At 65.1% G+C, this 55,393-nt stretch carries 56 protein-coding genes and 1 pseudogene (2 of these 57 only partly in view); 31 read left to right on the top strand and 26 right to left on the bottom strand.

What is annotated here, in order from left to right:
* The 7 genes from BLQ71_RS20335 to BLQ71_RS20305 all read right to left on the bottom strand — a co-directional run.
* On the bottom strand, positions 1-360 hold the beginning of the coding sequence (locus tag BLQ71_RS20335) for an alpha/beta fold hydrolase (protein ID WP_074623040.1). 453 nt of this gene lie to the left of the window's left edge; only the first 360 of its 813 coding nucleotides appear in the window; the start codon lies at positions 358-360; its stop codon lies off the left edge, out of view.
* Positions 357-1,097 (bottom strand): SDR family oxidoreductase, encoded by a 741-nt coding sequence (locus BLQ71_RS20330; RefSeq protein WP_198548581.1) that lies wholly within the window; start codon positions 1,095-1,097, stop codon positions 357-359. Before BLQ71_RS20330 ends, BLQ71_RS20335 begins: the two co-directional genes overlap by 4 nt.
* Entirely contained in the window at positions 1,097-2,143 is a 1,047-nt protein-coding gene (locus BLQ71_RS20325; protein ID WP_069211056.1) for a Rieske 2Fe-2S domain-containing protein, read from the bottom strand. Before BLQ71_RS20325 ends, BLQ71_RS20330 begins: the two co-directional genes overlap by 1 nt.
* Before the next feature lie 31 nt (positions 2,144-2,174).
* Positions 2,175-2,942, bottom strand: a complete 768-nt coding sequence (locus tag BLQ71_RS20320; RefSeq protein ID WP_074623054.1) for an ABC transporter permease — start codon at positions 2,940-2,942, stop codon at positions 2,175-2,177.
* A gap of 89 nt (positions 2,943-3,031) precedes the next feature.
* Positions 3,032-4,006 carry an ABC transporter substrate-binding protein gene (locus BLQ71_RS20315; RefSeq protein ID WP_074623039.1) on the bottom strand — a complete coding sequence of 325 codons (975 nt, stop codon included), beginning with the start codon at positions 4,004-4,006 and terminating at the stop codon, positions 3,032-3,034.
* 19 nt (positions 4,007-4,025) lie between these two features.
* Positions 4,026-4,796: an ABC transporter ATP-binding protein gene (locus BLQ71_RS20310; protein ID WP_043147207.1), complete on the bottom strand. Its 771-nt coding sequence runs from the start codon at positions 4,794-4,796 to the stop codon at positions 4,026-4,028.
* A complete protein-coding gene (locus BLQ71_RS20305) occupies positions 4,786-5,097 on the bottom strand; it encodes a recombinase-like helix-turn-helix domain-containing protein (RefSeq protein WP_074623038.1) in 312 nt (103 codons plus the stop codon). Before BLQ71_RS20305 ends, BLQ71_RS20310 begins: the two co-directional genes overlap by 11 nt.
* A 237-nt stretch (positions 5,098-5,334) precedes the next feature.
* Here BLQ71_RS20305 and BLQ71_RS20300 point away from each other — a divergent pair, with 237 nt between their 5' ends.
* Positions 5,335-6,483 (top strand): FAD-dependent monooxygenase, encoded by a 1,149-nt coding sequence (locus BLQ71_RS20300; protein WP_074623037.1) that lies wholly within the window; start codon positions 5,335-5,337, stop codon positions 6,481-6,483.
* Positions 6,484-8,268: 1,785 nt separating this feature from the next.
* Here the strand turns inward: BLQ71_RS20300 and BLQ71_RS20295 are convergent.
* Positions 8,269-9,216 carry a cupin domain-containing protein gene (locus BLQ71_RS20295; RefSeq protein ID WP_074623036.1) on the bottom strand — a complete coding sequence of 316 codons (948 nt, stop codon included), beginning with the start codon at positions 9,214-9,216 and terminating at the stop codon, positions 8,269-8,271.
* A 100-nt stretch (positions 9,217-9,316) separates the two neighbouring features.
* On the opposite strand from BLQ71_RS20295, the gene BLQ71_RS20290 reads away from it, so the two are divergent.
* Positions 9,317-10,099 (top strand): IclR family transcriptional regulator, encoded by a 783-nt coding sequence (locus BLQ71_RS20290; protein WP_198544071.1) that lies wholly within the window; start codon positions 9,317-9,319, stop codon positions 10,097-10,099.
* A gap of 59 nt (positions 10,100-10,158) precedes the next feature.
* Here BLQ71_RS20290 and BLQ71_RS20285 read toward each other — a convergent pair whose 3' ends face one another.
* The 3 genes from BLQ71_RS20285 to BLQ71_RS20275 all read right to left on the bottom strand — a co-directional run bounded on the left by BLQ71_RS20285 (position 10,159) and on the right by BLQ71_RS20275 (position 13,194).
* Complete coding sequence (locus BLQ71_RS20285; protein WP_074623035.1) at positions 10,159-11,697, bottom strand: tripartite tricarboxylate transporter permease; 1,539 nt, start codon at positions 11,695-11,697, stop codon at positions 10,159-10,161.
* Between the two features lie 3 nt (positions 11,698-11,700).
* A complete protein-coding gene (locus tag BLQ71_RS20280; protein WP_074623034.1) occupies positions 11,701-12,132 on the bottom strand; it encodes a tripartite tricarboxylate transporter TctB family protein in 432 nt (143 codons plus the stop codon).
* An 84-nt stretch (positions 12,133-12,216) separates the two neighbouring features.
* Complete coding sequence (locus BLQ71_RS20275; protein ID WP_074623033.1) at positions 12,217-13,194, bottom strand: Bug family tripartite tricarboxylate transporter substrate binding protein; 978 nt, start codon at positions 13,192-13,194, stop codon at positions 12,217-12,219.
* 166 nt (positions 13,195-13,360) lie between these two features.
* Between BLQ71_RS20275 and BLQ71_RS20270 the strand changes: the two genes are divergently transcribed.
* The 3 genes from BLQ71_RS20270 to BLQ71_RS20260 are packed head-to-tail and all read left to right on the top strand — an operon-like array spanning position 13,361 to position 16,471.
* Positions 13,361-14,032 (top strand): response regulator transcription factor, encoded by a 672-nt coding sequence (locus BLQ71_RS20270; protein ID WP_043144862.1) that lies wholly within the window; start codon positions 13,361-13,363, stop codon positions 14,030-14,032.
* Entirely contained in the window at positions 14,025-15,422 is a 1,398-nt protein-coding gene (locus BLQ71_RS20265; protein ID WP_074623032.1) for a sensor histidine kinase, read from the top strand. The genes BLQ71_RS20270 and BLQ71_RS20265 overlap by 8 nt, the downstream gene beginning before the upstream one ends.
* Complete coding sequence (locus tag BLQ71_RS20260) at positions 15,419-16,471, top strand: ABC transporter substrate-binding protein (protein ID WP_074623031.1); 1,053 nt, start codon at positions 15,419-15,421, stop codon at positions 16,469-16,471. Before BLQ71_RS20265 ends, BLQ71_RS20260 begins: the two co-directional genes overlap by 4 nt.
* A 10-nt stretch (positions 16,472-16,481) precedes the next feature.
* Here the strand turns inward: BLQ71_RS20260 and BLQ71_RS20255 are convergent, their stop codons facing one another.
* The 3 genes from BLQ71_RS20255 to BLQ71_RS20245 are packed head-to-tail and all read right to left on the bottom strand — an operon-like array spanning position 16,482 to position 18,907.
* The gene (locus BLQ71_RS20255) at positions 16,482-17,699 is read right to left on the bottom strand and encodes a CaiB/BaiF CoA transferase family protein (RefSeq protein ID WP_074623030.1); all 1,218 of its coding nucleotides are present in this window, start codon (positions 17,697-17,699) and stop codon (positions 16,482-16,484) included.
* Positions 17,696-18,118: a PaaI family thioesterase gene (locus BLQ71_RS20250; RefSeq protein WP_074623029.1), complete on the bottom strand. Its 423-nt coding sequence runs from the start codon at positions 18,116-18,118 to the stop codon at positions 17,696-17,698. Before BLQ71_RS20250 ends, BLQ71_RS20255 begins: the two co-directional genes overlap by 4 nt.
* A 3-nt stretch (positions 18,119-18,121) precedes the next feature.
* A complete protein-coding gene (locus BLQ71_RS20245; RefSeq protein ID WP_074623028.1) occupies positions 18,122-18,907 on the bottom strand; it encodes an IclR family transcriptional regulator in 786 nt (261 codons plus the stop codon).
* A gap of 149 nt (positions 18,908-19,056) precedes the next feature.
* Between BLQ71_RS20245 and BLQ71_RS20240 the strand changes: the two genes are divergently transcribed.
* The 5 genes from BLQ71_RS20240 to BLQ71_RS20220 all read left to right on the top strand — a co-directional run bounded on the left by BLQ71_RS20240 (position 19,057) and on the right by BLQ71_RS20220 (position 24,705).
* Complete coding sequence (locus BLQ71_RS20240) at positions 19,057-20,616, top strand: acetate--CoA ligase (RefSeq protein ID WP_074623027.1); 1,560 nt, start codon at positions 19,057-19,059, stop codon at positions 20,614-20,616.
* Between the two features lie 38 nt (positions 20,617-20,654).
* A complete protein-coding gene (locus BLQ71_RS20235; protein ID WP_074623026.1) occupies positions 20,655-21,794 on the top strand; it encodes an FAS1-like dehydratase domain-containing protein in 1,140 nt (379 codons plus the stop codon).
* A gap of 36 nt (positions 21,795-21,830) precedes the next feature.
* Complete coding sequence (locus tag BLQ71_RS20230) at positions 21,831-22,316, top strand: TRAP transporter small permease (protein ID WP_069208655.1); 486 nt, start codon at positions 21,831-21,833, stop codon at positions 22,314-22,316.
* 27 nt (positions 22,317-22,343) lie between these two features.
* Positions 22,344-23,342 (top strand): TRAP transporter substrate-binding protein, encoded by a 999-nt coding sequence (locus BLQ71_RS20225; RefSeq protein ID WP_043144853.1) that lies wholly within the window; start codon positions 22,344-22,346, stop codon positions 23,340-23,342.
* A gap of 73 nt (positions 23,343-23,415) precedes the next feature.
* Entirely contained in the window at positions 23,416-24,705 is a 1,290-nt protein-coding gene (locus BLQ71_RS20220; RefSeq protein WP_074623025.1) for a TRAP transporter large permease, read from the top strand.
* 52 nt (positions 24,706-24,757) lie between these two features.
* Here BLQ71_RS20220 and BLQ71_RS20215 read toward each other — a convergent pair whose 3' ends face one another.
* Positions 24,758-30,775: a LamG-like jellyroll fold domain-containing protein gene (locus tag BLQ71_RS20215; RefSeq protein WP_074623024.1), complete on the bottom strand. Its 6,018-nt coding sequence runs from the start codon at positions 30,773-30,775 to the stop codon at positions 24,758-24,760.
* Positions 30,776-30,924: 149 nt separating this feature from the next.
* The gene (locus tag BLQ71_RS20210; RefSeq protein WP_074623023.1) at positions 30,925-31,578 is read right to left on the bottom strand and encodes a LuxR C-terminal-related transcriptional regulator; all 654 of its coding nucleotides are present in this window, start codon (positions 31,576-31,578) and stop codon (positions 30,925-30,927) included.
* Between the two features lie 36 nt (positions 31,579-31,614).
* Between BLQ71_RS20210 and BLQ71_RS20205 the strand changes: the two genes are divergently transcribed.
* The 3 genes from BLQ71_RS20205 (at position 31,615) to BLQ71_RS20195 (ending at position 34,409) form a co-directional block, all read left to right on the top strand.
* Positions 31,615-33,585, top strand: a complete 1,971-nt coding sequence (locus tag BLQ71_RS20205; RefSeq protein WP_139168480.1) for a sensor histidine kinase — start codon at positions 31,615-31,617, stop codon at positions 33,583-33,585.
* Entirely contained in the window at positions 33,582-33,920 is a 339-nt protein-coding gene (locus BLQ71_RS20200; protein ID WP_069208649.1) for an EF-hand domain-containing protein, read from the top strand. Before BLQ71_RS20205 ends, BLQ71_RS20200 begins: the two co-directional genes overlap by 4 nt.
* Positions 33,921-34,034: 114 nt before the next feature.
* The gene (locus BLQ71_RS20195; protein ID WP_069208648.1) at positions 34,035-34,409 is read left to right on the top strand and encodes a hypothetical protein; all 375 of its coding nucleotides are present in this window, start codon (positions 34,035-34,037) and stop codon (positions 34,407-34,409) included.
* 13 nt (positions 34,410-34,422) lie between these two features.
* Here BLQ71_RS20195 and BLQ71_RS20190 read toward each other — a convergent pair whose 3' ends face one another.
* The 4 genes from BLQ71_RS20190 to BLQ71_RS26500 form a co-directional block, all read right to left on the bottom strand.
* Positions 34,423-35,463, bottom strand: coding sequence for a Hint domain-containing protein (locus BLQ71_RS20190; RefSeq protein WP_074623021.1), 1,041 nt, complete (start codon positions 35,461-35,463; stop codon positions 34,423-34,425).
* A gap of 195 nt (positions 35,464-35,658) precedes the next feature.
* Positions 35,659-36,333 (bottom strand): SDR family oxidoreductase, encoded by a 675-nt coding sequence (locus tag BLQ71_RS20185; RefSeq protein WP_074623020.1) that lies wholly within the window; start codon positions 36,331-36,333, stop codon positions 35,659-35,661.
* 83 nt (positions 36,334-36,416) lie between these two features.
* Positions 36,417-36,719, bottom strand: coding sequence for a cyclophilin-like fold protein (locus BLQ71_RS20180; protein ID WP_074623019.1), 303 nt, complete (start codon positions 36,717-36,719; stop codon positions 36,417-36,419).
* A gap of 88 nt (positions 36,720-36,807) precedes the next feature.
* Positions 36,808-36,975: a hypothetical protein gene (locus tag BLQ71_RS26500; RefSeq protein WP_157923336.1), complete on the bottom strand. Its 168-nt coding sequence runs from the start codon at positions 36,973-36,975 to the stop codon at positions 36,808-36,810.
* Here BLQ71_RS26500 and BLQ71_RS26895 point away from each other — a divergent pair.
* From BLQ71_RS26895 to tcuB, 16 genes and pseudogenes are all read left to right on the top strand, one after another.
* Positions 36,956-37,309, top strand: a pseudogene (locus tag BLQ71_RS26895) (PQQ-dependent sugar dehydrogenase); the annotation flags it as partial. The gene BLQ71_RS26500 and the pseudogene BLQ71_RS26895 overlap by 20 nt on opposite strands.
* Positions 37,310-37,409: 100 nt before the next feature.
* Positions 37,410-37,973 carry a PQQ-dependent sugar dehydrogenase gene (locus BLQ71_RS26890; protein WP_254780728.1) on the top strand — a complete coding sequence of 188 codons (564 nt, stop codon included), beginning with the start codon at positions 37,410-37,412 and terminating at the stop codon, positions 37,971-37,973.
* 89 nt (positions 37,974-38,062) lie between these two features.
* On the top strand, positions 38,063-38,473 hold the full coding sequence (locus BLQ71_RS26885; protein ID WP_232788292.1) for a LysR family transcriptional regulator: 411 nt from the start codon (positions 38,063-38,065) through the stop codon (positions 38,471-38,473).
* The gene (locus BLQ71_RS26880) at positions 38,413-38,808 is read left to right on the top strand and encodes a LysR substrate-binding domain-containing protein (protein WP_308421264.1); all 396 of its coding nucleotides are present in this window, start codon (positions 38,413-38,415) and stop codon (positions 38,806-38,808) included. The genes BLQ71_RS26885 and BLQ71_RS26880 overlap by 61 nt, the downstream gene beginning before the upstream one ends.
* A 289-nt stretch (positions 38,809-39,097) precedes the next feature.
* Positions 39,098-39,199, top strand: coding sequence for a hypothetical protein (locus BLQ71_RS26875; RefSeq protein WP_229754929.1), 102 nt, complete (start codon positions 39,098-39,100; stop codon positions 39,197-39,199).
* A 126-nt stretch (positions 39,200-39,325) separates the two neighbouring features.
* On the top strand, positions 39,326-39,673 hold the full coding sequence (locus BLQ71_RS26870) for a carboxymuconolactone decarboxylase family protein (protein ID WP_229754928.1): 348 nt from the start codon (positions 39,326-39,328) through the stop codon (positions 39,671-39,673).
* 47 nt (positions 39,674-39,720) lie between these two features.
* Complete coding sequence (locus tag BLQ71_RS20160; RefSeq protein ID WP_074623018.1) at positions 39,721-40,359, top strand: NADPH-dependent F420 reductase; 639 nt, start codon at positions 39,721-39,723, stop codon at positions 40,357-40,359.
* A 184-nt stretch (positions 40,360-40,543) separates the two neighbouring features.
* Complete coding sequence (locus BLQ71_RS20155; RefSeq protein WP_069208640.1) at positions 40,544-40,885, top strand: bactofilin family protein; 342 nt, start codon at positions 40,544-40,546, stop codon at positions 40,883-40,885.
* A gap of 45 nt (positions 40,886-40,930) precedes the next feature.
* Positions 40,931-41,818, top strand: coding sequence for a LysR family transcriptional regulator (locus BLQ71_RS20150; protein ID WP_074623017.1), 888 nt, complete (start codon positions 40,931-40,933; stop codon positions 41,816-41,818).
* Between the two features lie 107 nt (positions 41,819-41,925).
* Positions 41,926-42,549 carry an NAD(P)H:quinone oxidoreductase gene (wrbA, locus tag BLQ71_RS20145; RefSeq protein ID WP_074623016.1) on the top strand — a complete coding sequence of 208 codons (624 nt, stop codon included), beginning with the start codon at positions 41,926-41,928 and terminating at the stop codon, positions 42,547-42,549.
* Positions 42,549-43,187 (top strand): DsbA family oxidoreductase, encoded by a 639-nt coding sequence (locus BLQ71_RS20140; RefSeq protein ID WP_074623015.1) that lies wholly within the window; start codon positions 42,549-42,551, stop codon positions 43,185-43,187. The genes wrbA and BLQ71_RS20140 overlap by 1 nt, the downstream gene beginning before the upstream one ends.
* Before the next feature lie 12 nt (positions 43,188-43,199).
* Positions 43,200-43,331 (top strand): hypothetical protein, encoded by a 132-nt coding sequence (locus BLQ71_RS27005; RefSeq protein ID WP_268236898.1) that lies wholly within the window; start codon positions 43,200-43,202, stop codon positions 43,329-43,331.
* Between the two features lie 22 nt (positions 43,332-43,353).
* The gene (locus BLQ71_RS20135) at positions 43,354-44,253 is read left to right on the top strand and encodes an EamA family transporter (RefSeq protein ID WP_074623014.1); all 900 of its coding nucleotides are present in this window, start codon (positions 43,354-43,356) and stop codon (positions 44,251-44,253) included.
* Positions 44,254-44,409: 156 nt separating this feature from the next.
* Complete coding sequence (locus BLQ71_RS20130; protein ID WP_043144840.1) at positions 44,410-45,066, top strand: GntR family transcriptional regulator; 657 nt, start codon at positions 44,410-44,412, stop codon at positions 45,064-45,066.
* On the top strand, positions 45,063-46,457 hold the full coding sequence (gene tcuA / locus BLQ71_RS20125; protein ID WP_074623013.1) for an FAD-dependent tricarballylate dehydrogenase TcuA: 1,395 nt from the start codon (positions 45,063-45,065) through the stop codon (positions 46,455-46,457). Before BLQ71_RS20130 ends, tcuA begins: the two co-directional genes overlap by 4 nt.
* Positions 46,447-47,538 (top strand): tricarballylate utilization 4Fe-4S protein TcuB, encoded by a 1,092-nt coding sequence (tcuB, locus tag BLQ71_RS20120; RefSeq protein WP_074623012.1) that lies wholly within the window; start codon positions 46,447-46,449, stop codon positions 47,536-47,538. The genes tcuA and tcuB overlap by 11 nt, the downstream gene beginning before the upstream one ends.
* Positions 47,539-47,551: 13 nt before the next feature.
* Here tcuB and BLQ71_RS20115 read toward each other — a convergent pair whose 3' ends face one another.
* From BLQ71_RS20115 to BLQ71_RS20090, 6 genes are all read right to left on the bottom strand, one after another.
* On the bottom strand, positions 47,552-49,327 hold the full coding sequence (locus BLQ71_RS20115; RefSeq protein WP_043144837.1) for an SLC13 family permease: 1,776 nt from the start codon (positions 49,325-49,327) through the stop codon (positions 47,552-47,554).
* Between the two features lie 141 nt (positions 49,328-49,468).
* On the bottom strand, positions 49,469-50,131 hold the full coding sequence (locus tag BLQ71_RS20110; RefSeq protein WP_074623011.1) for an aspartate/glutamate racemase family protein: 663 nt from the start codon (positions 50,129-50,131) through the stop codon (positions 49,469-49,471).
* The gene (locus BLQ71_RS20105) at positions 50,128-50,964 is read right to left on the bottom strand and encodes an ABC transporter permease (protein ID WP_069208632.1); all 837 of its coding nucleotides are present in this window, start codon (positions 50,962-50,964) and stop codon (positions 50,128-50,130) included. Before BLQ71_RS20105 ends, BLQ71_RS20110 begins: the two co-directional genes overlap by 4 nt.
* A 4-nt stretch (positions 50,965-50,968) precedes the next feature.
* Positions 50,969-51,835, bottom strand: a complete 867-nt coding sequence (locus BLQ71_RS20100) for an ABC transporter permease (RefSeq protein ID WP_074623010.1) — start codon at positions 51,833-51,835, stop codon at positions 50,969-50,971.
* 116 nt (positions 51,836-51,951) lie between these two features.
* On the bottom strand, positions 51,952-53,223 hold the full coding sequence (locus BLQ71_RS20095) for an ABC transporter substrate-binding protein (protein WP_074623009.1): 1,272 nt from the start codon (positions 53,221-53,223) through the stop codon (positions 51,952-51,954).
* An 81-nt stretch (positions 53,224-53,304) separates the two neighbouring features.
* Positions 53,305-54,279 (bottom strand): ABC transporter ATP-binding protein, encoded by a 975-nt coding sequence (locus BLQ71_RS20090; RefSeq protein WP_074623008.1) that lies wholly within the window; start codon positions 54,277-54,279, stop codon positions 53,305-53,307.
* Positions 54,280-54,529: 250 nt separating this feature from the next.
* On the opposite strand from BLQ71_RS20090, the gene BLQ71_RS20085 reads away from it, so the two are divergent.
* Together BLQ71_RS20085 and BLQ71_RS20080 are read left to right on the top strand one after the other, a co-directional pair.
* Complete coding sequence (locus tag BLQ71_RS20085) at positions 54,530-55,216, top strand: GntR family transcriptional regulator (RefSeq protein ID WP_043144831.1); 687 nt, start codon at positions 54,530-54,532, stop codon at positions 55,214-55,216.
* Positions 55,213-55,393 carry the 5' portion of a GNAT family N-acetyltransferase gene (locus tag BLQ71_RS20080; RefSeq protein WP_074623007.1) on the top strand. It continues 653 nt past the right edge of the window, so only the first 181 of its 834 coding nucleotides appear in the window; its start codon is at positions 55,213-55,215; its stop codon lies beyond the right edge, outside the window. Before BLQ71_RS20085 ends, BLQ71_RS20080 begins: the two co-directional genes overlap by 4 nt.

Below are 55,393 nucleotides of genomic sequence, written 5' to 3'. Positions count from 1 at the left end.
TGAGGCCAGGACAAGGCGGCTGACCCGGTCGCGGTGCGCGGCGGCAAAACTCGCGCCCATCAGCGTGCCCAGCGAGTGCCCGGCCAACATGACCCGGCGCAGACCCAGCGCGTCGCAGAAAGCCTCCAGCGCGCGGGCGTAGTCGCTGGCCAGCGGCCAGTCCATCCCAAGCGGCGCAGAGGCTCCATAGCCCGGCGCGTTCCAGGCGATCACCCGGCGCGTCGCATCGATATGATCCAGGAGCGGGGTAAAGGAAGCCGCCTGCGATCCGATGCCATGCAGCAGAACCAGCGCCTCACCCTCGCCCGCGCGCTCGAGATACTCGATCCCGGCGGCGGTTTTCGTTTCCCAGCCGGTCATTTGAACACGAACCCGTTGTTGACGGGCAAAACCTGCCCGGTGAGCGTCAGTGCCCCTTCGCTCAGCAGAAAGGCCACAACATCGGTGATCTCTCCCGGCGCCTGCGGCCCGGGGACGGCGCGGCCGTCGGAATACTGGCGGTGGCGTGCCTCGGGGACGTAATCGGTCGACTCGGTGGTCAGGATGCCCGGCGCCACGGCACTGACACCCACCCGGTCCTTGCCCAGTTCGCGGGCCAGCGAGCGGGTCATCGACATGACCGCCCCCTTGCTGGCGACATAGGACATGAGATTGGGCGCGCCCCAGAGCGCAGTGTCCGAGGCCACGTTGACCACCCGGCCCGAACCGGACGCGCGCAGCATCGGCGCGGCGGCGCGGGTCATCAGCCAGGTGCCGCGCACGTTCACGCGTTGCACCAGGTCCCAGCTGTCGATCTCGATTTCCTCGAAGCCGATGCCGCCGATGCCGGTGGCAATGGCTCCGTTGTTGACCAGCCCGTGCAGCTTGCCTCCCGTGGCCATGGAAACCGAACCCGCAAGTGCGGTGATCGACGCGGGATCGCCCAGGTCGACAGGCAGGAACTGCGCGCCGACCTCCTTGGCGGTGGCGCGGCCCTCGTCCTCGGCGATGTCCGCCAGGATCAGCTCCGCGCCGTGGCCCGCGAGGCAGCGGGCGATTTCCGCCCCCAGCCCCCGCGCCGCGCCGGTCAGCAAGATATGACGTCCTTGCAGCATCATCACTCTGCCGCCACGCTGTCCTGCTTCAGCTCCGCCTCGACCTGCGCCTTGGCGGCACGGGTCAGGATCTGGCGGATACGGCTGACGCCCAGGTCATGCTGATAGAGCATCTCGCGCTTGCGGGCGTCGTCGGGCATGCCTTCCAGCATCACGCGGTCCTGTTCCAGCACGTCCCAATGGGTCTTTTCCATCTTGGCACGGTAGAGGAAGCGCCAGCTTTCGCGCGCCATCCCCTCGACCTGGCGCATCCGCCAGAAAAAGACCTTGGTTGTGGTCTCGTCCATCGGGGTGACAAAGCCGATGATGCGGAACACGCCCCCCGGCCCCGCCGCCGGCGGATAGGGGATTTCGAGAAAGCAAAACATGTCTCCCGGGTAGACCTCGAACTCGGTCCAGTCGAAATTCTCGCCGGTCTGGCCGACGCGCTCGATCCGGAAGCCGTTGTCGGTCTTGTCCAGCTTCATCAAGTCCTGCTTGGACCCGTAGGCAAGGGTAAAGCTCTCGGCGTGCAGGTAGCAGCCGTGCATCGGATCGGCGAGGTTGTCGAGCGCGTAGCGATAGTTCGACTCCCAGACCGAGGTGCAGAGGAACCCGGCCCAGGCGTCGTCGCTCATGACGTCGGGCATCACCAGCTCCGGCGCCTCCGGCCGGTCGATGGAGGGGACATAGACAAAGACCGCGTCGTTGGCCTCTGTCACCTGGAAGGACTTGACCGCCTTACGGCCTTCCAGCGCGCATTCGGGCATCGCTGGCACCTGGACCACCACGCCGTCGCCGTCCACGACCACGCCGTGATAGCGGCAGGCGACATGGCCCTCGTGGACCTCGCCGTAAGACAGCGGCGCGCCGCGGTGGGGGCAGAAGTCCTCGATGCAGCGCAGCTTGCCCGAACCGTCGCGCCACAGCACGATCTTGTCACCCAGCAGCTTGGTGCCGTAGGGGCGCGAGGCCTTCACCTCGACCGATTTGCAGACCGGGTACCATTGGCCGCGCAGACCTTCGTTCACGCGCTTTTCGATCAGGGCTTTCTTGTCGATGGCAGTCATTGTCATACTCCCTTGGGAATGCATCCGCCGCTCAGCCGTGGGCCTTGGGCAGGTAATGGAGAACACGCTCTTCGATGCGCACGAGGGCCGAGTAGAGCACGAAGCCGATCACGGTCAGCAGGATGATGGCGTTGAAGACCATCGCGGCATTCGCCTGTCCGCCACCGTAGGAAATCAGGAACCCGAGGCCGGTGTTGCCGCCCACCAGTTCGCCCACCGTCACGCCGATCACGGCCAGTGTGGAGGCGATGCGCAGGCCGGCCATCAGGTTCGGCACGGTTGAGGGCATCTCGATCTTCCAGAAGATGCCGAAGCGCGACAGATTGTAGGCACGGGCCAGGTTGATCAGGTCGCGGTCGACGGTGCGCATGGCCTGCAGCACGTTGACGAGGACCGGAAAGAACACGATCAGCACCGTCACCAGCAGCTTGGGCATCGAGTTGTAGCCGAACCACATGATGAAGAGGGGCGCAAAGGCGACCTTGGGTGCGATCTGCAGCGCCAGGATGTAGGGCGACAGGACCTTTTCCCAGAAGGCGGACATGCCCAGCAGGTAGCCCAGCACCGCGCCCAGAAGGCTGCCAATGGCAAAGCCCAGTGCCGTGTAGAGCGCGGTCGACAGGACATGTGCCCAGAGCCCTTCGAAGGCCCACATGCGCTGGAATTCGGCCAGGCAGTCGCTCAGCGTGGGGATGATGAAGCGCGGGACATCCAGCGCCGGCGGCAGGAATTCCCAGGCCAGCAGCACGAGGGCCAGCAATGTCAGGCTGACGATCGTTGTCATGTGACGCTGCGCCATGCTTGGTCTCCCGGTTGCAGATTTGTGTTTGGTCGGGCGGGTCCCTTGGGCCGGGGCGTTCGCCCCGGCCTGGATCTGGGTTGCGTCGGTCATTTCACGAAATCATTGGTGTAGAGGTCTTCGATCGGCACGGCGGTGCGCACGATGCCGCGATCGACGTAGAAGGTCTGGACGGCCTTGATCCGCTCGGCGTCGAAGGTGCCCAGGGGCTGGTTTTCGCCTTCGGGATAGATCAGCGCGGCGTAGGCGCGCATCACGCCCTCGACCATCTTTTCCTTGCCACTGTGCTGCGGAACAAAGCTGACATAGTCCTTGGCGGCCTGCTCGGGATCGTCCTGGATGTCGCGGATGCCCTTCAGGACCGCATTCACGAAACCGCTGACGATCTCGGGGCGTTCCGCGATGGTCTTGTCAGAGGCGATAATGGCCTGCGCCATCGCCGGGAAGACGGCGTCGACCGGCATCTGCTTCATCTCGACACCCGCGCCCTCGACGGCGGCGATCCACTCCGGCACGCCTGAAAATGCATCGAGGTTGCCGGCAATGGACAGCTGGATGATGCCACCCGGGCCAACGGCCTGGATGTCGACGTCATTCTTGGTCAGCCCGACGGAGGCGAGCACGCCCAGCAGGTTGTAATAGGTGGTGTCCTGGAACGAGAGCACGCCGACCGACTTGCCCTTGAGATCCGCCGGGCTTTCGATGCCGCTGTCGGCGCGCCATGCCAGCTGGGTCAGGCCACGGCCGCCCAGCAGGGCCACGCCGCGGATGTCCAGACCATTGGCCCGCACGATGATCGAGGTGTCGCCGATGCCGCCGCCAAGGTCGGCATTGCCCAGAGCAACCTGCGTCGCCACATCCGCGCCGCCCTTGCCGACGCGAAAGGTCACGTCAAGGCCGGCCTCTTCGAAGTACCCCTTGCCCTTGGCAAGTTGGAACGGCGCGAAGGCCGGCAGGAAATCCGGGGCCGGGAACAGGTAGGTCACCTGCTCTGCCGCGCTTGCGAAAGAGGCCGAAACGGCCATTGCAGCGGCGGCGATCGTGTTGATGAACGTGTGTTTCATGTCTTTTGACTCCCTGCAGTCAGGCTGCTTTTTCTTCGAGCTTCAGTAGTTTGAAGAGCTGCGCGGCATAGTCGGCCACTTCGGGCAGCGTGCGCCGCTTGATCGGTTCGTCGCGGTGCGGCAGATCCACCTTGATGTCCGCGATCACCGTGCCGGGACGTTCGCTGAGGACCAGGATGCGGTCGGACATCAAAACGGCCTCTGCCAGGTCATGGGTGATCAGCAGCGTGGTCTTGCCCGCCTCTGCGATGGTCTTGGCAAAGGAGTTCTGCAGCAGCAGCTTGGTCTGCGCGTCCAGCGCCGAGAACGGCTCGTCCAGCAGGATGATCTCGGGGTCGATGGCGAGGGTGCGGGCCAGTGCCGCGCGCTGCCGCATGCCCCCTGACAGTTGATAGGGATACTGCTGGTCGAACCCTTCGAGGTGGCAGTGCTTGAGTTCTTTCATGGCGCGTTCGCGGCGGGCTTCCTTGCCGACGCCGCGCGATTCCAGCCCGAATTCGATGTTCGAGATGATGTTGCGCCAGGGCAGCAGCAGGTCCTTCTGCAGCATGAACCCGACATGTGTATTGGGGCCCGTGACCGGCTCGTCGCTAACCAGCACCTGGCCCTCGGTGGGCTGGTAAAGGCCCGCGGTCATCGACAGGATCGTGGACTTCCCGCAGCCCGAGGGGCCGACCGCCGAGACGAATTCGCCCTCTTCGACGCGAAAGTTCACGTCCTTGACGGCGGTCAGTTCCTCGCCGGAATTGGTCGGGAAGCGCTTGGTGACGGAACGGAACTCAAGCGCCATAACCCTGGGCCTCGTACGCTGCGTCCAGGTCGGCGTTGATCGCCTTCAGCTCTTCGCCCAGCAGCGCCTCGGTCCAGTCGGTGCGGCCCGACTTGGGGGCGGTCACGCCCTGGTCCGCCAGCGCGGCGGCGACCTTGGCAAAATCGTGCTCGCCGGTGCCGTAGATATTCATCAGGGCCTCGGCCAGGGCCATTTCCGCCGGTTCCAGGTCGCGCCCGCGGCACTGGTTCGCCAGTGCCGGGCGGCTGGTGTCCTGCGCGCGCTCCGTGAGCCTGTCCTTGAATGCGTCATGTCCACTCATGTGCCGGTCTCCCTTATCCATCGTGGCTTGCTTTATCGCGTCGCGTCTTTGCGATGTGTTCATATTTTAACATGATGTTCAAATATAGACTGCCTGACCGCCCTGCGTTCTGTCAACGAATTTCCGCGGATCGCGCCAGCCAAAGGCACCCGCATTGACAGATGCCCGCAGATCCGACACTGATTATATCTGAACAAGATGTTATTTTATGAACACTTGCGGAGAGGGAGACGCCTTATGAATGCCTTGAAAATTGCTATTGCCGGCGGGGGTGTAGGCGGGATGGCGGCGGCCATCGCGCTGCAGTCACACGGCCACCAGGTCGCGATCTACGAACAGACTTCGGCCTTTGGACGAATCGGCGCCGACGTGAACCTGACGCCGAATGCCGTTCATGCGCTGGACGGACTGGGCGTGGGAATCGGTGATCGGCTGCGCGAAACCGCGGCCCGCCCGGAATACCGCATCAGCCGGATGTGGGACGATGGCCGCGAGACCTCGCGCCTGCCGATGAGCGCGGCGGCCGAGGAGAAATACGGTGCCCCGCAGCTGACCATCCACCGCGCGGACCTGCTGAGCGCCCTGCAGGATGCCCTGGCGCCCGGCACCATCCGCTTTGGCGCGGCGGTCGCCGGGCTGGAACAAGGGGACGCAGGTGCCACCCTGCTGCTGAAGGACGGAAGCCTCCACGTGGCGGACGTGCTGATCGGCGGCGACGGCATCCATTCCGCCCTGCGCACGGCGATGTTCGGCCCCGATGCGCCGCGCTTTACCGGGCTGGTTTCCTGGCGCGCGGTTGTTCCGCGCGCGGCGGTGGCCGAGTTGCCCAACCTCGACAGTTTCACCAAGTGGTGGGGGCCGGAGTCGGACCGCCAGATCGTCACCTTCCCGCTGACCGGCGGCAAGGAGATCTTTGTCTTTGCCACCACGCCGCAAACGGACTGGAGCGAGGAAGGCTGGACCCTGCCCGGCGACATCGCGGAGCTGCGCGCCGCCTACGCCGATTTCCACCCCGAGGCCCGCACCCTGCTGGAGGCCTGCACAGAGGTCACGCGCTCGGCCCTGCACGTCCGCGAACCGATGCCGCGCTGGTCACAGGACCATGCCGCCCTTCTGGGCGACGCGGCGCACCCGATGGTGCCGTTCATGGCCCAGGGCGCCTGCATGGCGATCGAAGACGCGGTCGTTCTGGCCCGTGCACTCTGCGACGGTCCGGAGACTGTGCCCGAGGCGCTGAAGGCCTACGAGGACGCCCGCCGCGACCGCACGGCGGCGATCCAGCGCGGCTCGCTGGCGAACGAATGGCTCAAGGAAGGCGGGAACGCCGACTGGGTCTATGGCTATCACGCCTGGACGGCACCGCTGGGCGAACCGGCGCCCGTGTGACGGGCGGCGCGACGCGAAATCAACAGGGGCGCTGATGTCAGCGCCCCTGTTGCGACAATCCTGACAGTGGCCCAACGAAGTCCATTCTCTAGCCACGGCTTTCGAGCCGACGTGGCCGCTATTGTTGCATTTCAAATGGCAGATAAGCGGGATGAAGCTGACTTTTGCTTCAACCACGACACTGGACACTTCCAAGATTGACCATGCGCGAGGAGCGGGCTTTTCCAAGTTGGCCGCTTTCAGAGCAAAGGCGCCTCCAAGAGGACCTTAGTCACTCACTTGAACGCCTCGGCGGCACTTACCGAAACCAGCCATACTTCTTTTCCTCAAAAACAATATACGAGTAACCCTGACACCTATTGGATGACCAGGTGATACCCCGCCGATGCGCTTGGAAAACGATCGCTCTGGCCCCCTCCAAGCTCGAGTGCCTTGAATCCAGCCTTAGATCCCCTCTTTTTGGCGGTCTATAGTATGGGACAGCATTCAAGTTTTGACTAAGATCGTTGCCAAACGTTGACTCTATCGGGGGAACATCTCCGTAAAAAAACACTACATAAAGAAGTGGTCTATCAGAAATAAAGACAGAAATGACAGGGTCGTTTATCGTCAAGTCCAATTCAGAAAGCGCAAAGCCCAAGCTGCAATCCAAATCCCTCCTGGTCAATTGGTTTCTCGACAACCTCTCAAAGGCGTCAAGCCAATCCTGCGGATAATCAGAATGTTGAAAGACTGCGCCGTGCGTATCTGACAAACCCATCTCACCCAGACGATCGACTTGAATGGAGCGCGTGACAACGCCCCCAAAAAACTCAGCGTAGGCACTAACACGCGAGTGGTACATTAGCCCGTCTATAATGGCGTAAACCAAAAAAAACAGCACAACGACAAAACTCGCGACCAATATTACAGCTTGTCTCACTTCCGCTCTCCCATCAACACCTTACGAATTCCCTTGGGCGCCTACCCGATCCCATCCGCGTGTTGAAGGACCGTTGTTCGGACTGCGCCAGTTCAGCGCCTCGTTGATCGCCCGTCGCCATCAGCATCAAAAACAGAACGCCATCACCCGAAACCGCCAGGGACGTGCGGTTCTTCAAACCATCGCGATTACTGCAGAGGAACGACGTGGATTGTGAGATTTCAGCAGTCTCGATACCCTCAATTGTTGCTGCTGCCACCATCGCCTGAACCCTAAGTCAGGTCGAAACCGAAGCGTCGACCATCTGCTTTACAATCTTTCTCGTTAGCGTTCGCTGTGACTTGACTGACAGAATCTTGTCAGCAATTTCAATGACCTCTAGGGCGCCGCTGGCAAGCCTCCTTTGGGTCGAATACGCACCATTTGCAAGCCTTGCACCAATGATCTTGCCACGAACAACGTAGTCCGGCGAGGGTCTATTTGCTTCGAGCACCCCGCTATCAAAATGTGCGCGTGAACCTCAAATATGCTACGAAAAGACCCAAACAAAACAGTGCAAATAAGGCGAGCGATTGCAGGATAGATACCAATTTATTCATGGACTTGCGTTCAAGATATCTTGCGTAAAACCACCCAAAAAATACCTCAGACCTGTCATTGCTTTACGTCTCCATCAGATCAAAAGCACTGCTTCCGGTTCAATACACCCTCGCTTGATCTGTTAACAATGGCCTCCAACCCGCAATCGAAGGACTGTTTCCTCAGGGCCACCAGTCGCACTCAGCCCTTGGCCAGCACTCCGAAAAACGAAAAGCGGGGCACCCGAAGGCGCCCCGAAGTCCAAACAGGGAGTGATGGAAGGCTCAGGCCGCCTTGTAGGCCACGCCGTCTTCCGACGAGGTTCCGATCACCGTCCAGACGGTCGCATGACCGGCCGAGTTGTTGCGGAACCAGTGCTTGCGGCCTGCCGGCGTCTTGACCAGGTCGCGCGGACCCAGTTCGACCTCGACGGTTTCGCCGTTTTCTTCCCAGCCCACGGTCAGCGAGCCCTCGATCACCATCATCGCGTCCTCGACGGGACGGGTGAAGGCCTGCACGCCGGTGCGGCTGGGCACGCCCCACATTTCCTTGCGGCAGGTGTCGTTGGCGATGCCGCCCTCGCCCACATAGACCTTGCGGGTGAACCCGGCCTCTTCCCAGATCGTCGGCGCCTCTGCGTGACGGATGACGAATTTGCCCATCAGTTGCTGCAGTTCATGCGTGCCGTTCGGGTCGAACGGCATGGTCTTGCCCGGCTCGGCGCCAAAGCTGCGCGCCAGTTCGGGGGCGTGCTCCTTGGGGTGGTAGTGGTATTTCGGCGGCAGCGGCTTGCCCACGTCGACCGAGATCGACATCAGCACCGGCTCGGGGCCATCGACGCGAAAGCCGTGGCCGACCTCACGCGCGTTCAGGATCATGTCCTTGGGGCCAAGGTTGACCTCGACCACCTCGCCGTCACGCTCCCAGCCGACGATCAGCGCACCGTCGATGATCAGAAAGCTCTCTTCGATCTCGTGGCTGTGGCAGGCGGCGTATTTACCGTGTTCCTTGTAGATCAGCGACAGGGTGAAATTGTCCGGCTTCATCGTGCTGGTGTCACCGACCTTGGGCGAGCCGCCAGAGCCGATATAGCGCATCTGCGCGCGGGCCAGGTCGGGGAAGCCGGCGTTGGACGGAAAGGCGTTCCAGTCGAACTGCTTGTCGGTGAAACGGCCGGTATGGGCGGACAGCTCGGCGGCCAGGGTCGAAACCGCATCGGTCTTGATGTTCATCGGGTGTTTCCTCTTGTCGTGTCGCGCTTCAAATTCGATGCGATACGGGTAGCAAAACCGCGTTTTACATCCTATACGCCGTTTCATGGACAAAACGCGCTTGCCTCGAACCAACCTTGATCCCGCCGAGGATCGCTATCTTGTTCCCGGCCTCATACGGGGCCTTCAGGTCCTGACCGCCTTCACTCCCGAACGCCGGGAAATGTCCCTGTCCGAGATCGCGCGCGAGATCGGGCAAAGCCGGTCCGCCGCCTTCCGGTCCGTCTACACGCTGGCGCAGATGGGATACCTGTTGCACGACGAGGCGCGAAAGACCTATGCGCTTGGCCCTGCGGTGATGCGGCTTGGCTTTGGCTATCTTGCCACGCGCGAACTGGTTGAGATCGCGCTGCCCGAGCTGGAACGCCTGCGCGACGAAACCGACTGGTCCACGCACCTGGGGGTGCGGGACGGGACGCTGGTTCTGTACATGTTGCGGGTGCCCAGCAGGCTGGGTCTTGGCAGCATCGTCCATGTCGGCAGCCGCCTGCCCGCCGCCAATACAACGATGGGGCGGGTTCTGCTGGCGGACCTGGACGAGGAAACGCTGATCGCGCTGTACCGCGACGCAAACGCACAGCGCACGACCCGGAACACCGCGCCCGGCATGACCGAACTGCTGGCCCAGTGGCGGGCCGACCGCAGCAGCGAAACGGTGACACAGGTCGGCAGTTTCGAGGCGGGGATCACATCGGTCGCAGCCCCCCTGCGCGACATGTCGGGCAAGACCGTCGCCGCGATCAATGCCACCAGTGCGACAGAGGGTCGGCAGGCCGTACCCGCGGAGGTCAGACGCGCGCTGGAGGACACAGCGGCCCGGATTTCGCGCCTGCTGGGCAACTAGGCAAAGAAAAACCGCCCGAAAGGTTGCCGGGCGGTCTCCAGTCTCAGGAAGCGCAAGGATCAGTCGCTGATCGAGCCTTCCTCGTCGCGGCGTGCGTGCATCTTGGCCTTGACCCGGGCGCCAATGATCAACGGCAGGACAAAGCCGATGATCGCGATGGCCCAGAGGCCGATGGACAGCGGGCTGTCGACCAGGGTCCACCAGTCGCCGTTGTCGATGGTCACGGCGCGGCGCAGGTTGTTTTCCATCGCGTTGCCCAACAGCGTGCCCAGGATGATCGGCACCAACGGAACGTCCAGCTTGCGCAGCACCCAGCCCATGACACCAAAGCCGATCATCACCAGCAGGTCGAAGGTCGAGCCCGAGATGCCGTAGATCCCGACAAAGCTGACCATCGCCACGATGGGCATCAGGATGCGGCTGGGGATCATCAACACCCGGGTGAACAGGCCCACCATCGGGATGTTCATCGCCAGCAGCATGAAGTTGGCGATGAACAGCGCCGCGATCAGACCCCAGACCACGTCCGGGTTCTGGGTGAACAGCAGCGGCCCCGGCGTGATGTTCAGTGCCAGGAGAACCGCCAGCAGAACCGCCGTGGTGCCCGACCCGGGCACGCCCAGCGCCAGCATCGGCACCAGCGCGCCCCCGGCGGCAGCGTTGTTGCCTGCCTCCGGCGCGGCCACGCCGCGCGGGTCGCCAGTGCCAAAGGTGCCTTCCTTGTCGACCAGCCGCTTTTCCATCGAGTAGGAGATGAAAGACCCCAGCGAGGCCCCTGCCCCCGGCAGCACCCCGGCGAGGAAGCCCAGGAAAGAAGTGCGCAGCATGGTGGGAGCGGTCTGCTTGATCATCGACATCGGCGGATAGAGCTTGCCGACGGTGATCTTCTTGCCTTCGGCGTCAGAACCGCCGTGACGGTTTTCAAGGAAGATAAAGACCTCGGACAAGGCAAACAGACCGACGATGGCCACGAGGAAATCGAGCCCGTCATAGAGGTGCACCTCGCCAAAGGTGAAGCGCGGCACGCCGGTCTGGGTGTCGACACCAATGGTGGCCAGGCCCAGGCCCAGCGCCGCGGCAAAGGCCGATTTCGCCTGGTTGGTCGAGGACACGCCGCCCAGCGTCATGAAGGCCAGCGCGAAGAGGGCAAAATATTCCGCCGGGCCGAACAGCAGCGCGATCTTGACCAGCTGCGGCGCCAGCAGGATCAGGCCCCAGGTGGCAAAGAAGGCGCCGACGAAAGAGGCGATGCCCGAGAGCGACAGCGCCTCGCCCGCGAGGCCCTTCTTGGCCATCGGGTGCCCGTCGAGGCAGGTCATCATCGCCGGTTCATCGCCGGGGATGTTGAGCAGGATCGACGAGATCCGCCCGCCGTACATCGCCCCGTAGTAGACCGAGGTCAGCAGGATCAGGGAAGGCGTCGCGCCCAACCCCATCGTGAAGGCCAGCGGGATCAGGATGGCCACGCCGTTCGACGGGCCAAGGCCCGGCAACGCGCCCATGATCGTGCCCAGAAAGCAGCCCAGCAGCGCCAGCAGCAGGTTCTGCCAGGTCAGCGCGATGGCAAAGCCATCGGCGAGATTTCCAAACATCTCCATTTTTCAGAACCCCCACGGTCCGCGCGCCAGCGACAGACCCAGAACAAGGTGAAAGATGACGTAGATGCCGACAGAGGTGCCGACACCGACAAGCACTGCCTCAAGCGGGGCGGACCCCAGGCGCCATGCCAGGTAGGCGGCGGCAAAGGCGGTGGCCACGACAAAGCCCGCGACGGGCAGCATCTCGGCATAGAGGATCAGCACCACGACCGAGGCAAAGACCTCGACCAGGCGGCCAAGCGCGGGCCAGTGCGGCTCGGCATCCGGGCGCAGCACGATCACCAGGCTGGACAGGCCCAGGATGGCGGCAATGATCAGGGGGAAGGCCTTTGGGCCGACGGCATCCGAGAGAAAGCTTTCCTCGATCGCAAGCGCGGCAAAGACATAGCCGATGGCGAGGAGAATGCCGACGACCCCGAAAATACGATCGCTCATGGCGGTCTCCTTTTCCGGGTGTCAGGTAGAAGGTCGGGCGCCGCACATCCGCGCGGCGCCCTGCATCAGGCAAGCGGCGGGCGCTTACTTGATGATGCCGATTTCCCTGGAAATCGCCTGGATCTGCGCAACCGAGTCGGCCACGAAGCTCTGGAACTCGGCGCCCTGCAGGTCCAGCGGGGCCAGGCCGTTTGCAGCCATCACGTCTTTCCACGCGTCCGAAGCGTAGAGATCGGCGATCTTGGACACCCATGCGTCATAGGCCTCGTCACTCATGTCGCCGGGGGCGTAGAAGCCGCGCCAGTTGGCGCCGATGGCGTCGATGCCCTGCTCGCGCGCGGTCGGGAACTCGGCGAATTCGCCGGGTAGACGCTCGGGCGACAGGACCGCGATCACCTTGATGTCACCGCTGTCGACAAAGCCCTTGGCTTCGGAGATGTCCCCGGTGAAAGCCTGAACCGAACCGGCCAGCAGCTGGGTCACGGCCTCGCCGCCGCCGTCAAAGGCGATGTACTTGACCGAACGCACGTCGGTGATGCCATAGGCATTGGCCGCGATCAGGACCTTCAGGTGGTCCCAGCCACCCACGGCCGAGCCGCCCGCCACGGAAACCGAGGTCGGGTCCGCCTTGATCTGGTCCAGCAGCGCCGGCAGGCTGTCGACTTCGCTATCGGCGGAAACGGCGATCACGCCGTAGTCGGCGCCGATGGTGGCCAGCCAGCGCACCTGGTCCATGGTGTTGCCCGGGTAGGCGCCTTGCGCGAGGCGGGTCGCGGTCGCTGTCGAGGCCGCCACGATCAGGTCATCCTCGTCGTTGCGCTTGTTCACCACTTCTGCAAAGGCCACGCCGCCGCCGCCACCGGCGAGGTTGACGACCTGCATGGTCTTGTCGATCAGGCCAAGGTCCTGCATCGACTTGCCGACCTGGCGGCAGGTAAAGTCCCAGCCGCCGCCCGGGTTGGCCGGGGCGATGCATTCGGGGTTTTCCTGCGCCTGCGCCGCGACGGCGGAAAACGACAGGACAAAGGCGGCCAGTGCGCCACGGGTTGCGGAAAATTTCATGTGGTCCTCCAACACTCTGGCCGGACGCACTCCTCTGCATCCGGTCCGGTCCCCGCGCCATGAACGACTCTGCGCCCTTTTCCGCGGGTTGTGGATGTGTAACCAATGATCCTGTCATGAACCTGTCAGCCAAAGGACAGAATGACAGGAGAGGGAGGCCGCGGCGATGCGCGTGCTCATGATCGAAGACGCCGAGGATCTGGCCGAGGGCGTGATCCGGCAACTGGCCCGGTCCGGCATGGTCTGCGACCTGGCCCCCACGATCGAGGCCGCCCGCGACTATCGCGCAGTGCAGGATTACGATGCGCTGATCGTGGACATCAACCTGCCTGACGGCTCCGGCCTCGGCTACCTGCGTGACATCCGGCAAGGCGGCAACCGCACTCCGGTCCTGATGCTGACCGCGCTGGCCGACGTGGACGACCGGGTGACGGCGCTGGACGCGGGCGCAGATGACTACCTCAGCAAACCCTTCGATCAGCGCGAGCTGGAGGCCCGACTGCGCGCGCTGGTCCGGCGCGAGGCGGACCGCAAGTCACAGCAGATCACGCTGGGCCCGCTGGTCTACGCGCCCAACGACCGCAGCGCCACGCTGGACGGAAAACGCCTGGACCTGACCCGGCGCGAGGCGGCCCTGCTGGACGCGCTGATCCGGCACCAGGGGCAGTACCTGTCCAAGGCCCGACTGTACGATTCCCTCTACGGGTTCGACGATGCCGACGTCGGCGTGAACGCGATCGAGCTGTATATCGCGCGGCTGCGCAAGAAATTCGCCGACAGTCCCGTCAGCATCGCGACCCAGCGCGGTGTCGGCTACCGGATCGGGCTGGATGGCTGAGGCACGAATCCAGCGCAGCCTTGTCGCCCGCGTGCTGGGCGCGGTGCTGCTGATCCTGCTGCTGGGCGGATTGCTGGTGACGGTCTCGACCTGGTGGAACGGCAGACAGGCCGCGCGCCAGTCCTATGACCGCATCCTGCTGGGCGCCGCCAGCGACATCGCGGAATCGATCCGCATCCAGAGCGGCGCACCTTTTGTCGATCTCCCCGTCTCGGCCTTCGAACTTCTGGCGCAGGCCCCCGAGGACCGCATCTATTATGCCGTGCGCGGCCCCGACGGCACCTTCATCACCGGGCTGGACGAGACCTCGGCCATAGCGGCCCCGGATCGAACCGGCATAGCACCGGGCTATTTCGATGCGCCCCTGCAGGGGGAACCGGCGCGGTTTGTCCAGGTCACACGGCGCTTTGCCGAGCGGGAATATTCGGGATCGGTCGAGGTCATCGTGGGCCAGACCCTGCGCGCGCGGCAGGACATGACGGCGCGGCTGGTGCGGGATGCGCTCTGGCCGATGGGCGTGGCCGGCGTTGTGTTGCTGGTCATGTCCTGGTTCGTGATCCGCTCTGCCCTGCGCCCGCTCGAGGCGATCTCGGCCGATCTGGCCCTGCGCGACCCGAACGACCTGACGCCGATCCCCGTCGACCGCCTGCCCCGCGAATTGCAGGTCATGCTGGGGGCGATGAATCGTTTCATGGGGCGGCTCGACCGGCAGGTCGACGCGATGCGCAACCTGATCTCGGACACCGCCCACCAGTTGCGCACCCCGGTCGCCGCGATCCGCGTCCAGGCCGAGGCGGCGCAGGCCGAGACCGGGAACGAGGGAGCAGACAGGGCGCTGGGCCGGCTGCTGGCACGCAGCCGGTCGTTGAGCAAGCTGCTGGATCAGCTCTTGTCCCGCGCAATGGTCATCCACCGCACCGACAGCGCCCCCCGCCGCCCCGTCGACCTGCGCGAGATCGCGCTGGAGATCATCGAGCGGGACGAGCACCAGGCCCTGGCCCCCGGCGCCGAGGTGCGGCTGGACATCAGCAATGCGCCGGTCATGGTCCTGGCCGATGCCTTTTCGCTGGGCGAGGCCGCCAAGAACCTGCTGGCCAACGCCCTGCGTCATGGCAAGGCCCCGGTGACCATTGGCGCAGACCAATCCGGCAAGAGCGCCGCGATCTGGGTGCGGGACAGCGGGCCTGGCCCCGGTCCGGAAATTGCACAACGGCTGGGCGACAGGTTCAACCGCGACCGCGCCTCTGGCGAGGCCAGCACGGGGTTGGGCCTGTCCATCGTGACCTCTGTCGCCGCAGCCTTTGGCGGTTCGGTCGAGATGGGCCGCGACGACAAGGGCTTTCGCGCGGCACTGGTGCTGCCGGCGGCCCCGGGGGAGGCAGAGGAATGATCGTCCTCAGGACACTTCTTCCCTGGCTTATGGCGCTTGCATTTCTCGTCACGGGGGCTGCGGCGCAAGAGATGGAGGACAGGGCAGAATTCGGGTCGGGCGAGACCCGGCTGCTGCTGCGCTCGACCACCGATATCGCCATCCTGCGCCCGGTGATCCGGCTCTTTGCCGACCAGAACCCTGACCTGACCATCGTGTATGAACAATGGGGGTCGAACGATCTCTTCGCGCTCAGCCGTGCGGGTTGTCGTGAAGAAAGCGAGCCCGCCGATGCGGTCTTTTCCTCGGCGGTGCAACACATGGTCTGGCTGGTCAATGCCGCCTGCGCGCGGCAGGTCCAGTCACCGCTGGCCAGCGCCCTGCCCCCGGCCCGCCGCTGGCGCAACGAGCTGTGGGGCATCACCACGGAACCGGCGGTCATCGTCTACAACAAGGCGGCGATTTCGGGGGCCGAGGTGCCCCGCACGCGTTTTGCCCTGCTTGACGCCATGCGCACTCGGCCAGAGTTCTTTCGCGGGCGCATTGCCACCTATGACATCGGGGCCTCGGGGCTGGGGTTCCTCTTTGCCTATGCCGACAGCCTCGAGGCGACCAGTTTCGGTTCTCTGCTCGAAGGGTTCGCGCGGATCGAGGCGGTGGCGACCTGCTGTTCCGCCGAGATCATCCGGGGCGTCGCCGAGGGCCGGTATCTCATGGCCTACAACGTGCTGGGGTCTTACGTTCTGGGCGATCAGAGCGCCGAGATCGGGTTCATCCTGCCCGAGGATTACACCTTGCTCCTGTCGCGCGCCTACATGATCCCGCGGCAGGCCCGCCAGCCCGAGGCCGCCGAGCGCCTGCTGGACTTCCTGCTGTCCACGCCAGTGCAGGCACAACTCGCCGATGCCGGGCTGGTCAGCCCCATCGACGACGCGGAAAATGGGCTGCCCCCCAGCGCACGGCGGTTCATTCCGCTGTCGCCGGCCCTGCTGGTGGCAATGGACCGCAACCGGCGCGCGGCGCTCTTCGCCATCTGGGACGATGCCTTTCGCCGCGCCACCGGCCCCTAGCAGACAGGCATCACGACCCGACGACGCCGCGCGCCGCAAGCGCGGCAATGTCCTCGGGGCCGTATCCCAGCACATCCGCCAGTACCTGCGGCGTGTTCTCGCCCAGCAGGCTGGGCGCGCGGGCCGCGGCGGGACCTTCCCCGTCAAACCTTATCGGGCCACGCACCAGGCGCATCTCTCCCTGGCTGGGGTGACGGACGGTTTCCACCAGAGCCCGGTCCTGTACATGCGCCTGTTCCAGTGCGTCGCCGATGGACAGGATCGGCGCGCTGGGGACGTCGTATTCGCCGAGGCGGGCCAGCCAGTAGTCCGTCGTCTCCTGGGTCATCCGCCGGTGAATGATCTCATGCAGGGCGTCGCGGTTGGCCAGTCGCGCGTCGTAGAGCGCGAACCGGGGATCCTCGATCAACCCGTCCTCGCCCAGGCAGCGTGCGAAATTGTGCCAGAACCGTTCCGTCAGGCAGGCCACGATCACATGGCCGTCCGAAGTCGGGAAGGACCCGTAGGGTACGATGCTGGGATGCTGCGTACCGACAGGCTGCGGGCTTTGCCCGGTGACGAAATAGATCTGCGACAGGTACCCCTGCAAGGCGATCAGGCTGTCCAGCATGGCCACCTCGACGCGCCGCCCCTTGCCAGTCACGCTGCGCTCGTGCAGCGCCGCCAGCAGACCGAACAGCGAAAAGATGCTGCCCGCCATGTCGCCCAGAGGCACACCCAGCTTGTTCGGGGCCTGTCCCGGCTCGCGGTTGACGCTCATGACGCCGGAGAGGGCCTGCGCCACGATGTCGAAGGCGGGCTTGTCACCCAGCGGGCTGTTCTCGCCGAAGCCCGAGATCGAACAATAGATCAGGCCCGCGTTGTCCTGGCGCAACTGCTCGTACCCCAGGCCCAGGCGGTCCATCACGCCGGGGCGGAAATTCTCCAGCACGATGTCGCTTTGCCGGGCGAGGTCGCGCGCGATCTGCACGCCTTCCTCTGACTTCAGGTTCAGCGCGACGCTTTTCTTGCTGCGGTTCAGGGCGATGTAATAATGGCTCAGCTCGCCGTGGAACGGAGGAAAGTTGCGGGTCTCGTCGCCCTTTCCGACCGGCTCGATCTTGATCACCTCTGCGCCGAGGTCGGCCAGCACCATGCTGGCATAGGGACCGGACAGGATGCGCGAAAAATCCAGGACCTTGATGCCGGCAAGCGGTCCGCTGGAAGGGGAAGACTGGGTGTCGGTCATGTGCTGCGTCCTGTTTTCGAGGTAATTTTCATGATGGCCGAGGCGGTGGCCACGGGCCCGGTTCCGCTGTGGATCTCTGCATCGACGAAGATCAAGGACCGGGTGGCATGGCGGATCTCGGGCCTGATCTTCAGGAAGTCGCCGACCCGCGCCGCGCCCAGGAACCGGCTGTCCATCTGGACCGTGACCGTGGGCTGACGCTCGGCGGCCTTCCAGGCACGGATGGCGATCGCCTGGTCCAGCAAACTGGTCAGCACGCCGCCATGCACCAGCCCGATGTGATTGCCGTGGCGGTCATCGGTCTGGAAGCCGTATGTCCCCCTGTCCCCGGCATCCGTCGCGCGCAGCAAGGGCCCCATCAGTGCCATGAACCCCTTGATGTCCAGCGGCCTCCATTCCCCGGTGTCCGTGTCAGTCACGCCTCAACTCCCCGCGTCGATCTGCAATTCCTGGATGTGGTCCCGGATGCCCTGCATGGCCCGGGTCAGTTTCGGCACCTGCTTGTCCTTGAGCCGCTCGGAGATGCCGATGGCGACGATGGACCGCGTCATGCGTCCGCTGTTGCCGAAGACGGGCACCGCCACGACGGTCACGCCCGAGATATAGGTGCCCTGGTCCACGGCATAGCCGCGCTCGCGCGCCTCGCGGATCTCCTGCACCCAATCCTCGAATGCGGGGGGATGATCCCAGACCAGACGGTCGAACTCCTGCCTGAGGGTCTGCTCATCCTCTACGTTGAAGGCAGCGAACAGGCGCCCCGTGGCGCTGATGAGCGCGGGAAAGCGGCTGCCCAGGTCCACCTGCAGCCGGAACGGCATGCTGGATTGCGACAGGGCCACGACGATCATCTGGTTGGGTTCCGAGAGCTGCGTGGCGATGCTGGTCACGCCGAACTTCTGCGACAGCTCGGACAGCTGCGGCTGGATCAGGGTCGAGAAACTGTTGCGCTGAAGCGCCGAGCGGGCCAGCGGCAGGATGCCGATTCCGATCGTGTAGCGCTTGGTCTGCGAATCGAAATCCACCATCCCCTCGTCTTGCAGGACACGCAGGATGTGCAGGCAGGTGCTGGGCACCAGGTCCAGCTCGCGCGCCATCGGGTTGACCCCCACCGGTTCCGGCGACCGGGCCAGAAACCTCAATATTGCAAGGGCCCTGGTGACTGCCGGCACCTGCCGTTTCGCCGTCGATCCCGCCTGTTCACTGGTCATGCCTACCTCTCCGAACTACTGATTTTCATTGCCCATATACAATAATATCAGCGTATTGACAATAGATGACTGCAATCCCTACCGTTGTCAACGAACCGGACGGACACCTCGTGTCGATCCGCACACGAGACCTTGGGAGGCAGACAGGAATGACCCGCCTGACGGAATTCACGTCTTACGAAGACGCCAAGAAACACTATTCGAAGGACCGCCTGTGGGAGCTGTTCGACGGCACACGGGAGCGGTTCAACATCGCCCACGAGTGCATCGACCGCCATGTCGACGGGGACAACGCGGCGCTGCGGGTGGCCCATGCGGATGGCCGCGACGAGGTCATCAGCTTCGAGGAGATCTCGCGCCGGTCGTCGCAGATCGCGCATTTCCTGACGGCAAAGGGCATTGGCAAGGGCGACCGCGTCGCGGTGATGATCGACCCGTCGCTGAGCTTCTATTGCGCGCTCTTCGGCATCATCAAGGCCGGGGCGGTCGCGGTGCCGATGTTCTCGCTTTTCGGGCCGGACGGCATTCGCCTGCGCGTCGGGGACTGCAAGCCCGAGGTCTTTTTCACCAATGCCGAGAAAGCCCCGGAAGCGGTTGAAGGCGGCGCCAAGAATGTCATCGTCGTCGATCAGGACTTTCTTGACGGGCTGAATGATCTGCCCGCAACCTTTGACTGGGACACAACGGGCCGCGACCTGGCGGTTCTGCAATACACCTCGGGCACGACCCGTGCCCTGCCGGCGGCGGTGCAGCACAATCACCAGTCCATCGTCACGCTGATGGTGGCCGCGCTTTATGCCACCGGCATCCGCCCCGGCGACCGGTTCTTCTGCCCGTCGTCACCCGCATGGGGCCACGGGTTGTGGCACGGCACGCTGGCACCGCTGGCAATAGGTGTCTCCACCGGCACCTTCAGCGGCAAGTTCGATCCCGTTCGCCTGCTCAAGGCATTGCAGGATTTCAGGATCACCAACCTGACCGCTGCGGCCACGCATTACCGGATGATGCGCAACTCCGGCGAGGCCGAGAATTACACATACAGTTTCGACAAGCTGTCCTTCACCGGAGAGCCCATCGACTCGGAAACCGCGCATTACGTCGAACGGGTCTTCGGGACCAAGGTGCGGTCGATGTACGGCACGACCGAGATCGGTGTCATCATTGCCAACTATCCCGGCGCCGACGACCTGGAAGTGCGCGATGGCGCGATGGGCAAGGCCGTTCCCGGCGTCGAGGTCGAAGTGCAACGCGCCGACGGCAGCCCGGCGGACCCCGGAGAAACCGGCGAGCTGATGGTCAGGAAGCGCGGCGAATGGTTCCCGACAAAGGACCTCGGCCGCGTGGACGAGGATGGCTATTTCTACCACGGCGGCCGCGCGGACGACGTCATCATCTCGGCCGGCTGGACCATCGGCGCGGTCGAGGTCGAGGATGCGGTGCTCAGCCACCCGGCGGTGGCCGAATGTGGCGTAATCGGCGCACCGGACGCGGTGCGGGGCCTCGTGGTCAAGGCCTACATCATTCTCAAGGCGGAAGAGACCGACGGCCTCGTCGAGGACATCCAGAACCACGTCCGCGCCCGCCTCGCCCGTCACGAATACCCCCGCCAGATCGAGTTCGTCAGCGAACTGCCGAAAACCCCGGCGGGCAAGGTCAACCGCAAGATCCTGCGCGATCAGGAAGCCAAGAAATTCGAAGCCGCGGAATAACCCGCGCGCGACCCGACAGACGTTCTGAGGAGAGAAACATGAACGACATGACCCACAAGAAATTCCCGAAGATCACGCAGGAGGGCCTGGACGACCTGCGCCAGCGCATCGGCGTGAAGATCGAGAAGACGGTCGAGCCCTGGTGCTACGAGGCGACCCGCGACAACATCCGCCACTACGCCCACGGCATCGGCGACGACAACCCGCTGTGGTGCGATCCCGAATATGCCAAGAGCACGAAATACGGCGACGTGATCGCCCTGCCCTCTTTCCTCTTCGCGACCAACCGGATCATCTCGGGCTATGTCGGCGGCCTGCCGGGCGTGCATGCCATGTGGTCGGGCGCCAACTGGAACTGGCACAAGACGATCACCCGCAACATGGAATTCCGCACCGAGGCGGTGCTCAAGGACCTGGTCGAGCATGACACCCGGTTCGCGGGCCGCGCCGTGCAGCAGATCTATCACGTCGATTTCTACGACGCCGCGACCGGCGACCTTGTGGCCGATGCCGACAGCTGGTGTTTCCGCACCGACCGCGACCAGGCCCGCGAGAACGGCACAAAGTACACCGAGGCCAAGGCCAAGGGCCGTCGTGTCTGGACCGAGGAAGAGCTGCAGGAATACTACAAGTACTACGAGCAGGAGACGGTCCGCGGCGCCGAAACCCGCTACTGGGACGACGTGGCCGAGGGTGAAGAGCTGCCCACCATGGTCAAGGGTCCGATGACGGCCACCGGCTTCATCGCCTACGCCCAAGGCTGGGGCGGCCTGTACATCCGCGCCAACAAGCTGGCATGGCAGCTACAGCAGAAGCACCCCAGCGCCGGACCCAAGAACAAGTTCGGCATTCCGGACTGCCCCGAGCGTGTTCACTGGGAAGAGGAATTCGCCCTGGAGGTCGGCGCCCCCGGTGCCTATGACTACGGCCCCGAGCGCACCTCCTGGCTGACCCACCAGGTCACCAACTGGATGGGCGACGACGGTTTCCTGCGCCAGGCCAAGTGCCAGGTCCGCCGGCACAACCCCGAGGGTGACATCATCCTGATCCACGGCACCGTGATCCGGAAATTCGAGGAAAACGGCCGTTACCTGCTGGAAATTCAGCAACGCGCGGAACAGCAGGATGGCGAACTGTCGGCCATGGGTTCGGCCATCGTCGAACTGCCCAAGCGCTAAGATCGGAATACCGCAACGGCAAGGGAGGCATGGCCGATGCTTGATAAAGTTCTGAGCAAGATAGAAGACGTCCTGCACCTGGCGGGCTGTCTGAGCCTTGTCGCCGTCGCGGGTCTGATCAACGCGGACATCCTCTTACGCTTGTTCGCGAACCGCCCGGTCCAGATCCAGTTTGAACTGACCGAACTGTACCTGATGCCGGCGCTTGCAACCCTGTCGCTGTCGCGGGTTTTCCGCGATGGCGGCCATCTGGCACTGGAATTCACCCCCGAACGCCTTCCCGGCCCGATCGGCGTGGTGATTTCCAAACTTCGCTTGTTGTTGCCCGCGGCGTTCTTCGTCGCGGTGACGGCAATGTCCGGAAAATTCGCCCTCGAAGCCATCGTCCACGGGGACGTGGAATACGGGGTGGTCGATTGGCCGCTTGGGTGGGCCTATGCCTCCATCCCCCTGGGATGTGGCGTTCTGGCCCTGCGGCTGCTGCATGACGCGCTGTTGAAGCGCGATCTTGCAGTGACCTGAATTCAGTTCAAACGGGAGGAGAAACCGATGAAATTGATGACCACTTGCCTTGCGGCCGTGACCGCCGCTTTGACCTTTGCCACGGCTGGCCAGGCGGAAACGCTGCGCCTTGGCGATTTCCAGTCGACCAGTCACATCGTGTCCGTCGAGGGCACGACCAAGTGGATGGCCGCGGTCGAAGAGGCCACCGACGGCGCGATCACCTTCCAGCACTTTCCCTCGCAGCAGGCCGCCAAGTCCAAGGCACAGCTCGATGCGGTGAACAACGGCATCCTCGATGCTGCGCTGCTGGGCACGCCGTACCACGCCGATGTTCTGCCGCTGAACTCTGTCGTCGCTCTGCCGGGATTCTACACCACCGCCGAACAGGGCACCAAGGCCCTGCAGGCCATGCTCAAGGACGGACCGCTGCGCGAAGAAATCCTTGCCGCGGGTGTGACGCCGATCTTCGGTTTTGTGCTGCCGCCCTACCAGGTTCTGGCCAAGGCGCGCCTGGGTCAACCCGCCGACTGGGACGCGCAGGATATCCGCACCTCGGGGTCGACGCAGGCGATGACCGCCCGCGCGCTGGGTGGCGTCGGAATCTCGATCCCAGGACCGGAAGTCTATACCGCCGTGGAACGTGGCCGTCTTGATGCCGTTCTCTTCCCGCTGGCCTCGGTGCCCGGCTACAAGCTGAACGAGGTCGTCAGCCATATTTCGACCAACGGGTCGTTCGGCGGCTACAGCTTCGTCATGGTGATCCGCAGCGACCTGTTCGACGGGCTGCCCGAAGAGACACAGGCCGAGCTGCTGCGTCTTGGCGATGAGAGCGCCCTGCACGTGGCGCAGGCACAGGATGCCTCGGTGTCCGAGTTGATCGAAGAGTGGAAGGCCGAAGGCATCGACACCTACGAGTTCACGGACGAGGAACTGACCGCCGTGAAAGATGCGCTGAGTGCGGTCAGCCTGGACTGGGTCGAGCGGATCAAGAGCGACAATGCTCAGGCCGTTCTCGATGCCTACGCGGCCCAGACCAGCCAGTAATCCGACATCCAAACGGACATGAAGACAGCCGCCCGCGGCGGCTGTCTTTCACTCTAACGCGCACAGGCCACTTATGCTGACCTTTCTTGCCATACTTGTCGTTTTGGCTGTCTTGATGACGTTTCGCGTTCCCATCGCTTTTGCCATGGGGATTTCCGGGACCATTGGCCTTGCGGCCCAACTGGGACCGCGCCCGGCCCTTGCGGTGCTGGAGCGGACATTCTTCGATACCTCCGCCTCTTTCATCCTGGTCGCCATCCCGCTGTTCATTCTCATGGCCGAACTGCTGACGGCGGGGGATGTCACCCGGCGGGCCATCATCGCCTGTCAGGCCTGGATCGGCCACGTCAAGGGTGGGCTGGCCATGGCCACCGTGGCCGCATCTGTCATCCTCGCCGCCCTTGTCGGCAGCTCCACTGCCTCGACCGCGGCGATGTCCGCCTCGGCCTTTCCGCAGATGCGGGCGCACAGATACTCGGACCGGCTTGCGGCCGCGGTGGTCAGCGTCGGCGGTACGCTCGCCGTGGTGGTGCCGCCCTCGATCGTGCTGGTGGTCTACGGCGTGTTGACCGAGACCTCGATCGGCAAGCTGTTCATTGCCGGGATCATTCCGGGGCTTCTGACCGCCACCGGCCTGGCCGTGGTCATCAAGATCATTGCCGAAACGACCGACCAGGCACCGAAGGGCGATCCCTTCGTCCTGAAAACCGCGGTCAAGGAAAGCCGTCATGTGATCCCGATGGTTCTGCTCATGGTGGCGGTGATCGGCGCGATCTACGGCGGCATCGCCTCGCCCTCCGAGGCGGCGGCGCTGGGGGTCATGGGATCGCTGCTGATCGTGCTGGCGCAACGCACGCTGAGCTTTGTCCAGTTCAACAAGTCGATCAGCAGTTCGATCCGCGCGACGGTGATGATCGTGGCCATCGTCGCCTGTTCGGCGATCTTCTCCAACTACCTCGCCTTTACCCGCATTACCCACAGCATGCTGGAGTTCGTGGCCGTCACCGAGATGCCGCGCGAGGTGATCATGGGGATCATCATCCTCGTGCTGCTGGTGATGGGCATGTTCATGGACCAGCTGGCGATCCTGTCGCTGGCGATGCCCCTGGCCTTTCCCACGGCCATGGCGCTTGGCTATGACCCGGTCTGGTTCGGGATCGTCGTGACCAAGACGGTCGAGATCGGCCTGCTGACGCCGCCCTTGGGGCTGAATGCCTATGTCGCCGCCTCGCAGACCCGCGTTCCGCTGGGAACGATCTTTCGCGGCATCCTGCCTTTCCTGGCGATGGAGATCGTTGTCCTGATCCTGCTACTGTGCTTTCCGCAGGTTACGCTGTTCCTGCCGGACCTGATGCTGCGGTGAACGGAAACGGCGCCGGGCCGCCCGTGGCTGGCCCGGCGCATCACCCCGATCCCTACAGGATAAAGTCGTCGGCGGTCAGGCCGCTGACGCCGACCACCCGGATACCGCCGTCGGCGCTGCCATCGCCATCGGTATCGAACTGAACCACGGTTCCGCCGCCTGCCGTCTCGATCAGCTGCAGTTCCGGCGCGCCGGTGCCGGTGAAACCATCCGTCCCGCGAAAGCTGAAGGCACCCGGCACAACGCCGGCCAGGTTGATCACGTCCAGCCCCTGTTCGAAATCCAGGATCTGGTCCCGAGCGGCGCCCAGCCCGGCCTCGGTGGCAGAGGCGAACAAGAAGACATCCGCATCCGCGCCCCCGGTCAGGAGATCGGTGCCCGGGCCGCCGATCAGCAGGTCTTCGCCCGCGCCCCCGTCCAGCACATCGGCCCCGCCGTCACCGCGCAGGACGTCGTCACCGTCGCCGCCGGACATCGTGTCGGCGCCCTGACGCCCGATCAGTACGTCACCGCCCGCGCCGCCCTCGATGACATTGCCCAGGTGGTTGCCCCGCAGCACGTCCCCAAAGGCAGACCCCAGCAGGTTCTCGACCGACAGGTAGGTATCGCCACGCGCGTCGCCCGTGTTCAGCGTCGGATCGACGAGGTCTGCGATCAGGCCTCCGCCCGCCGATGCGTAGACCGCCGTATCGGACCCCGCTCCGCCGATCAGCCGGTCCTCCCCCGCGTCCCCGGCAAGGGAGTCGTCGCCATCATAGCCGATCAGCGTATCGGCCCCGGCCAAGCCGGACAGCAGGTTCGACGCGCCATCGCCGCGCAGGCTGTCGCCGTAGGCGCTACCGATCAGGTCTTCCACGTCGAGATAGCTGTCCCCCGCGGCCGCGCCGGTGTTCAGCCCGGCATTGCCAAGGTCGGCGATCACGGACCCGGCGGCATTGGCGTAGCTGGCCGCGTCTGTCCCGGTGCTGCCGATCAACCAGTCGGCGCCCTGCCCGCCCATCAGCGTGTCGTTGCCACCCCGGCCCACCAGCGTGTCGTTCCCGGCCAGACCCGACAACAGGTTGGCGCCGGCGTCGCCGCGCAGGCTGTCGGAATGGGCAGAGCCTTCGAGGCTCTCGATCCCGATGTAGGTATCGCCACGCGCCTCACCCGTGTTCAGCGCGGCATTGGCAAGATCGGCAATCAGCCCGGCCGCCGCCCCGTCGTAAGAGGCCATGTCCATCCCCGTATTGCCCACTAGCCAATCGGCCCCGGACCCGCCGTTCAATGTGTCGTCGCCCTCCATCCCGTTCAGGATGTCGTTGCCGTCACCTGCATTCAGGCCGTTGCCCAGCGCGTTCCCGAACAGCCGGTCATTGCCGCCCGCACTGGTCAGGTGTTCGATACCCAGAAGAACATCCATTCCGCGCCCGGTGTCCTGCGGCCCCGAGATGCGCAGGTCGACCGTGACCGCGTCATCTCCGGCAAAGCTCGCCGTGTCCTCGCCCATGCCGCCGACCAGGCTGTCGTCCCCCGCGCCGCCGGTCAGGTCATCGTCGCCCGCGCCGCCCTCGAGCGTGTCATTGCCCGCGCCGCCGTTCATCACGTCGTTGCCGCCGCCTTCCTGCGCCACGATCACGGGGACGGGACCGGCGCCGCTGATGGTTTCCGCCAACAGGGGATCGCCGCCCATCGCATCCTCCATCCGTCCGGTTGCGGGATCGGGCACCCAAAGCGTCACCAGCCCCGGCTCCGTCGCGGGATCCACCGGCGACAGTGCCTTTTGCGCCACTTCCGTCGCGCCCAACGCCCGGTTCCAGACCCGGACTTCGCCGACTTCGCCCCGCAGCACCTGGTTGCTGTCGAAGGCGCCGTTCACCTGGTCCTGTTCCTGCCCGATGATCAGCGTACCCCCGGCAGTCAGCCCGCCGATGGTCGATCCGACGATCACGTTGGAATAGACGCTTTCGCCATCATAGTAGAGGCTGAAGGAGGCATTGCCGCCGGAGTCCGGGGTGACGGACAGGGTGATGCGATGCGCCTGGCCGTCGAAGAGACCGGTCAGCGGAACATTTGTCACGTAGTGCCGGCCATTGATCCAAAGCTCCATCCCGCCTGTGGGTGTTCCGATAAGCAGCAGTTCATTGGTGCTGCCCGGCACGGCGTAGGACAGGAACGAGGTCTGCATGCTCCCGGGCGCCTCTGTCGCGCGGAACATCATGTCCACGGTGAAGGAGCCGCCGGGCATGACGTCATACCCCTGCAGCCGCAGCATCTGGTCGCGCGTTCCATCGGCGTTCATGGCAAAGGCCGGCGTGTCGATCCCGTCGACCAGGTGGTCATTACCGTCGCCGCCCGACAGTGTGTCGTTGCCGCCAAGACCCACCAGCAGGTCGTCACCCGCATCGCCGCTCAGCTGGTTGCGGGCGTCATCGCCGGTCAGACGGTCGTCCGAAAGCGACCCCGAGACATTCTCGATCCCGCCGAAGGTATAGCTGTAGGCGACCCCGGTCGACAGGTCGCGAAAACCTCCGATCCCGTCACGCAGATGGATCGCGGCCTGGCCAGGCGTCTGGACGGGCTGCCAGTCGGGCGTTCCGTCCGACAATTCGCCGGTCTGGTTGGGGCCAAAGCTGGCGGTGTCGATCCCGGCGCCGCCCTGCATGTCGCCGCCGCCCATGCCGACCACCAGCAGGTCGTTGCCACTGCCGCCGCGCAGGGAATCCAGCCCCTCGCCCGCAAAGAGCACGTCGTTGCCCAGCCCGCCGTCGATCAGGTCATTTCCCGCCTGTCCGTTGAGATTGTTGCCCAGGTGGTTGCCCGTCAAATTGTCGCCATGCTGGCTGCCGCGCAGGTTCTCGACGCCGCTGGTCTGGATAGTGGCATTGCCTCCCTGCGACAGGTCCAGCGTCACCGGCCCGTCGAAACCGCTGAAATCCGCCACGTCCGTACCCGGCCCGCCGGACAGGGTGATCTGCCCAGGACCGCTGAACAGGCGCAGGATGTCGTCCCCGCGACCGCCGGACATCAGGTCGTTGCCGCCGACATCAATGCCGCCTTCGGCATTGCGCAGGTCGTCGTTGCCGTCACCGCCAAGGATACGGTCGTCGCTGCTGCTGCCGATCAGTGTATCGTCACCGTCCTCGCCGGCCAGCACGTCCAGGCCGCTGCCCGAATGGCCAAGGATCACGTCATTTCCCAGCCCGCCCCGCAGGTGGTTCGCCCGGTCGTTTCCGGCGATGAAATCGTTCTGGTCACTGCCGATGACGGCCTCGAACCCCTTGATCTCGATATAGGACTCTCCCAGCAACAGATCGAAACTGCCGCCCGGTGCGCCCAGCTGCCGCTGCAGGCTGTCGAAGGCGGCATAATCCGCCGCCCCCGGCAGCTGCATGGTGCCGGGTTCATGTCCTTCGGCCACACCCTTGTAGCCCAGTTTGAGCGGGTCACCGATGTACTCGCCGCTCAGGTCGATCGCCCAGCCAAGGTCGCTGCCCGAAAAGTCCAGCGTGTCGACCTCGGCGCTGCCGGCTGGCTCGGCGTCGTCGCTGCCGTCGACCAGCAACCAGCCCTGGCGGGTGATCTCGACCGTGTCATCGCCGCTGCCGCCTTCCAGGTTGGTGCGCCCCTGCGCGGGCCGGAACCGGTCATCGCCCGCGCCGCCATCGTAGAAATCGTGGACGGTAAAGCTGTTCTGAGGGTCCGCCGTGTCCCAGATCGGGCGAAAGTTGCGCGCACCGCCCTCGAAGAGGTCATCGCCCTCGCCCCCGAAATAGACATCCTGCCGGTCAGAGCCGATGAAGGTGTCGTTGCCTTCGGCGCCAAAGACCTGGAACGACCCCTCGATCCGGTCGGTGCCGATCAGGTTGCCCGTGCCGTCGTACTTGCGGATCAGGTTCTGCGCCCCGTCGACCCGCAGGTGGTGGGGCAGCATCGCGTCGATCTCTGCCGGGCTGAGGCCGACCGCGGCCAGTGCCGGGAACATCGGGAAGTTGGCCGCGTAGTCGACGCCGCCGTACCAAATGCTGCTGAAGTTGCCGCGTTCGTTGATGTAGCTGTCATTGCCCGTGCCGGCCACGATCAGCTTGCGCCCTATGGTCGAGGGATCGGTCGGCTCATAATCCACCGCCGTGGCGATCACGGTGTCGTTGCCCGCACCGCCGATCATCAGGTCGGTGCCCTTGCCACTCAGCAGGGAATCGTTGCCACCCAGCCCGCGCAGCACGTCGTCGTCACCGCGCCCGTCCAACCGGTTGGCGCCATCGTCCCCCCACAGCCAGTCCTCGTTGTCGCTGCCGGTCAGGTTCTCGACCGCTACGTAGAAATCCTCGGAGACGAAGGGCTGCCGGGGATCGCCCGGCGCCAGCAGCGACACGAAATGCGGCCGGTCGGATTCGCCCAGGTAAGAGCCGACATCGCTGTCCGCTCCGCCGTCGATCCTGTCGAACCCGGCCCCGCCTTCCAGGAAGTCGCTACCATTGCCACCGTAGAGAGAGTCGTTGCCGCCCCGTGCGGCGATGTAATCCATCAGCTCGTACCCGGCGATGCTTTCGGCGCCGTCGGTCCCGAACATGAAATCGCGCGACGGCCCGGTCGGCACTCCGGGCAGGGAAATCCCGTCGCCATCGGTCTCGCCGTTCGCGGCATCGTAGAAATAGTCGAAATCGTCGATGTGAAGCGTGCGATCCTCGAAAATGAAATACTCGACGTTGCTGATGACGTCGGTGCCCAGATCCGGCGCATCGGAGGCGCCGTGGGTGTGGCTGACGAGGATGTCGCCGGTGACCGTGTCGCGCTTGATGCTGAATTCGCTCAGGTTGCCCTGAAGGATGACACCGTCGGTGCCGGTGCCGCCGTCGATGATATCGTCGCCAGCGCCCCCGATCAGCACGTCGTTGCCCGCCCCGCCGTGCAGGACGTCATCGCCCAGCCCGCCCGAGATCAGGTCATCGCCGTCCTGCGCAAAGATGTTCGTGCCCCCGGCGATGATCCCGTTGGGATCGCGCCCCTCGAAGCCGTCATAGCCGATTGCAAGGTTGGCGTTGTCGTCCAGCAGCAGGTTGACCGGATCGAAAGGCGTGATCAGCTTGCGCACCTCGACGGCCAGACGGTCGACGTCGTCGCGCATCCGCGCCATGACATCGGGTTCCAGCGCCACGTCCAGGTTGGGCGCTTCCACCACGAGGTCACCGAATTCCACCTCGAAATTGCCCAGGTCCAGGTCGATCCCCTCAAAGAGGCTGAGCTCGGGGATCAGGTCGTTGATCGCATCCGACATCTGTTCGAAGAGGTCGGTGACGCCGAGGCTGTCCAGGATCGGGTCCAGGACCGGGTTGATGACCGCGTCGATCACCGCCTCTGCGGCATCCAGCGCCCATTGCACCGGCTCCAGCGCGTCGTTGAGCACATCCATCGGTGTCTGCAGGAAATCGACCTTGCCGATCAGGTCGATGAAATCCCGGGCAACGCCGATCAGCGTGGCAGCCGTGGACGGGAAATCCCCCAGGATGCCGTCGATCCGCACCTTCAGCGCGTTGATGTCCTCTGCGATATCCGCGATGCCGCTGGTCGCCCCGTTGATGGTGCCAGCCGTGATCTCTGCCTGGTCGATCGCGTTCTGCAGCTCGGTCGGAATGGAATAGGCGTTCTCGATCCCGTCGGCGGCATCGGCGATCCCGTTCTCGATGGCCGAAAGCTCGGCCACAGTGATTTCCAGCGCGTCCCTTGCACCTTCCAGCCCGTTGATCAGTGCCTCGACGTTGTTCTTGAAGTCGCCGAACTTGCTTTCCACGTCGATGCCGTTGGCAACGTCATTGGCGCGCTCCTCGACGCTTTCGATCACCCGCTTGAGGAAGGGGGTCACGCTCGACAGCGGCGGCCCGACCTTGGAGATCAGCGCAAGCGCGTTCTTCAGCCCCTTGGCAATGCTCTCCAGCTTTTCCGCGTCCTCGTCGATGTCCTCGAGGACCTCGAAGACATCCTTGACCAGCGTCAGCGCGTCGATTGCGCCGTTGACCGCATCCAGGGCCGTCTGCGCGGCGAGCCGCGTGTCCTGCACATTGTCGTCCAGTTGGGAAACTTGGCCAGGCATCGAATCTCTCCGTCAAATCAAGGGCCGGTCTTGCCGGTGTTGCGGTCAGGCTAAATCGATGCGTGCCCACGCAGGATGGGGTAGATCCCCCAATCCATCCGCACCGATGGAACACCGGCCCGGTGCACACCGCAAGACAATGACGCCGCCTAAAGCCCCGACGTCGGCGCGATCAGCCCTTCGCGCAACGCGTAGGCGATCAACTGGGCGACCGAATGCACGTCCAGTTTCTGCATCAGGTTGGTCCGGTGGCGGTCGACGGTCTTGACGCTGATCCCCAGGATCTGGGCGATTTCCTTGTTCGATCGTCCGGTCACGACCAGGTTCAGCACCTGCCGCTCGCGTTCCGACAAGTCCGGAACCTCCGGCGCCTCTTCCAGCATTCTGCGGAACACCTCGGAGACGTGACGCCTGCCCCTCAGGATGCCGGGCAAGGCGCCAAAGAGTTCATCGTTGTCCTCGCCCTTGGAAAACAGCCCGTCGACGCCGCAAGAGACCAGTTCCCCGATCTTGCCCGGCGACGTGACCCCACTCAGCACGACGACGCGTGTTTCAGGCGACCAGCGCCGCGCCTCGATCAGGACCTCCAGCCCACCCGCCAGCGGCATCTGCACGTCCAGCAGCAACAACGACGGCCGGTGCTGCCGGATCGCGGCGATGGCGCTGAGCCCGTCGGCGGCCTCGGCCACCACCTTGACGCCTGCCGGCTCGACAAGGCCGGGGCTTTCCAGTGCGGCGCGCAGGCCGGACCGGACAATCGCGTGATCGTCCGCTACAACGGCTTGGAAACGGGGCTCTGACATTCGTATGCTCCGCTTGGGGCGCAGGGAGAGGACAACGTGCGGTCAGTCTTAGCACTTTTCCTGGCCTGTTCGATGCTTTTGATCCTGGCCCCGCCCCTGTGCGCAGAGGCGCCGCCGACGCTGGTCCTGGACCCGGAGACACCCGGCGTCGAGATCGGCGACAAGATGCGCTTTGCCCCCGGGACGGGCGACACGCTGGCCAGCCTTGCGGATCGCCATGCGGCGGGCCGCCTGTCGTCCTCCTTTGACGAGACCGTCGCAAAGCTGCGGCCCTACCAACCACTCTGGGCCGTCGTCGAAGTCCAGAACGGCGCCCCCGCGGACGGGCGGCCGCCGGACGACTGGGTGCTGGCCTCGGACATATACGGATTGATCGCGCTGGACGTTGTTCTGGTGCGGCTGGGGGCCGAGACGGACCAACTGCTGGCGCATGACATCCGCAAGCCCTTTGCCCCCGGGGATTACACCGTCACCCGGGTTGTCAGCCGCCCCTTCGAGCTGCGCCCGCAAGAGCGCGCGCTGCTGCTGGTACGCATGGTCCACGGCACGGTAGAGGCGCTGGACCTCAGTCTGGAACGGGGCGCCTATGCAAGAGCCAATGGATTTGCCAGCGGGCTGTCGCTGGCCGGGTTCTATGCCTTTCTCCTGTCCTGCCTCGCCATTTTCGCGGTGTTCAGCGCCATGATGCGGGCGGGGACGGGACTTGCCTACGCCGGACTTCTGCTGCTGGGTCTGGTCTTTGTCGCCTATCTCGACAGCTTCCTGTTTCGCTGGCTCTACCCCGCGCGCCCGGACCTGCATCTGCCTGTCGGACTGGTCCTGCTGCTGGGGATCACCGCGCTGGGGTTCCTGGCCGCCCTCCTGTCCCTGCGTCTGCCCGGTTCGGGGCCCGCCGTCCTGTGGGGGCTGGGGTCCGGCGCCCTGGCCGCGCTGGCCGCAATCCTCGCCGTTCCCTTCGTACCGCCCGAGATCATGGCGCCGCTGGCCTACGTGCTGTTGGCCGCGATGCTGGTCGCGCAGGTCTTTGCCGTCTTCCAATGGGAGGGCGCAGGCGACAGGATGCGCCCGATCCTGCGGCTGATCCCTCTGATCGCGCTGATCGGACTCGGCGGTGTCACTGCCCTAGCCCTGGCGCGCAGCCAGGCCGGGGGGCTGTCGATCCCCTGGACGATCAAGGGCACCTACGCGACGCTGGCGCTGGGGATCATGGCCGGCCTCTCCGCCGGGCTGATCGACATGCGCCGCGCCCACGCCGCGGCCCTGGCCCGCGAAATGGAGGCCGTCCGCAAAGAGGCCGGGACCATGCGCGACCTGCTCGACGCGGAACGCAACTATGCCCGCATGCGGGACCTTGCGGACAGCCGCCGGATGCAGATGGCCAGCATGTCGCATGACATTCGCCAACCGCTGAGCGCACTGCGCCTCTCGATCGAGCGCATGGCCCGGGAGGCCCCCCAGGACACGCGCGATCACCTGCGCGAGGCCTTTGACTATATCCAGACACTGACCGGCGGACAGCTGGACGTGGCCCGCGACGAGGTCCGGGCAGAGGCAGAAGATGAAACCGCTCCCTACCCCCTGTCACTGGTGCAGGAGGCGGTCGGCCAGATGTTCCGGGACGAGGCCCGGGCCAAGGGACTGGACCTGCGGATCGTGCCCAGCACGGCCCAAGTGCGGGTTCCAGCGCTGCACCTGATGCGCATCCTGTCGAACCTCGTGTCAAACGCGGTCAAGTATACCCGCACGGGGCGCATCCTTGTCGGGGTCCGGCGGCAGGGGGACAAGCTGGCGCTGCAGGTTCTGGACACCGGTCCGGGCATGACCGAGGATGTGCTGGCAAGAAACATGAAGGCCTGGCATAGCGGCACCGACAGCAAGGGGCACGGGCTGGGGCTGGCCATCTGCCACCAGCTGGCGCAGCAGAACGGGCTTGTCCTGCGGGCACGGTCGCGAGTCGGCAAGGGCACGGCCTTTACGCTGGACATACTACCGGAGGCACGATCATGAGACACGGCCTGGCATCCGCCCTACTGACCATCTTTCTCCTGTCCGCGCTGCCGGTCTGCGCGCAGACAGTGGTCCCGGGCGCTGGTCCGGTCAGCCAGGGCGAGGTGGATGCCTTTGTCCGGGCCGATGCCGACAGGGACGGTTTTCTGAGCTTTGCCGAGTTCCGCGTCTTTGTTCGTCTCATGGCGGCCTCGGGCCAGTCGACGGCAATTACGATCCGCAATTTCGGCGCCTATCGCCTTGCCTTTCGCAGGGTGGATGCCAATCGCGACGGGCGGACCAGCCCGGGTGAGCTGCGGCGGGCGGACGACGGGTTTCGCGCCGAAGGCGGCTAGGCCCCAAGACGGGCGTGTGAATGGGGGATTAGCCCCATGCCTACGCGCGCAGGCGGGGTCTAGGCTGCAGGCACCCTTCAAGGGCATCGCCCAAAGCCGCAGAGGTTTCCCCAGATGCGTCCATGCCTGACTGCCGCGCTTATCGGCGCAGTCCTGTCACAGCTTGCACCGACGGCTTTGCCGGCAGAGCCGCTGCCCGTCGCACCGGCCCCTTTCGAAGAGCCGCAAGAGGTTCTGGTCAGCGGCCAATATGCGGCGGAATCGCCCGAAGGGCGCCGCCTGGTGGTGACCATCCAGATGGTCACGCCGGACCTCATCACGCTGCAAAGGCACAGTTATTCCTCGATCCCGGTAACCTTTCGCAGGGTGGACGAGGACGTGTTCCGCGACCGGCAGGGGAATAGCCTGTCGTTGCAAGGCCCCACGCGCCTTACCTGGACAGACCCCACCCAGGAGACCAGCGTAACCTTCCAACGAGAGGCGCGATAGGAGACTTGTAAGCCTAGCTTGCAGCACGCAGCGGCGGCTGCTGGTGGCACGGCCAGGCCCTCTCTCCGGTGTCGCGGGCCCGAATGCGCCAGGCCTCGACCAGGGCGCGCGCCTCGCGGACACCAAGCGCCCGACCGCAGGGCTGCGCCGCCGGGTGCTGTTCCAGCGCCGCTTCCTCGACCCCCAGCGCGCGCGACAGCTTGCGCCGGTCCGCCTTGTCCAGCGTGCGCAGGCTGCGTTCCCCGATCAGCATGGATTCCGCCGGGATGCCCTCTGCGACCAGCAACATGTGCTGTTCCGTTACCACGTGGATGTAGGTCACGGGACGGTCCGCCTGTCGAAGACGTACCTGCGGCAGGCCGGTGAACCCCTTGGCCGGGCCAAGCAACGGCTCCGGCCCGTGCGGATCAGTGCCGGGAATGCAGATACGGTGCTGGGGTGAGACCTTGATCCGGCGATGCGGCAGCCCCTCGCCGAAGGCGCCCGGTTCGATCACCACCGGCTGCTGCCCGGCGGCGGGCGACAGGTGACGGGAGCGCAGGGTCGTTGCGACCGTCCCTACCGCCCCCCTGTAGTCCAGCACCTTGGCCCCGGGACCAAGATCCTGCACCGGAACCGGCCCGCGCGGTGTCAGGATATGTGTGTCGGGGCAAAAGCAGATCGTCCCGGTTACGTTCAGGTCGTAGCCGGTCTGGTCAACCGACAGGACCACGGCGATTGACGACAGCAGGTTCGGCGGCCCCTCGGGGTAGACCAGCAGTTTTTCCCCGGTCTCGGTGTCCTTCATCACCAGGACATCGACCGATGTGCCGGTCGGGACAATCAACCCCAACAGATCGACACCAGGCTGTGCCGTGCCCGACCCCATCATTTCCACGGTGCGGCCATCCAGCGTCATCTGCTCGCCCACGTAAAGCTTGCCGTCATTGTCCTCCAGCGTGGCGGGGCTGGAGGTGGTGCCGACATCGCTGAGCAGCAGGGTCTGGTTGTCGGAAAAGAAGTTCGCGGACAGCAGGGCGAAGTTCAGCACCTGGTATTGAAGCGAGTAGGACATGCGTCGCGACCTTTCCTGACGTGCCCCCGGACGGGTCCGGGGCGGACGGAAGAGACGATGCGCGAAGACCGTTGTCATTCGGTTAAACCGCGACCGGACAAGGGAACCCGGGGCGCACGCCTGCGCACCCCGGGCCTGCCCGAAAGGTCTGTTCCGCTTTTTGCGGCTGAACGGTGGGGCGGAACAGGATTTCGTTCACGTCCACGTTCGCCGGTTGCGAGATGGCAAAGGCCACCAAGTCCGACATGGTCGATGCGAGCACCGCGATGTCTGGCACGAATGCGTCGAGCCCCTGCTTGATCTCGTCGATCGAGATGTGGTCGTAAAGCTCCGTCGCCACGGCCCCGGGGGGATCACCATCACCCGGATGTTGTGCGGCTTGACCTCTTGCCGCAGCCCTTGGGACAGCGACCGGACCGCGTGTTTCGTCGCACAGTAAACCGCGCCTGTCACCATGGTGATATGGCCATGGACAGAGGCCATGTAGGGCAGCGCGGCGGACACACCGTAGAGGGTACCCGTGAGGTTCACGTCGATCATCTGGTTCCACTCGTCGACCTTCTGCGCCTCGATCATCGACAGCGGCATCAGGCCCGCGTTGTTGAACAGCACGTAGATCCGGCCAAAGCTGTCGACCGCCGCCTTGACCAGCGCCTGCATGTCCTCAAGCCGGGTCACGTCGGTCTTGACGGCGATGGCCTCGCCACCCGCGGCCTTGATGTCGGCGACGATTGCGCCGAGGCGGTCCTTGCGGCGCGCGCCCAGGACAAGCTTGGCGCCCTTGGCAGCCAGGACGCGGGCAGTGGCCTCACCCATGCCACTGGAGGCGCCGATGATGACCAGGCCTTTGCCAGTGATTTTGTCAGTCATTGTCTGTTTCCTTTGCATGACAGCACCCTTGCGGCGCGGCGCATGGCCGTCCGGTTCGGGCAATTTCGATGTTCAGGGATGGATCAGTCGTCGGCTTCGATCCGCACGGCGATCTCGCCCGGGTGTTTCAGGGCGTCGAACGGGCCGTCGAACTGTCCCAGCCGCACCAACCCGCGAGAGTCCGAGCAGGGTGCGGTGAAAATGGCCAGGTTCTTCGTAGGCGCGTATTGGGTGATGTCGCCAGCCTTGGGTTCATAGCTGGGCAGAGCATCGGACGCGTCGAGCCTGCGGCCCAGGTCGGCCACCTTCTCGATGCCGTGGTAGTCCGACGGCACGAGGTCCAGTGGAAGCGAGGCCCACAAGGCGGCGGTGATGATCCGGTGCATTGTTCGTGCTCCCTTTCGATGCTCCGGATATAACGCCTTGCCCGCAGGAAAGAATGCACATGATTTTCCTGTCGGCCATGAGCCGCGCTCATGAATGAAAGGGGCGGTTTCCCGCCCCCTCATGAATATCAGGCGAAATCGTGTTCGCGAGCGGCAGGCTGCGGATCCGCCGCCCGGTCAGCCGCGCCACGGCGTTGACGATGGCGCGGCCGTGCCCTGGGGCGACCATGTGACGGATGCCGAAAATGGCGAACAAGACACGCTCTCTGCTGCGCGGCCTCATCGGGGCCGCGCTGTTTCCGCTGGCCGCCAGTGTCTCCGACACCGTGCTGGAGGGGCTCGATTACCCCTGGGACATCGAAGCGCACGGCGGGATATTCTACATCACCGAAAAGGCGGGCATGCTGGGCTTGTTCGACGGGACACGCTTTGCCCGCCTGCCTATCATCACCAGCGCGCCGATCCTGGACGATCGCGGCGGTGGCCTGATGGGGCTGGTATTGCGTCCGGACTTTGAGGAAACTGGACGGGCGTTTCTCTATCACCACACCGGCACGCCGGAGGCGCGGTCAAACCGGGTGATCGAGGTCGTGCGCGACGGCGTCAGTTGGCGCGAGACGCGCGTGCTACTGGACGATATCCCGGCCATCCGCTGTACAACGGCGGGCGCGTGGCCTTCGGCCCGGTGGGATGCTCTATGTCACGACGGGCTGGACAGAGAACCGCCAGCGCCCGCAGGACATGGACAGCCTGGCGGGCAACATCCTGCGCCTGACGCCGGATGGAGAAATCCCGGCAAACAATCCCTTTCCCGGCTCGCCGGTCTATTCGCTGGGACATCGCAATCCGCAGGGGCTCGCCTGGGGCGCAGACGGACAGATTTATGCCGCCGAACACGGGCAATCCTGCCATGACGAGGTCAACCGGATCGACGCCGGCCAGAACTACGGCTGGCCGGTGATCCAGGGCGACGAAGACCGCGAGGGAATGCAAGGCCCGCTGGTCCATTCCGGGCGCAACACCTGGGCTCCATCGGGCCTGACCTGGGACGGGGAACGCCTGCTGCTGGCCGGTCTTCGCGCCGGCGGGATCGTTGCGATCACGCCAGAGGACGGCACGGCGCGCGCCTACCCGGTCGATCGGCGTCTCCGCGATGTCGTCGTGGTCGGCGACGAGGTCGTTGCCAACACCAGCAACCGTTCGCCGCGTCGCGACGGGGCCTCGGACGACCGGATGATCCGGCTGTCGAAATAGGCCTGCACTCTCCATCGCCCCCATGAACAGGGTGCGAATCTAATGAGGGAGATCCCGTGATCTTCGACACACAAACACCGGACTCCCTCATGATCCGCGAGAAAATCAACGACCTGATCGCCTTTGCCGCCGTCGCGGAAGAGCGCAGTTTCACCCGCGCCGCCGCACGGCTGAGCGTGTCGCAATCGGCGCTCAACGAAACCCGGGACGAGCCCAAGGGCACCCTGCGCATCGTCGCGGTAGAATACGCTATCGAGTCGATCCTCTGGCCGAAACTGTCACCAGTGCTGAAGAAATACCCGTCGGTGAACGTCGAACTGGTGATGGAATACGAATACACCGACCTCGCCCAGGCGCATTGCGACGCGGGCGTACGCTATGGCGACCAGGTGGCCGAGGGGATGATCGCGATGCGCATCGGCCCCGATGAGCGCATGATCTGCGTCGGCGCGCCCCCTATTTCAAGGCCCGTGGCCTGCCGGACGAGCCCGGAGAGCTGACCGAACACGCCTGCATCAACCTGCTGCTGTCGAACCACGGCGCGCTTTACGCCTGGGAGTTCGAGGACGACGAAGGCAAGGATATCCGGGTCAAGGTGTCCGGCCAGGCGACCTTCAACACGATCAACTCGGTCCTGCGCGCAGCCTGCGACGGGCATGGTCTGGCGCTGGTTCCGGAACGGCTGGCCCGCCCCCACCTGAACGCGGGCGGCCTGCAAACCTGCCTTGACGCGTTCTGCCCCTCTTTCCCAGGCTTCCACCTCTATTATCCCAGCCGCCAGCGCTCTTCCTCGGCCTTCGAGGTCGTGCTGGAGGCGCTGCGCGAAAAGGCCTGAGGATTGATGAGGCGCAGTCATGAGTGCAGTGATTCAATGCGGCATTAAGATCGCAGGCAATGGCACCACCTGTTCGGGGTAACGCTGAACAGGAAGGTTGTTCCATGAAGACGACCCTTGCCGCCTCTGCCCTTGCGCTGATGAGCACCGCCGCCACCGCCCAGGACCTGGCGACGACGCTGCCCGACGCCGTGCGCCTTGTCGCCCCGCGCTGAACGCCTACAGCAACGACGACCTGTTCGGCACGGTCTGGGCGGGCGAGGAACTGGGCCAGCGGGACCGCGCGCTGGTGACGTTTGCGGCGCTCATGACCCGGCACGAAACCGAAGACCTAGGCGCGTTCGCGGCCCTTGCCCTGGACGCGGGCGTGACCCCGGCGGAACTGTCCTAGACGATCACGCATCTTGCCTTTTACATTGGCTGGGGCAATGCCACCGCCGCCGCGCGCGCATTGGCCCCTGTTTTCTAGACCAGGGGCGTTGCCGCCGAAGACGTACCCGTCGCCGATCCGGACCTGTTGCCCCTGAACGAAGAAGCCGCAGCCGCGCACCAGAGCTTTGTGCAGGGCACCTATGGCGAAACCAGCAAGGGCGTGGTCGACTACACGGAGCAACTGCTTTTCCTCGACCTCTGGCTGCGCCCGGACCTGGCACCGCGCGACCGCAGCATGGTGACCGTCGCCGCGCTGATCACGGCAGGCCAGCCCGACAAGATGAGCTTTCACCTCAACCGCGCGATGGACAACGGGCTGACGCAGGAAGAGGCAGGGGGCGTCCTGGCGCACCTGGCCTTCTACGCGGGCTGGCCCCGTGTCTTCTCGGCCATGCCGGTGGCCAAGGAGGTATTCAAAAATCGCGCAGACTGATCCGCAACGGGCGGGCCTGAAGGCCCGCCCAACCAAGGAGCCACAAGATAAAGATCGCGATTCTGGGATCCGGCCTGATGGGGGCAGTATTGGGCCCTGTCTGGGCACGGGCGGGGCACGCGGTGACGTTCCGCCATACCCGCAGCGCGGACAAGCTGGCGCGCCTTGCCGACGAGACCGGCGGCGCCCATGCGCCGGTGTCCCAGGCGGTGCAACAGGCGGAGGCGATCCTGCTGTCCGTGCACTGGTCGCGCATCGACGATGTGCTGTCACAGGCTGGCGATCTGGCGGGCAAGCTGGTGCTGAATTGCTGCGTGCCGCTGGACGAGGCCAACGAGACCCTTGTTCTTGGGCCCGACACCTCTGGTGCCGAGGAACTGGCGCGGATGCGCCCGCAGGTCCGTTGGGTCAGCTGTTTCAACACGGCACCGTCGGAAAGCTTCGCGCCGGTCCTTGCACGCAAGGGACAGGGCCCCGCCCCGCACCTGCTGACCTATGGCGACGATCCACAGGCGAAACGACAGGCGGGCCAGTTGATCCGCGATGCCGGGTTCGAGCCGCTGGACGCCGGAGGGCTACGCACCGGGCGCTATGCCGAGCCCTTCGCGATGGTCACAGCCGTCCTGGCCTATGGCCAGCCGGGCGGCCCGGCCCTGACCTATCGTTTCACGAAACTGGACCGCTGACCCCTGTGCCGCCAAGGGTCCCCCGGCGGGAATCTGCGACCGCGCATCATCACCCGTTCATTTTGGTCTGCACCGGGCCTTTTTTTGGTTAACTGGGACGGGCAAAGCTGACTATGGTCCCGGCAGGGGTCCTTGGCCGCCGATGCTTTGGCCCGAATGCATCATAGCCTTTGAAAGTTGAAACATGTCACAGACCACCTCCGCCACCAAAGCACGCTCTCACCTGGCAGCAGGGGCCAAGCTGGTCGGGGACCTGACGATCCCGGGCCACTTCGAGCTGGTCGGCCATGCCGACGGGCGCATCCGGGCGGATGGAATCACCATCGAGGCCGGCGGCTCTGCCGTCGGAGAGCTGCGCGCCGACACGATCGTCGTGACCGGCAAGTTCGAGGGCCAGATCCTGGGCGGCGACGTCAAGCTGAGCGCGGGCGCGCAGGTGTCCGGAGAAATTTCCTACACCACCTTGACCATCGAGAGCGGCGCCAACGTGAACTGCAGCTTCTCGCGGGTCGGCAGCCAGGGCTGAGGCAAACGGCCTTCGCGGGCCGCCTGACAGCGGGAGCGCGCCACGATGGACAAGCTTTCCGTCATGCAAGCCTTTCGCCGCATCGTCGAGCGCGGCAGTTTTGCCCGTGCCGCCGAGGACCTTGGCGTCTCACCCGCGCTGCTCAGCCGGGAGATCAAGCTGCTGGAGGAAAGTCTGGGCAGCACGCTTCTGACACGGACCACACGGTCGATGTCGCTGACCGATGCCGGGCGCCTTTACTACGATGAAACCAGCGGCATCCTGGATGCCGTGACCCGTGTCGAAACCCGCATCCGCGACGGAGCCGGAGCAGTGCGCGGGCATCTCAGGGTGAATGCCTCGTCGTCTTTCGGGCAAGCGGTCATCGCGCCTTTCCTGCCCGATTTCCTGAACACCTATCCCGATCTCAAGCTGACCCTGTCGCTGGACGACCGCGTGGTCGATATGGTCGAGGGCGGGTTCGACGTTTCGATCCGCATTCGCTCGGCCATGCCGGATTCCGCCCTTGTCGCGCGCAAGCTGGGCACGATCCGGCAAAGGATCTTTGCCGCGCCCGCCTACCTGGAACGGGCCGGGACGCCAAAGGCCCCCGAAGAGATCCCAGGTCACCGGGTCGTAGGTTTCCTGCTGGCCAATCACCTGCACAGTTGGACCCTGCACGGCGCGGGCGGCACCCGGACCGTCGACCTGGACCCGCCGGTGCGTGTCGGCAACAGCCTGGTCCTGCGAGACCTGCTGATCGCGGGCCACGGCATCGGCACCCTGCCCGATTTCGTATCAGACGCACCGGAAGCACACGGGGAACTGGTACGTATTCTGCCCGACTGGGAACTGCCCGCGCCGGATATTTTCGCGGTCACCGCCTCTCGGCTTGGGATGGACGCGCGGGTAACGGCCTTTCTCGACCACCTGGGCGCGGCGCTGCGGGGCTGACATTCTTCAACCAGCGTAAAGAATGATTTGCGCGCGGGCCGGTTATTCCGGCGCCCGCTTTCCACGATCTTCGAGGGCATCACCATTCCAAGCCCAAGAGGATCCCCATGACCCGTGTTCTTGTTCTCTACTATTCCAGCTATGGCCATGTCCGCGCCCTGGCACAGGCCGAGGCAGACGGCGCCCGCAGCGTGCCCGGCAGCCATGTCGACCTGCGCCGGGTGCCCGAAACCGTCCCCGAGGAGATCCGACGCAAGGCCGGGTTCGTCGAGGATGACACACCCCTGGCCACGCCCGCCGACCTTGAGGCCTACGACGCCATCCTGTTCGGCACGCCGACCCTGTTCGGCATGATGGCCGGTCAGATGAAGAGCTTTCTGGACCAGGCGGGCGGCCTCTGGGCGCGCAATGCGCTGGTCGGCAAGGTCGCGGGTGTCTTTGCCTCCACCGGCTCGCAGCACGGCGGCCACGAGGCGACATTGCTGTCCTTCCAGATCCCGCTGCAGCACTTCGGAATGCTGATCGCCGGGATGCCCTATACCTTTACCGGTCAAACCACCGCCGATCACATCATCGGCGGTGCCCCCTACGGCGCCGGGACCATCGCCGGGGCCGACGGATCGCGCACGCCCACGGAAACCGACCTCTCCGGGGCGCGGTTCCAAGGGGCCCACGTGGCCCGGATCGCCGCGCGCCTGGCCGGTGCCGACCGGCAAGGGGAGGCCGCGTGATGTCCACCCTGACTATCGATTTCTTCCATGACGTCGTCTGCTGCTGGTGCTTCAACATCTCGTCGCGGATGCGCACGATTGCCGAAGAGTTCGACCTGACGATCCGGCACCGCAGCTTTGTCCTGCAGGACAGCCGTGCCGAAATGGCCGCTCGCTGGGGCACGCCACAGGCGGCGCGGGACACGATCCTGGGCCATTGGACGGCCTGTCAGCAGGTCAGCGACCAACCCGGACAGATCGACATCGAGGCAATGCGCGCCGCCTCTTTCGACTATCCCCACGGCCTGACCGCCGCGCTGGGATGCAAGGCGGCGGAACGGCTGGGCGGACAGGAGGGGCACTGGCGGATGTTCGACCACCTGCAACGCGCCCATCTGTCAGAAGCCCGAGACATCTCTGATCCCGAAATGGTCCTGCAGGTCGCGCGTGACGCCGGATTCGAGGCGGCGGGTTTCGCCCGGCACCTCGCCGACCCCGACACCGCAAGCGCCGTCGAGGCCGACCGCCAGGTCGCCCGCACGCTGCAAGTCCGCTGCATCCCCGCGCTCATCATCCGCGACACGGGCGCCCGCCTGGTCAATGGCCCGACAGAGGACCTGGCCGCGCAGATCCGCGCCGCGCAGCAGATCATGGCCTGAAGGGAGCCGCCCATGCGTTTCCACCTTTTCCGCCGCAATCCCCGGTCGCCGGAGTTGCGCGATCTTCCTCCCCACCTCTTGCGCGACATCGGGCTGCCGCCCTGCCCGTTTCGCCCGCCGCATCCCTTTGACCGGCCCTGGTGAGCCGCCTACAAGGAAACCCAACATGTCACGTACCACCGATATTTTCCTGACCGCGCTTGCCCCGGCGATCTGGGGCAGCACCTATCTTGTCACGACCGAGGCCCTGCCGGACGGGTATCCCGTCACGCTTGCCGCGCTGCGCGCCCTGCCCGCCGGTCTGCTTCTGCTGGCAGTCACGCGTTGCCTGCCGCCACGCGCCTGGCTGGGCCGGACCTTTTTGCTGGGCAGTTTCAACTTTGCCCTGTTCTGGGTGCTGCTCTTCGTGGCGGCCTACCGTCTTCCCGGCGGAGTCGCCGCGACGCTGGGCGCTGTTCAGACCATGATTGTCATTTTGATGGCACGGGGCTGGCTGGGTACGCCCATCCGGGCCGGGGCGGTCGCCGCTTCGGCGGCGGGGGTCCTGGGCGTGGCCCTGCTGCTGATCGGCCCCGAGGCCCGGCTGGACCCGGTCGGCGTGGCCGCAGGTCTTGGCGGCGCGGCCTCGATGGCGGCGGGCACCGTGCTGAGCCGCAAGTGGCAGCCGCCTGTTTCCGCGCTCAGCTTTACCGCCTGGCAACTGACGGCGGGCGGGCTGATCCTGCTGCCGCTCGCACTGATCGCCGAGCCGCCGCTGCCCCCGCTGACCGCCACCAACCTTGCCGGGTTGACCTGGCTGGGCCTGGTCGGGGCCGCCGCAACCTATGTGATCTGGTTCCGGGGCGTTGCGCGGATCGAACCCGGGGCCATCTCGATGCTGTCGCTGATGAGTCCCCTGACCGCCGTGATCCTGGGCTGGGCCTGGCTGGGACAGGCCCTGACCCCAGTGCAGGCGGTCGGCGCCGTGATCGTCCTGGGCTCTGTCTGGGCCGGGCAACGCGCCAATCGTCCAAGCGCTGCGCCCGCTGTCGCGCCGATCCCGGCGGGGGTGAAACCACCAGCCTGAGGGCCGCCCACGTCTCGACCCGAAAGTGCTAAATCCCCTGGGCCCCGGCATCGACCGGGGCCCTTTTGTTTTTGGCCAAGGCAGTCCCGGGCGCGGGTTGAACCCGCGTGGATACAAGCGTATACATATGCGCACATCACGATCATGGACAGGCACATGGAGCATACGGACAACAAGGCCAGGCAGGCCGCCGACCCCTACAGCCGGATCGTGGCCGAAATCCGAAAGGGCTCGATCCGTCCGGGCGACAGGCTGATCGAAACCGAGCTGGCGGCGAAATACGGGGTCTCTCGGACCCCGGTCCGGGAAGCCGTGCACAGGCTGGAGGCCGATGGCCTGGTGACACATGTCCCGCGCAGCGGACTGGTGGTGCGCCAGCTGGATTACGCGGAGATCACAGAGCTTTACGCCATGCGCGCGGTCCTTGAAGGTACGGCGGCGCGCTTTGCCGCGCGCTCCGTCTCGGAGGTCGAGATGGCAGAACTGGCCACCATCAACGAAGAGATGCGCGACGCCGACCAGATCGGCGCCGCCTACGAGGCCAACGCCCAGTTTCACCGCGTTGTCCTGAATGCCGCCCGCAACCGGTTCCTGATCCGCGCGGTCGAGGCGGTGCAGAAGACCCTGCTGATCCTCGGTCGTTCAACCCTGGCCGAGGACACCCGGTTCGAAAAGGCCGTGGCCGAACACGAGGCGATCCTGCAGGCCTTGCGCGCGCGGGACGAGGACGGGGCCGAGCGGCTGATGCGGGATCACATCGAGGCGGCGCTGCAGGTCCGCCTGCGGCAATACCGACGGGAGGTGACGGAATGAGCGGGATCGAAACAGCCGGCTGGGACGTGATCGTGGCAGGCGGCGGCAATGCCGCGCTTTGCGCCGCGATCGAGGCCGCCGAGGCCGGCGCGCGCGTGCTGGTCCTGGAAGGCGCACCAAAGGATTATCGCGGCGGCAACTCTCGCCACACCCGCAACTTTCGCTGCATGCATCGCGGTCCCTTGTCTGTCCTGACCGACAGCTACGGCGAAGACGAGTATTTCGACGACCTCATCCGCGTCACCAAGGGAGAGACGGACGAAGGGCTGGCCCGCCTCGCGATCCGGCAATCCGAGGATTGCCTGCCCTGGATGGAACGCCACGGCGTGCGCTTTCAGCCCTCCCTGTCGGGCACCCTGTCGCTGAGCCGGACCAATGCCTTTTTCCTGGGCGGCGGCAAGGCACTGGTGAATGCCTACTACAACACGCTGGAGGATCTGGGCGTGACCGTCCGATACGAGGCCCAAGTGACCCATGTGCACATCGAGAACGGCCAGTTCGAGGCGCTGGACGTCACGCTGGACGGCGAGAGCCTGCGCATCCTAGGCCGGGCGCTGGTGCTGGCGTCGGGCGGGTTCCAGTCGGATATCGACTGGCTGGCACGGGCATGGGGCCCCTCGGCGCGCAACTTCCTGATCCGGGGCACGCGCTACAATCGCGGCGTGGTGCTGGCTGACATGCTGGAACAGGGCGCCGAAAGCGTCGGCGATCCGACGCAATGTCACGCCGTGGCCATCGACGGGCGGGCGCCGAAATACGATGGCGGGATCGTCACCCGGCTGGACTGTGTGCCCTTTTCCATCGTCGTCAACCGCGACGGCGACAGGTTCTATGACGAGGGTGAGGACGTCTGGCCGAAACGCTACGCGATCTGGGGCCGGCTGGTGGCCGCGCAGCCCGACCAGGTGGCCTACTCGATCATCGACTCGCGCTCGGTCGAACTGTTCATGCCCTCGGTCTTTCCGCCGGAAAAGGCCGATACCATCGCCGGACTGGCAGACAAGCTGGGCCTGCCTGCCGACAAGCTGACCCAGACGGTCGAGGTCTTCAACGCCGCTTGCGGCGAGGGGACGTTTTCGCCCCAGGAACTGGACGGGCTGGCGACCGAAGGGGTGGAGCCACCCAAGACGAACTGGGCCCGCCCCATCGCCGAGCCGCCCTTCTACGGCTATTCCCTGCGCCCCGGCGTGACCTTTACCTACCTGGGGCTGAAGGTGGACGAAACCGCCCGCGTCAGCGGGCCGGATGGCCGCTATGCCAACATCTGGGCCGCCGGAGAGATGATGGCCGGTTCGATCCTGGGACAGGGCTATCTTGCCGGGTTCGGCATGACCATCGGAACCGTCTTCGGACGTATCGCAGGACAGGAGGCCGCCGCCCATGTCGTTTGACGCCGCCACGCAATCCCCCTCGACCGACACGATCGCGGAGGCCCGCCGCCAGGTCGAGATCTGCAATGCCTGCCGCTATTGCGAAGGGTTCTGCGACGCTTTCCCGGCCATGTTCGCGGAGCGGGCCTTTGGCGACGGGGACATCGTGCAGATCGCGAACCTCTGCCACAATTGCCGGGGCTGCTACTACTCGTGCCAATACACCGAACCGCATGAATTCGCGCTGAACCTGCCACAGGCTCTGGCCGATGTGCGGGTCGACAGCTGGGATCGCTACGGCTGGCCCGGCGGGCTTGGGGCATTGTTCCAAAGGCGCGGGGTCGCGCTGTCGACCGCGCTGGTTGCGGGGATCGCGCTGCTGTTCCTGGCACAGGCCATGCTGACCCCGGCAAGCGGCGACGGATTCTACGCGGTGCTGTCACACACGGTCATGGTGGCGATCTTTCTGCCCGCCTTCCTCTTTCCAATGGTGGTCCTTGCCCTGGGCCTGCGGGCCTATTGGCGCGACGTCGGCGGGGCGCCGGTCCGCTGGACACACCTGCATCGCGCCGCTCTGCGCGCCGGACAGTTGAAGAACCTCGACGGCGGCCAAGGACAGGGCTGCAACTTCGAAAAGGGCGACCGCTACAGCCAGGCCCGGCGCCATGCCCACCAGGCGACCTTCTGGGGCTTCCTGCTGTGTTTCGCCTCCACCTCTTCGGGCACGCTAATGCATTACCTGCTGGGGCTCGAGGCACCTTATGGCCTGCTCAGCCTGCCAAAGCTGCTGGGCGTCCCGGGTGGGCTGCTCCTGACGCTGGGCGCCTTCGGCCTGGCGGGGCTGAAGCTGAAGGCCGATCCGCAGCTTGGGGCGCAAAAGGCCTGGGGCGGCGAAATGGCCTTTGTGCTGCTGCTGGGGCTGACCGGCCTGACCGGGCTGATCCTCTATGCGGTCAGCGGCACCGGCGCGGTGCCCGCCATGCTGGCCCTGCACCTGGGCGCGGTGCTGACATTGTTCCTGACCACGCCCTATTCGAAGATGGCGCATGGGTTCTACCGGTTCGCGGCCCTAGTCCGCGACGCGCAGCAACGGCAGGCCTGAGGGGGCCTGCCCCTCAGATCGGCCAGAACAGCAACAGGGCCGGGATCGACACCGCGATCACCAGAACCTCCAGCGGCAGACCCATGCGCCAGTAGTCGGAAAACCGATAGCCGCCGGGGCCAAGGATGATGGTGTTGTTCTTGTGCCCGATGGGCGTGAGAAAGGCGCAGGAGGCCGCAACCGCAACCGCCATCAGGAAGGTGTCCGGGTTGGCGTCCAGCGTTCTGGCAATCGACAGGCCGATGGGCGCGGCAATCAGTGTCGTCGCGACATTGTTCAGGAAATCGGACATGGTCATCGTGACCAGCATCAGAACTGCAAGGCTGACCCAGGGCGCGCTGTCCGCCGTCAGGACCAGGATCTGACCGGCCAGCAATTCCGCGCCTCCGGTCCTTTCGAAGGCTTCGGCCAGCGGGATGAGGCTGGCCAGAAGCACGATCACCTTCCACTCGATCGAATTGTAGACCTCGCGCCCGGTGACAAGGCCCAGCAGGAGGAAGGCAATGACCGCCGCTGCCAGCGACACGGCCAGCGGCAACAGGCCGGCCACGGCCAGCCCGACGGCCCCCACGAAAACCGCAATCGACAGGCCGGCCTTGCGGCGCTGGATCACCTCGGTGTGGCGGCCTTCGATGGGCAGGACGCCCAACCATTCCATGCTGCTTTCGACGTTGCGGGGCGTGCCCAGCAACAGCAGCACGTCCCCCGCCCTGACCCGCAACAGGCGGACACGATCCTGAAACCGCCGCCCCTCGCGCGAGACGCCCAGCAGTGTGACCGCGTGCCGATGCAGCAGGCCGAGGCTGCGGGCCGTGTGGCCATTGATGCGCGCATCGTCGGGCACGATGGCCTCGCGCAGGGCCAGACCCGGCGCAAGCACCCCGCCCTCGTGCTGTTCGGAGCCTGCGAACTCCAGCGATGCCTTGCCCATGAAGGCCTCGATGGACTTGGGCTCGCCCTCGACCACCAGGAAATCGCCGGGCTGCAAAGTTTCGCGGCTGGCCAGCCCGGGGCGGCGCTTGCCGTGGCGGATCAGGCCCAGGATGTGGATGTCCGTATCCTCGGCGGTGGGGTACAGGGACAGGACCGTGATGTCCTTTTCCCCGGCGGACTCGGCGACCTTGAGTTCGGCGACATAGCGCCCCTTGCGAAAGGCCTGCCCCTGTTCGGCGATCGAGGTGCGCGACGGCAGGAGCCGCCACCCGATGAGCGCGACAAAGACGATGCCCGCGATTGCCACCGTCAGCCCCACCGGCGCAAAATCGAACATCGAGAAGGACTGGCCAAGGACGTCCTGCCGATACTCGGAGATAACGATGTTCGGCGGTGTCCCGATCAGCGTGACCATGCCGCCCAGGATGGTCGCAAAGGACAGCGGCATCAGGCTTTGCCCCGCCGCGCGCTTGGCCTTTTCCGCGGCCTCGACGTCCAGCGGCATCAAGAGCGCCAGCGCCGCCACGTTGTTGATGACCGCTGACAGCACCGCGCCCGCGCTGCCGATGATGGCGATATGCAGGGGCAAGGGGCGTTCCGGGTCGATCACCCGGCTGGCGATCAGTTCCACCGCCCCCGACGAGGACAACCCCCGGCTGACGATCAGGACCAGCGCGATGATGGCCACCGCAGAATGGCCGAAGCCCGAGAATACATCGTCCGAGGGCACCAGCCCAAGGATGGCGCCCAGGGTCAGCGCGCCGAAGGCCACGAGGTCGTAGCGCACACGCCCCCAGACCAGAAGCACGAAGATCACCGCGAAAAGGCCTATGATGAGTGTCTGGTCTTCGGGCATCTGCGGGGCCTCCGGCTTTGTCGGGCACCGCGACAGGCAGGCCCGTCCCGGCACCTGCCACGGTCGTTCCGCGCCAGCCTACCCGCCTCACCATCCGGGCACAATTCCACCCGTGCCAGACCGCCGGCAGGCGCCTGCCGGCTACCCGCCTCTGCCGAGAAACCCCGCCGCCGCCTGCGCCAGCAGGGCCGAGGCGGCCACCCCGTCGATCAACGGGATCGTGGTCCGTTGCGCCAGTTCAGGGGTCAACGGCGCCATGCCAGCGCAGCCCAGGATGGCACAGGCGGCCCCGTCCTCTGCGCGCGCGGCCTCTATCTCGGCCGCGATGCGGGCGACGGTCTCGGGCGCGCCCTTCTCGATGGTCAGCACTGGCAGGCCGCTGGCCCGGACAGAGGCACAAAGACCGCGAAAGCCCGATGTGTCGATGTTCTCGTCGATCACGGGGATCGAGACCGGCAAGGAGGTGACGACGGAAAACCGCAACCCCAGCAACTGTGCCATGACATAGGAGGCCTGTCCGATCCCCAGCACCGGGCAGCCGGCCTGTGCCTGCGCCTCTGCCAGTCCCGTGTCGTCGAAACAGGCGATCACGATGGCATCCGCGCCTTGATCCCGCGCCGGCCCCAGCCGGGCCAGAAGGCCCGGAACGGCGGCAGCGCCGTCCTCGGGACCCTCGATGGCGGCAGGCCCGTCGCTGTTGGTCATGCCGAAGATCTCTGCCTCGGGCAGGGCGAGCCGCGCCGCCTCGACGATGCCATCCGTCATGGCAGCGGTGGCATTGGGATTGATGTAGGCGATCTTCATACGCCCTTGCCCGCGTCCGATCCCAGCCGCGCGCGGCGCTTGCCCATGACCCAGACGGTCAGCAGGAACAGCCCGATGATGGCAAAGGAGAATACCGTGGTCAGCGTGCCCAGCGCATAGATCACCGGGGTCGTGACGTTGGTCGTCATGCCGAAGATCTCCAGCGGCAGCGTGTTGTAGCTGCCCGCCGTCAGCAGCGTGCGCGCGAATTCGTCGTAGCTCAGCGTAAATCCGAAGAGCGCCACCCCGATCAGCGAGGGCGCGATGATCGGCAGCACGACAAAGCGGATCGTCTGCCATGCGCTTGCCCCCTGGTCGCGCGCCGCCTCTTCATAGCTCTGGTCGAAGCGGTTGAAGACGGCGAACATGATCAGCAGGCCAAAGGGCAGCGTCCATGTCAGTTGTGACCCGAAACCGCTGGTGGCCCAGTGCACCTTCAGCCCCAGCTGGTTGAAGATCAGCCCGACGCCCAGCGAAATCAGGATCGACGGGATCACCAGAGAGGTGATGGCCGCGTAGAACACCAGGGCGGAGCCGACAAAGCGCTTGCGGAAGGCCAGACCGGCCATGACCGAGACGACGACCGTCGTCACCATGACCATCAGCCCGAGGCCGAAACTGCGCCGGAAGGCACCCCAGATGTCACCCACCGCCTGTTCCTGGAACAGGTCGCGGAACCAGTGGGTCGAGACCCCGTTCATCGGGAAGGTCAGGCCGCCCCTCGGGCCCTGAAAGCTGAGGACACCGATGGTCAGGATCGGCCCGTAGAGGAACAGCACGAAAAGGCCGAAGAAGGCGGCGAGGACGTAAAAGCTGCGGGGACGTTTTTCCATTGGATCACAGCTCCTTGCGGATGTTGACGAAGCGCAGCAGAATCGCGATCACGATCAGGACCGTGCACAGAAGAACCACCGCTGTCGCCGCCGCCGAAGGGTATTGCAGCAGCGCGATGTCGTTCGAGATAAGCCGCCCGACGTTGGCGCGCTGCGAGCCGGACATGAAACGCACGGTGATGAAATCGCCCATCACCAGCGTGACGACAAAGATGGTTCCGATCATGATGCCCGGCTTGGTCAGCGGCAGGATCACGTGCACCAGCGTCTGAAAGCCGCTGGCGCCATTGTCACGCGCCGCCTCCAGCAGGGATTTGTCGATGCGCATCATGGTGTTGAAGATCGGCACCACCATGAACAGCGTATAGAGGTGAACAAAGGCCAGAATGACCGAGAAGTCGGAATAGAGCAGCCATTCCAGCGGCTCGTCGATCACGCCCCAGGAAATCAGCGTCTGGTTGGCGATTCCGTTCCGCCCCAGGAAGGGGATCCACGAAATCATGCGGATGATGTTCGAGGTCCAGAAGGGGATCGTGCAGACCAGGAACAGCGCGATCTGCATGGTCAGGCTGCGGACATGGAAGGCCAGGAAATAGGCCACGGTAAAGCCGATGGCCAAGGTCAGCGCCCAGGTGATCAGCGCGTATTTCAGCGTCGCGCCGAAGACCTTGTAGGTCACGGGCGATCCGAACAGGAATTCATAGTTGTCGAACTGGAACGCCGGGTAGATCGAGAATTCCGTCGCGCCCCAGAAGCTGACGACGGCGATCATCGCGATGGGCGCGATCAGAAAGGCCAAAAGCACGACGGACAGGGGCAAGGCCATCAGCCAGCCCAGGACATGTCGGTTTTTCAAGGGGATCGCAGCCATCTGGCCTCCGCAGGGGTCTGCCCGGATCGGGATTTGGTCAGGATGACCCCCGGACCGCGTACGGCCCGGGGATCTGAAGGGGACCGGGGGGATAACGGACCCGGCCATTCACCGCGTCATGCCGCGATGAATTCGTTCCACTTGCGGACCATGTACTGGTTTTCGTCCATGACGGCGTTCCAGCAGGCCACGCTGCCCATGCGGTCGTAGAAGGAACCGCCGTCGCGGATCTCTCCGGCCTCGGCCAGCTTGTCGCCGGTGGGCGAGGTGATGACGTCGGTGGCTTCCTTGCCCTCGAACCAGTAGCCCCACTCGTTTTCGGTCATGAAGTCCTTGGAGGTCTCCGGCACGGCCGAGTAATAACCCTGGCGCATCAGATAGCCGCCGACCCAGCCGGAGAGATACCAGTTGATGTAGTCATAGGCGGCGTCCAACTCCATGCCCGACAGAGAGGACGACAGGCCGATACCGCCGCCCCAGCTGCGATAGCCCTCTTTCAGGGGTTGGTAGACGCAGGGGATGCCGCGCGACTTGACCGCAGTGATCGCTGGCGACCACATCGACTGGATCACGACCTCTCCCGAGGCCATCAGGTTCACGCTTTCGTCGAAGGTTTTCCAGAAGGCGCGGAACTGGCCGTTCTGCTTGGCCTCGGTGAAGATCGCCATCGTCTTGTCGATCTCGTCGCGGGTCATGTTGCCCTTGTCGCCGTACTGGATCTCGCCCATCGCCTCGCAGACCATCGCCATGTCCATGATGCCGATCGAGGAAATGTCGAGGATCGAGGCCTTGCCCTTGAACTCGGGGTTCAGCAGCTCGGTCCAGCTTTCGATGGGGCGGCCGATCAGGTCGGGGCGGATGCCCAGCGTGTCGGCGTTGTAGATCGTGGGGATCAGGGTCATCCAACCGGTTTCCTCGTCGGCAAAGCTGGTGCCGCCGGGGCCGTCGACAAAGCCCACTGTATGCGGTGCGGTGCCCTGCGCGATCTCGCTGTCGGGTGTCAGCTTGCCCGAACGGAAGATGCCCACGATCTTGTCGTAGTTGGCGATCTTCGAGGTATCCATCGCCTGCAGGTTGCCGGTCGGCCAGACCTTCTTGCAGATCCAGTATTCGATGTCGGCAATGTCAAAGCTGTCGGGCTGGGTGGCCGCGCGCTGGGTGACGCTGTCGGAATCGAGCGCCGTCATTTCCAGCGTGAAGCCCAGGTCCTCTTTCACCTTCTTGGCCACGTCGTTGAGGTTCGACACGCCGGTGCCGAACTGGCGCAGCACGATGTCCTTCGTGTCCTGCGCCCAGAGCATCGGCGCGGGCAGGGTTGTCGCCGCGACGGCCGCGCCGCCTGCCTTCAGCAGCGAACGGCGGGTATATCCAACCTTGGGTTTAGCCATAGTCTTGTCCTCTCTGTTCAGTCGTCTTGTCTTGGTGGTTGATGCGTGATCTCGAAAACGGCGCTTGCCGGACCGCAGCTTTCAGGCGGTCAGGCGATGCAGCCGCGCCTCGTCCCAGCTGAGCCGGACGGCATCGCCGGGATTCTTGGGGGCGGCAAAGAACTGGTCCTCGGGCAAGAGCGCCAACACCTCGTCACCGCCTTCCGTGGTCGTGGACACGGCGACAGAGGCGCCCTGGTACTCGATCGCCATGACCGTGGCGGCCATGCCCTCGTCTGCCAGTTGTACCGCATCGGCGCGCACCGTGACCTTGCCCTGGGGCAGCGTGATGACGTTGTGACCGCCGATGAACCGGGCCACGAACTCCGTACGTGGCTTTGCCCAGACCTCACGCGCGGGGCCTGCCTGTTCGATCACCGCGTCGTTCATCACCACGATCTCGTCGGCCAGCGCCAGCGCCTCGTCCTGACCGTGGGTGACGTGGATGAAGGTGATCCCCAGCTCGCGCTGCAGCTTTTTCAGCTCTGTCCGCATCCTGATGCGCAGGAACGGGTCCAGCGCCGACAGCGGTTCATCCAGCAACAGCACCTTGGGTTCCGTCACCAGCGCGCGCGCCAGCGCCACACGCTGCTGTTGTCCACCGGACAGCTGCGCCGGCAGGCGGTCGGCCAGATGGGTCATGTCCACGAGGGCCAGCAATTCGTCCGCCCGCTTGTGCCGGGCGGACCGGTCAACGCCCTTCATGCGCAGGGAAAAGGCCACGTTGTCGCGCACCGACAGATGCGGAAACAACGCGTAGTTCTGGAACATCATCGCGGTGCCCCGCTGCGCGGGCGCCAGTGGCGCCACGTCATGACCGTCCAGCAGGATCGACCCGTCGCTGACTTCTTCATGGCCCGCGATCATCCGCAGGGTCGAGGATTTCCCGCAACCCGAAGGCCCCAGCAGGCAAACATAGCTGCCCGGCGCAAAGACGTGATTCAGATCACGCACGGCGACAGTTTCGCCATAGCGTTTGGTCAAGTGAACCAGTTCCAGATCATATCCTGTGCGCATGACGCCCCCGTTTGCCTGTCAGGGAAACCTTGTTGCGCTCTTGCCGGGATGGGGGGAGCGTTTTCAGCCTCCCGACCCCCGCGAAACACGGATCGGGCAAAAATTGAGCATTCGCGGCATCGCTGTGCGCAAAAATGAACTCAATTTCGTATACAATCATGCGTGCAAGGCTGCGTCCCAGCGCCCGCTTGTCCCCGGGCCGCCGAATCGGAATAACGGAATGCAGAGGTGGTCGTTGGCACAGAGTGACATGAACAAGTTTGAAACGAAGCATTGGACCAGCGACACCGTAGCCGCGGACCTCGAACACGCGATTCACGAACACAGGCTGCCCCCGGGCACCAAGCTGGGCGAGGATGAACTGGCCGAAGCCTATGGCATCAGCCGCACCATCGTCCGCGCCGCCCTGCTGGCGCTGTCACACCGCCGCCTGGTCGAGCTGAAGCGCAACCGCGGCGCCTTTGTCGCGCAGCCCACCGTGCGCGACGCGCGCGAGGTCTTCGAGGCGCGCGCCCTGCTGGAGCCGCGCACCGCGCATTCGGCGGCGGAGCGGATGACCGACGAGGACCTGGCGCTTTTGCGCAGCAATATCGCCAGCGAGCACGAGGCGCTCGACGCCGGAGAGAATGGCCGCGCCCTGTTCCTGTCGGGGCAATTCCACGTCGAGATCGCGCGCATCGCGGATCAGACCACGGTCCAGGGCTTCATCTCGGAACTGATTTCGCGCTCGTCGCTCATCATCGCGCTCTATTGGCGGCGGCGGGCGGCACTGTGCGAAACGCAGGCGCATCACGCCCTGCTGGACGCCTTTGCGAACCGGGACGGCGACCTGGCCGAACAACTGATGAAAAGCCACCTTCTGGATCTCGTGGCCTCGCTGGATCTGCGCAACGTCACGCAACCGCCCACCTCCCTGCGCGAGGCCCTGAAAAGATGACACAGCCGAATTGCCGAACCGCGACGCTGGAAGAGATCGAGCTGATGCTAGACTGGGCCGCCGACGAGGGCTGGAACCCCGGGCTGGCTGATGCGCAGACCTTTCAGGCGGCGGACCCCGAGGGGTTCTTCGTGGCAGAGGTGGACGGAAAAACCGTTGCCGCGATTTCCGTCGTGA

The organism is Antarctobacter albus (assembly GCF_900101505.1).
GTDB lineage: Bacteria > Pseudomonadota > Alphaproteobacteria > Rhodobacterales > Rhodobacteraceae > Antarctobacter > Antarctobacter albus.
The sequence above is the reverse complement of the archived record's forward strand: the minus strand, read 5'-3'. Positions and strand labels throughout refer to the sequence as shown.

Excerpts from the sequence above, each read along its gene's own strand:
- BLQ71_RS20240 (WP_074623027.1), top strand. The coding sequence starts at position 19,057 with ATGACCCGCCTGACGGAATTCACGTCTTACGAAGACGCCAAGAAACAC.
- BLQ71_RS20325 (WP_069211056.1), bottom strand. The coding sequence starts at position 2,143 with ATGACTGCCATCGACAAGAAAGCCCTGATCGAAAAGCGCGTGAACGAA.
- BLQ71_RS20100 (WP_074623010.1), bottom strand. The coding sequence starts at position 51,835 with ATGGCTGCGATCCCCTTGAAAAACCGACATGTCCTGGGCTGGCTGATG.
- BLQ71_RS20295 (WP_074623036.1), bottom strand. The coding sequence starts at position 9,216 with ATGAACATCAAGACCGATGCGGTTTCGACCCTGGCCGCCGAGCTGTCC.
- BLQ71_RS20245 (WP_074623028.1), bottom strand. The coding sequence starts at position 18,907 with ATGACCAGTGAACAGGCGGGATCGACGGCGAAACGGCAGGTGCCGGCA.
- BLQ71_RS20095 (WP_074623009.1), bottom strand. The coding sequence starts at position 53,223 with ATGGCTAAACCCAAGGTTGGATATACCCGCCGTTCGCTGCTGAAGGCA.
- BLQ71_RS20310 (WP_043147207.1), bottom strand. The coding sequence starts at position 4,796 with ATGGCGCTTGAGTTCCGTTCCGTCACCAAGCGCTTCCCGACCAATTCC.
- BLQ71_RS20090 (WP_074623008.1), bottom strand. The coding sequence starts at position 54,279 with ATGCGCACAGGATATGATCTGGAACTGGTTCACTTGACCAAACGCTAT.
- BLQ71_RS20190 (WP_074623021.1), bottom strand. The coding sequence starts at position 35,463 with ATGTCCTACTCGCTTCAATACCAGGTGCTGAACTTCGCCCTGCTGTCC.
- BLQ71_RS20210 (WP_074623023.1), bottom strand. The coding sequence starts at position 31,578 with ATGTCAGAGCCCCGTTTCCAAGCCGTTGTAGCGGACGATCACGCGATT.
- BLQ71_RS20130 (WP_043144840.1), top strand. The coding sequence starts at position 44,410 with ATGGAGCATACGGACAACAAGGCCAGGCAGGCCGCCGACCCCTACAGC.
- BLQ71_RS20235 (WP_074623026.1), top strand. The coding sequence starts at position 20,655 with ATGAACGACATGACCCACAAGAAATTCCCGAAGATCACGCAGGAGGGC.
- BLQ71_RS20305 (WP_074623038.1), bottom strand. The coding sequence starts at position 5,097 with ATGAGTGGACATGACGCATTCAAGGACAGGCTCACGGAGCGCGCGCAG.
- BLQ71_RS27005 (WP_268236898.1), top strand. The coding sequence starts at position 43,200 with ATGCGTTTCCACCTTTTCCGCCGCAATCCCCGGTCGCCGGAGTTGCGC.
- BLQ71_RS20155 (WP_069208640.1), top strand. The coding sequence starts at position 40,544 with ATGTCACAGACCACCTCCGCCACCAAAGCACGCTCTCACCTGGCAGCA.
- BLQ71_RS20230 (WP_069208655.1), top strand. The coding sequence starts at position 21,831 with ATGCTTGATAAAGTTCTGAGCAAGATAGAAGACGTCCTGCACCTGGCG.
- tcuA (WP_074623013.1), top strand. The coding sequence starts at position 45,063 with ATGAGCGGGATCGAAACAGCCGGCTGGGACGTGATCGTGGCAGGCGGC.
- tcuB (WP_074623012.1), top strand. The coding sequence starts at position 46,447 with ATGTCGTTTGACGCCGCCACGCAATCCCCCTCGACCGACACGATCGCG.
- BLQ71_RS20300 (WP_074623037.1), top strand. The coding sequence starts at position 5,335 with ATGAATGCCTTGAAAATTGCTATTGCCGGCGGGGGTGTAGGCGGGATG.
- BLQ71_RS20330 (WP_198548581.1), bottom strand. The coding sequence starts at position 1,097 with ATGATGCTGCAAGGACGTCATATCTTGCTGACCGGCGCGGCGCGGGGG.
- BLQ71_RS20200 (WP_069208649.1), top strand. The coding sequence starts at position 33,582 with ATGAGACACGGCCTGGCATCCGCCCTACTGACCATCTTTCTCCTGTCC.
- BLQ71_RS20135 (WP_074623014.1), top strand. The coding sequence starts at position 43,354 with ATGTCACGTACCACCGATATTTTCCTGACCGCGCTTGCCCCGGCGATC.
- BLQ71_RS20085 (WP_043144831.1), top strand. The coding sequence starts at position 54,530 with ATGAACAAGTTTGAAACGAAGCATTGGACCAGCGACACCGTAGCCGCG.
- BLQ71_RS20215 (WP_074623024.1), bottom strand. The coding sequence starts at position 30,775 with ATGCCTGGCCAAGTTTCCCAACTGGACGACAATGTGCAGGACACGCGG.
- BLQ71_RS20260 (WP_074623031.1), top strand. The coding sequence starts at position 15,419 with ATGATCGTCCTCAGGACACTTCTTCCCTGGCTTATGGCGCTTGCATTT.
- BLQ71_RS20255 (WP_074623030.1), bottom strand. The coding sequence starts at position 17,699 with ATGACCGACACCCAGTCTTCCCCTTCCAGCGGACCGCTTGCCGGCATC.
- BLQ71_RS20320 (WP_074623054.1), bottom strand. The coding sequence starts at position 2,942 with ATGGCGCAGCGTCACATGACAACGATCGTCAGCCTGACATTGCTGGCC.
- BLQ71_RS20225 (WP_043144853.1), top strand. The coding sequence starts at position 22,344 with ATGAAATTGATGACCACTTGCCTTGCGGCCGTGACCGCCGCTTTGACC.
- BLQ71_RS26885 (WP_232788292.1), top strand. The coding sequence starts at position 38,063 with ATGATCCGCGAGAAAATCAACGACCTGATCGCCTTTGCCGCCGTCGCG.
- BLQ71_RS20140 (WP_074623015.1), top strand. The coding sequence starts at position 42,549 with ATGTCCACCCTGACTATCGATTTCTTCCATGACGTCGTCTGCTGCTGG.
- BLQ71_RS20270 (WP_043144862.1), top strand. The coding sequence starts at position 13,361 with ATGCGCGTGCTCATGATCGAAGACGCCGAGGATCTGGCCGAGGGCGTG.
- BLQ71_RS20115 (WP_043144837.1), bottom strand. The coding sequence starts at position 49,327 with ATGCCCGAAGACCAGACACTCATCATAGGCCTTTTCGCGGTGATCTTC.
- BLQ71_RS20275 (WP_074623033.1), bottom strand. The coding sequence starts at position 13,194 with ATGAAATTTTCCGCAACCCGTGGCGCACTGGCCGCCTTTGTCCTGTCG.
- BLQ71_RS20265 (WP_074623032.1), top strand. The coding sequence starts at position 14,025 with ATGGCTGAGGCACGAATCCAGCGCAGCCTTGTCGCCCGCGTGCTGGGC.
- BLQ71_RS20220 (WP_074623025.1), top strand. The coding sequence starts at position 23,416 with ATGCTGACCTTTCTTGCCATACTTGTCGTTTTGGCTGTCTTGATGACG.
- BLQ71_RS20195 (WP_069208648.1), top strand. The coding sequence starts at position 34,035 with ATGCGTCCATGCCTGACTGCCGCGCTTATCGGCGCAGTCCTGTCACAG.
- BLQ71_RS20105 (WP_069208632.1), bottom strand. The coding sequence starts at position 50,964 with ATGGAAAAACGTCCCCGCAGCTTTTACGTCCTCGCCGCCTTCTTCGGC.
- BLQ71_RS20150 (WP_074623017.1), top strand. The coding sequence starts at position 40,931 with ATGGACAAGCTTTCCGTCATGCAAGCCTTTCGCCGCATCGTCGAGCGC.
- BLQ71_RS26890 (WP_254780728.1), top strand. The coding sequence starts at position 37,410 with ATGCTCTATGTCACGACGGGCTGGACAGAGAACCGCCAGCGCCCGCAG.
- BLQ71_RS20285 (WP_074623035.1), bottom strand. The coding sequence starts at position 11,697 with ATGGAGATGTTTGGAAATCTCGCCGATGGCTTTGCCATCGCGCTGACC.
- BLQ71_RS20315 (WP_074623039.1), bottom strand. The coding sequence starts at position 4,006 with ATGAAACACACGTTCATCAACACGATCGCCGCCGCTGCAATGGCCGTT.
- BLQ71_RS20280 (WP_074623034.1), bottom strand. The coding sequence starts at position 12,132 with ATGAGCGATCGTATTTTCGGGGTCGTCGGCATTCTCCTCGCCATCGGC.
- BLQ71_RS20185 (WP_074623020.1), bottom strand. The coding sequence starts at position 36,333 with ATGACTGACAAAATCACTGGCAAAGGCCTGGTCATCATCGGCGCCTCC.
- BLQ71_RS20110 (WP_074623011.1), bottom strand. The coding sequence starts at position 50,131 with ATGAAGATCGCCTACATCAATCCCAATGCCACCGCTGCCATGACGGAT.
- wrbA (WP_074623016.1), top strand. The coding sequence starts at position 41,926 with ATGACCCGTGTTCTTGTTCTCTACTATTCCAGCTATGGCCATGTCCGC.
- BLQ71_RS20180 (WP_074623019.1), bottom strand. The coding sequence starts at position 36,719 with ATGCACCGGATCATCACCGCCGCCTTGTGGGCCTCGCTTCCACTGGAC.